The following is a 57671-nucleotide window of genomic DNA, read 5'->3' on the forward strand; positions in this document are numbered from 1 at the left end:
GACCGCGGGCGGCGGCACCGCCATCGGCACCTGGCTGCGCCTCGCCGATGCGCTGCTCGCCACGGCCGACGTCCCGATCCGGCACGGCATCCTGCTGACCGACGGACGCAACGAACACGAGGCGCCCGAGGCGCTGCGCGAGGCGCTCGACGCGTGCGCGGGGCGCTTCACCTGTGACGCCCGGGGGGTGGGCACCGACTGGGAAGTGAAAGAAGTCACAGGCATCGCCTCCGCACTGCTCGGCTCGGCGGACATCGTCGCCGACCCGGCGGGGCTCTCCGCCGACTTCACCCGGATGATGGGGGCGGCGATGGGCAAGGGCGTCGCGGACGTCGCCCTGCGGCTGTGGACGCCGGTGGGCGCCGAGGTGGCGTTCGTCAAGCAGGTCGCCCCGAACGTCGAGGAACTGACGGCCCGGCGCACCGAGGCCGGAACCCGGCTCGGGGACTATCAGACCGGTTCCTGGGGCGACGAGTCCCGCGACTTCCACGTGTGCGTCCGGGTGCCGTCGGCCGGGGTCGGTCAGGAGATGCTGGCGGCCCGGGTCTCCTTGGTGGTCCCGCTGCCGGACGGCGCCGTCGAGACCCTCGCGCAGGGCCTGGTCCGCGCGGTGTGGACGGACGACATGGCCGCCTCCACCTCCATCAATCCGCAGGTCGCGCACTACACCGGGCAGGCCGAACTGGCGGACGTCATCCAGCAGGGGCTGGACGCCCGCAAGGCCGGCGACCTGGGCGGGGCCACGGCCAAGTTGGGGCGCGCGGTGCAACTCGCCAGCGCATCCGGAAACGAGGACACCTCCAAGTTGCTGGCGAAGGTGGTGGACGTGGTCGATGCCGCTGCGGGTACTGTGCGACTGAAGGCGAAGGTTGCGGAGGCGGACGAGATGACTCTCGAAACCCGGTCCACCAAGACCGTCCGCGTCAAGAAGTAAGCCAGCAGACAGCGAAGACAGCAGGGAGCAACGGCCTGACCGCCGTGCCCCGCCCCGGCCCCGGCCGGGCGGACCGAGCTCCGGCCCGGGTGCCGGAAGAGGAGAGGGGGAGGCGCCGACATGCCGACCTGCCCGAACGGACACCACTCGGGTTCCGACGACTGGTGCGAGGTGTGCGGTCATCGCATCGACGGTGCCGTGCCGCCGCCCCCGCCCGGTTACGGCTTCCCGCCGCCCGCACCGGGCGGCGCACCCGGCGGTGGGCACGCTCCCGCTCAGCCCGAGTACTGCCCGCAGTGCCGGACCCCCCGCGAGGGCGGGGCGCCGTTCTGCGAGGAGTGCCGGTGGAACTTCATCACCAACAAGGCGACCTCCTACACCCCGGTGGCCCCGCGTCCGGCGGCCGGTCAGAGCGGCCCGCCGCCCGGCCGCTTCCCCGGCCCGGGCGGTCCGGGCCCCGGCGGCCCCGGTGGCCCGCCGAGCGCACCGCACCATCCCGGCGGCCCGCCCGGACCTCCCGGCATGGGCTCGGGGCAGGACGCGTTCGGGCACCAGGGCGCCCGGTCCGCCCCGGTGAACCGCCCCGCCGAGCCGTTCCCGCCCTTCGGCGAGAACCCGGCCGGTCCGCCGCCTTCGCCTCCAGGGCCCGGCGCTCCGGGTGCCCCCGCCGCCTTCCGGCAGGGCGGCCCCCCGGCCCCGCCGCCGTACCCGGGGTTCCCGGAGGCCGGACAGCCCGGCACGCCGCCCCCGCCGCCCGGTCAGGGCTTCGGCGGTGACGACGACTGGGTCATCTCCCCGCCCTCGGCAGCGACCGGCTCCGGGCCGGCCCCGAACGGGCCCGCGGGCCCCGGGGCGGGTCCGGGCGGCGGCCACCCGCCGCACGCCCAGGCCGGACCGGTCGGCTTCGCGCCCTCGGACACCTGGTCGGTCACCATCGGCCCGGACCGCGAGTACTTCATGTCCATGATGCAGCGCTCCGGACCGGAGGCCGCCGGGTTGAACCTGCCGGCGTTCGCACCGCAGAAGCAGCACCAGCTCATCGGCAACCAGATCACCATCGGCCGCCGCCGGCACGCCACCGGCGAGGTGCCGGACATCGACCTGGCGGTGCCCCCGGAGGACCCGGGCGTCTCGCACCAGCACGCGGTGCTGGTGCAGCAGACGGGCGGGAATTGGGCGATCGTCGACCAGGGGTCCACCAACGGCACCACGGTCAACGGTTCCGACGAGCCGATCCAGTCGTACATCCCGGTGCCGCTCCAGGACGGGGACCGGGTCCACGTGGGCGCCTGGACGACCATCACCATCCACCGGGGCTGAACGCCCGTCGTCGTGGTCCGGCCGTCCACCGACGGTCGGACCACCACGGCGGTCCGCCGCTGCCGGGCCCGTCACGCCTCCGGCAGCGGCCAGGCGTAGGGCCCCTCCGGGTCGTCCAACCAGCTCCAGACGTACGGCCCCCGCACGGTGACGCCGTACCGTTCGCGGGCCGGTCGCCCCTCGCGCAGCCACAGGCCGAGCGCGTCGCGCGGGTCCAGGACGCCGGCCGTCAGCGCCAGCAGGAACTGGAACAGTTCGCTGTGCAGCGCCCGGCGGGGCAGGCTCCCCGGCGGGACGGCCTCGGTCCGCCGGGCGGCGCCCCGCAGCGGAACGAAGTACGCCGAGGTGTGCAGGAAGCGGCCCTCGGCCTGCTCGGGGCCGTCGACCACGAGCCGGATCAGTCCCGTGGCCAGCGGGGCGAGGACCAGGGCGCCCGGGGTGCACTGGGCGAGCCAGGCCCGCGGCACCGACGGCAGGGTGCAGGTCGCCACGATCCGGTCGAAGGGCGCCCGCTCGGGACAGCCCAGCGCACCGTCCCCGGTGACCACCGTCGGCGCGTACCCGGCACTGCGCAGATGGGCCCGCGCGGACTCGGTGATCTCCGGGTCCAGGTCGACGGTCGTCACCCGCTCCTCGCCGACCCGGTGCGCGAGCAGGGCGGCGTTGTAGCCGGTGCCCGCCCCGATCTCCAGCACCCGGTCCTCCTCGCCGACCCGCAGTTCGGCGAGCATCCGGGCCATCAGCGAGGGCTGGCTGGAGGAGGAGAGCAGCTCCCCGTCCCGCAGCCGGGTGGCCAGCGGGGCGTCCACGTAGGCCCCGCGCATCCAGCGGACCCGGCGTGCCGGGTCCGGGTCACCGCCCCGCAGCAGGTCGTGGCCGTTGCCCCCGCCGATCCAGTACGAGGGGACGAAGAGGTGCCGGGGCACCTCGGCGAAGGCGGTGCGCCAGCTCGGATCGGCGTCCCAGCCCCCGCTGGCCTCGATCGTCCGCAGCATGCCCGCCCGGGCCTCGGCCGCGACGTCGGCCAGGTCCGCGTACGGGTCCGGGGGACGACCGGGGTGGTGCGCGCCCATGCCTCCACTGTGCTGCGTCGGCGCGCCGGGGGCGAACGAGGCGCCACCGCCGTCCGCGGACGGCGGCCCGCTTGCGCCGAGCCCGGGCCCGTGCCCGCACTCCGCCGGGACCTAGGACCCGGGTCCTGGGCCGAGCCGTCTGAGACCATGGAGGGCGTGAATGAGATTCGGCGCGGCACCCTTCAGGAGCAGACCTTCTACGAGCAGGTCGGCGGCGAGGAGACCTTCCGCCGGCTGGTCCACCGGTTCTACCAGGGCGTCGCCGAGGACCCCCTGCTCCGCCCCATGTACCCGGAGGAGGACCTGGGCCCCGCCGAGGAGCGGTTCGCCCTGTTCCTGATGCAGTACTGGGGCGGCCCCCGCACCTACAGCGAACAGCGGGGCCACCCCCGGCTCCGGATGCGGCACGCCCCGTTCGTCGTGGACCGGGCCGCACACGACGCCTGGCTGCGGCACATGCGGGACGCGGTGGACGAGCTGGGGCTCGCGCCCGAGCACGAGGAGGAGCTGTGGCGGTACATGACGTACGCCGCCGCCTCGATGATCAACACGCCGGGCTGAGCGGGGTCCCGGCCCACGCCCCCTGACGGCCGTCCCCCCGCGTTCCGTCCCGCCCGGTCCGCTGAGCGGGCCGGGCGTCCCGTATTGCGTTCCCCGCCCCCGCGGCCCCTTCCGCTCCCCCGCACACTCTGAAAACATCCAGGAGCCCCCCGTACGCCCGGCCCGCGCACGCGCCGGCGCACGGGGAGCGCCCGCGGGGGCGGGAGCACGTGGGAACGACGCAGGGCGAGCAGCGGAACGCGGGGGCGGAACAAGCAGTGACAGGGTTCGTACTGGCGCGCGTCCGGGCGCACCGGCTGTTGCTGGGCGCCGCACTGATCGCCGTGGTCCTGACGACCACGGTCCTGGCGACCCTCGCCGCCTTCTCCGGCGGCGTCGGGGACGCCGCACTGCGCCACTCGCTGCGGACCCGGGACACCGCCGCCACCGCGCTGATCGCCAGGGCGCCCCTGATGCCCGCCGAGCGGCAGGCCACCGAGACCGCGGGCCAAGCCGTCTGGGACGCGGCCCGCGCCGCCTTCGACGGGTTGCCGTTCACCACCCGGACCATGGCACGTTCCGGCCCCTACGCGCTCCCCCGCTCCCTCCAGCCGCCCGCCGCCCGCGAGGGCAACCCGTACCTCACGCACTTCGGCGCCCTCGACGCCAGTCAGGTCCGGATCATCGGGGGCCGCCATCCCGACGCCTCCCGCCGGGGCGAGGTCGAGGTGGCGCTGCCGGAGACGGCCGCGGCGGAGCTGGGGCTGCGCCCCGGGGGGCCGGACTCCGCCCTGACCCTGACCGACCGGCTGGACGGCCCCCCGGTCCGGGTCCGGGTCGTGGGCGTCTACCGCCCGGTCACCGCCGAATCCCCCTACTGGCAGCTGGACGCCCTGCGCGGCCGAGGCGCCCAGAAGGTGTCGTTCGCCACCTACGGCCCGCTGCTGACCGACCCGGCGGTGCTCGCCGACGCGGGGCGGGTCAGCTCCGGGGAGACCGCCTGGCTCGCGGTCGCCGACTTCTCCCGGATGACCACCGACCGGATCGACGCGCTGCGCGACGCGGCCCGGGAGGGCACCGACGGCCTGCGGGGCTCCCCCGCGCTCCGCGGCAGCAAGGAGGTCACCACCGGTCTGCCCGGGGTCCTGGACCGGGCCGAACGCGCCACCCTGGTGTCCCGTTCCACCTTGCTCCTGGTGGCCCTGCAACTCGGGCTGCTCGCCGGCTACACCCTGCTGCTGGTGGCCCGGCTGCTGAGCACCGAACGGGCCGGGGAGACCGGGCTGCTGCGGGCCCGCGGCGCCTCCCGCGGTCGGGTGGGCGCGCTCGCCGCGGTGGAGGCGCTGATGTTGGCGCTGCCCGCCGCCCTCCTCGCCCCGCTGCTGGCGGGACCGCTGACCGAACGGCTCGCCGGGCAGGGTGCGCTGGCCCGGATCGGGCTCCGGGTGGACGGCGTGGCCTCCGGCGGGGTGTGGCTGGTCTCCGGGGCCGTCGCGCTGGGCTGCGCGCTCGTCGTGACCCTGCCCGCGCTCACCCGCGAAGGAGCCGAGCGGGGCCGGGCCCGGACGCTGCCCGGGCCGCTGCGGGCCGGTGCGGACCTGGCGCTGGTGGCGGTCGCGGGCGTGGCCTACTGGCAGCTCGACCGGCGGACCGGGCAGCCCGGGGTGGGCATCGATCCGCTGCTGGTGGTGGCGCCGGCGCTCGCCCTGCTCGCCGGCACGGTCCTGGTCCTGCGGCTGCTGCCGCCCGCCGCCCGGCTCGCCGAGCGCCGGGCGGCCAGGGGCCGCGGGCTGATCGCCGCGCTCGCCGGCTGGCAGCTCAGCCGCCGGCCGCTGCGCGGGGCCGGGCCGGTGCTGCTGCTGGTCCTCGCGGTGGCCATGGGCATCCTGGCGATCGGCCAGGGCTCGTCCTGGGACCGCTCCCAGGAGGACCAGGCCGACTTCCGGGCGGGCGCCCAGGTGCGGGTGGAGACCGCCGGCGCGGCGGAGCTGGGGGAGGCCGGCCGGTACACACGGCTGCCCGGAGTCCGGGAGGCGGTGCCCGCGCTGCGGGCCACGACCCCGTTGTCGGGCGGTCGCGAGGCGACGATCCTCGCCCTGGACACCGCCCGCGGCGCCCGGCACCTGCTGACCCGCGAGGACCTCGGCGACCCCGCCGACGGACGCCCCGCGCCGCCGAGCGCCCCCGGGCCCACCGGCACCCCGCTCCCGCCCGGCACCACCCGCCTCGAACTCGACCTCCGGCTGGGTGCCGACCCGACCGACGGGGCGGACCGGGGGGACGACGCGGCTCCGGAGGGCACCGAGCGGCCGGAACCGCCGCAGGTCTCCGCCCTGCTGGAGGACGTCCACGGGCTCTCGTACCGGCTGTCCGCCGGGACCCTGCCGGCCGACGGACGCACCCGCACGCTCCCCGTCGACCTGCTGGGGACGGGCGGCGCCGGCGGGCCCGCCGGGCCGTTGACCCTCATCGGCCTGGAGTTGGACGCGCCCCAACCGGTGGGGCGCGCCCGGCACCACGTGCTCGGGTGGGAGGCCCTGCGCGCCTCGGCCTCGGTCGGGGAGCCGGCCCGCGCGGTGCGGCTCGGCACCCGCTGGCAGGGGCAGTCCTCGGCCACCGGGGCGGAGGACGCCGCGACCGGGGCGGCCCGCCCCACCCCGCCGAGGATCACCGTCCGGGAGGGCGCCGGAACCTCGCTGACCGCCAGCTACGGCACCGGGTACACCGACGAGGAGCTGTGGCTGCCCGGCGGGGGGAACACCGTGACCGTGCGGTTGATGGCCGAGCGGCCGGTGCCGGAGGAGGTCTCGGCCGTCGCCACCGACCAGTACCTGAAGGTCCTGGGGGCCCGCACCGGCGACCGGGTGGAGGTGGCGATCGGCGGCACCAACGTGCCGGTGCGGATCGACCGCAGCGTGCGTGCGCTGCCCACCACCGGACCGGAGGAGCGGGGCCCCGCGAGCGCCCCGGGCCCGGGGGGCGGGCCCGTCGCGTCCGCCTCCGCGAGCGACCGGGACGGCGGGGCGCTGCTGCTGGACCTCACGGCGGTCAACCGCATCCTGGCCCAACGGGACGGCACGGGGGTGTCGCCCACCGAGTGGTGGCTGCACACCGAGCCGGGCCGGGCGGCGGACGCCGCCGCGGCGCTGCGCGCCCGGTCCGACACCGACCCGGCCACCGTGCAGGTGCGGGACGAGATCGCCCAGGGCCTGCGGGACGACCCGCTGGGCGCCGGGCCCGGCGCGGCGCTGACCGCGGTGGCCATCGCGGCGGCGGCGCTCGCGGCCGTGGGCTTCGGGGTCAGCACCGCCGGCGCGCTGCGCGAACGCGCCGCCGAGTTCGCCGTGTTGCGCGCCCTCGGCGCTCCCCGGCGCCAGCTGGCCCGACTGGTCGCGGTGGAACAGAGCGTACTGGTGGGGCTGGCGCTCCTGGTGGGGGCGGCGCTGGGCACCGTGCTGACCCGGGCGGTGGTCCCGTTGATCCTGTTGACGCCGGACGCCACCCGCCCCGTGCCACCGGTCCTCGTCGAACTGCCCGCCGGCCGGGTGGCGCTGCTGCTCGCACTGGTCGCCGCGGGTCCGCTGCTCATCACCGCGGCCCTCACCCTCCGCCAGCCCGCCCACCTGGCGACCGCCCTCACGGCGGCGGTGGAGCGATGACCGCGCACGGCCGCCTCCCGGAGGGCATCGGACCCGGCGACCCCGACGACTCCGCACACCACCGGCCCCCGCTCCGCGACCCCCGGCCGGCGCCGGCCCCCCACCCCGTGGAACACCCCACTCACCGGGACCCCGGCAACGCCCCGGAGCCCACGACGAGCGACCTGCCGGCGGAGCGGCGGGCGGCGAACAGGCGGACTGTGAACGAGCGAACGGTGCACGACCCGGCAGCCGACCCCACCGGACCGGGCGCCCCCACGGCAGCGGACGGTCCGCCGGCCGGGGCGGCCGGCCGGCGCCCGCTCCCCGCCCCGTGGGTCCGCACCCGACTACGCACCGCCCGGGGCGCCGCCCTGGCACTGGCCCTCCTCGCCGCGGTCGCCGCGGCGCTCGCCGCCGGGTTCCCGCTCGCCCTGGACTCCCTCCGCGACGACGGGCTGCGGCACGCCCTGGCCGACGCCTCCCCCGCGCAGGCCGCGCTCCGGTTCACCGCACCGCAGCACAGCCTCAGCGCCTCCGCCGCCGAGCGGGAGGCGGCGCTGCGCGGGGCCGCCCTGCGCCGGGGGTACGACGCGGTGGTCGACGCGCTGCCCGCCCCGCTCACCGCGGACCGCGCCCGCTCCTCGTACGGGGTGCGCACCGCCGACCCGCCGGAGGTGTCCGAGCGGTGGCTGCCCCGTCCGCGAGGGCTGTCCCCGCGGTTCGTGCTGGCCGCCCAGCACGGCCTGGACGCGCACGCCCGGGTCCGCACCGGGCGTCTGCCCCGGGTCCAGGACGCCGTCACCCTGGGCACCCCCGCGGTGGAAGCGGCCGTCACCGCGGAGACCGCGGCCCGGCTGAACATCGCGACGGGCTCCGTGCTCCGCGTCCCGGGCGTGGCCCGCTCCCCGCTGACCGTGCGGATCACCGGCATCGTCACGCCCAGGGACCCGCGGGGTCCCTACTGGTCCACGCAGCAGGTGCTGCGCACCCCCTCCCTGGTCCGCGTCCCCTCCCGGGAACCCGATCCGCCGGTGTACTGGCTCGGCGCGCTGTTGCTGCACCCCGATGCCGCCCCGGCCCTCCTGGGCACCGCGGGCACCCCCGAGCGGTACTGGCAGATCGCGCCCGGCAGCGACGGAATGACCGGCGCGGACCTCGGGAGCGCCCAGTCCGCCCTGGCCTCCGCCGTCAACGGGACGGCCCTGTTGGAGGTGCGCCGCGCGGTCGACGCCAACACCGTGGCCGACACGGAGCTGGACGACGTCCTCACCCGGTACGGCGCACTCCGTGACGGTGTCATGCCCCTGGTGACCGTGGCGGTGGCGGGCACGGCCGCCGTGGCGCTGGTGGTGCTCCTGCTGGCCGGCGGCCTCGCCGCGGGGCGTCGTCGCGCCGAACTGACCGTGCTGCGGGCTCGCGGCGCCTCCCTCCCGGGACTGGCCGGCAGGCTGCTCGCGGAGACCGCGGTGGTCGCGGTGCCCGCCGGCGCGACCGGCCTGACGGTCGCGCTGCTCGCCCTGCCCGGGGGGCGGTGGTGGCCGGCGGCGCTGGCCGCCGCGGCCGTGACCCTGGTGGCCTGTCTGGCGCTGCCGCTGCGCGCCCTGGTCGACCACCGGTCGGTGCGCATCGGCACGGACCGCGACGACCTGACCGCCGCGCGCCCCTCGCGGCGGCGCACCGTCGCCGAACTCACCCTGCTCGCCCTCGCGGTGGGCGCCGTCGCCACGCTGCGCGGACGGGGCGCCGAGGACGGCGGCGCACTGGTGGCGCTGGCCCCGGTGCTGATCGGGGTGATCGCCGCGCTGTTGCTGGTCCGGCTGTATCCGCTGCCGCTGCGGCTGCTCACGGCCCCCGCCCGCCGGTTGCGCGGTCTGCTGGGGCACCTGGCGCTGGCGCGTGCGGCCCGCGGGGCGTCCTCGACGGCCCTGCCGTTGCTGGCGCTGCTGACCGCGCTGACCACGGCCGCCTTCGGCGGCAGCGTCCTGGCCGGGGTGGCCGACACCCGGGACCGGGCGGCCCTGCTGGCGACCGGTGCCGACGCCCGCGTCGACAGCCGGTACCCCTTCCCGCGCCACCTGCCGCAGCGGGTCCGTCAGGCCCCGGGGGTGGAGACGATGACGGCCGTCGCCGTCGACTACGACGCCCAGGTGACCGGCGCCGATCCCGCGGACGGGGCCGGGCAGGACGATCCGCTGCGGTCCCTGGAGGCGGCGGAGGCCGCGGGCGGCGGGGACACCGACACCCGGATGCCGCTGGCCGTGGTCAACGCGCGTCCATACGCCGATCTCTCCCGCCGGGTGGGCGTGGGAGCGTTCCCGGCCCGGGCCCTCGTCCGGAGCCCGGCCGCGCACGACGACGGCCGGGCCGTCCCCGTGCTCGCCTCGCCCGCCACCGCCGCCCGCCTCGGCCGCGGCCCGGTCACCGTGCGCGTCGACGACCGGCGTCTGACGGTGCGGATCGCCGTGGTCCGCCCGGTGACCCCGGCGATGTCCACCGAACACTTCCTGGTCGTGGACGCCGACGCGCTGGGGCGTCCGCTGCGGCCGAACGCCCTGTTCCTCACCGGCCGGAACCTCGACCCCGCCGCGCTCCGCACCGCGGGCGGACCGGACGCCGTGGTCCACCTGCGGGAGGCGGAGCGCGCCCGGTACACCGACTCGCCCCTCCAACTCGGTGCCGAACGCGTCTACACGGCCGCCGTGGCCGCGGGCGCCGGCTTCGCCGCGCTCGCCCTGCTGCTCTCCCTGGCCCGCACCGCCCCGGAGCGGACCGCGCTGCTGGCCCGGCTGCGCACCATGGGCCTGCCCCGGCGGGGCGGACGCCGCCTCCTGGTGTTGGAGTCGCTACCGCCCGCGCTGCTGGCCGCCGCCGGCGGGATCGCCGCCGGCTGGGCGGCCGTCCGGCTGCTGGCACCGGGCACCGATCTGACGGCCGTGGCGCTCGCCGCGCACGGCGGCCGACTGCCCGCCGGCATCCCCGGGCTGCGCCCGGACCCGTTGTCGCTGGTGGTGCCCGCGCTCGCCGTCGTCGCCCTGACCGTGGGCACCGCCGCCGTGCAGGCGTGGTGGACCGGGCGCCGCGAGGCGGTCCGGGAACTGCGGTTGGGAGACGACCGATGACCCCGCCCGGCTCCGGCCGGCCCCCAGCACCCCACCGTCAGACCACCTCCGGGAGCGCACCCATGACCACCACCCGACCGGACGGCCCCGGCGCCCCGCGACCGGGCACCTCGCTCGCGGAGTTGGAGCGACGGGCCGCCGATCGCCGCGAGCGCCCCGCCTACGGGCACGACGCGCTGATCAGCTGTGACCGACTGGTGCGCATCTTCTCCACCGACGGCGTCGAGGTGCAGGCCCTCCAGGGGCTGGACCTGCTGGTGCGCGAGGGCGAACTCATGGCCCTCGTCGGAGCCTCCGGCAGCGGCAAGTCGACCCTGATGAACATCCTCGCCGGACTCGACGAACCCACGGCGGGCGCCGCGAGCGTCGCCGGCCGGGACCTGCTGGCCATGGGCGCCAAGGAGCGGCTGGCCTACCGCCGCGACGTGGTGGGCTTCGTCTGGCAGCAGACCTCCCGCAACCTCCTGCCCTATCTGACGGCGGCTCAGAACGTGGCGCTGCCGATGCAGTTGCACGGCGGGCGCGGCGGGCCTCGGGGGCGACGCGCCCGGGCCGAGCGGGCCGTGGACCTGCTGCGGCTGCTGCGGGTCGCCGACTGCCGCGACCGACACCCGCACCAGATGTCCGGCGGTCAGCAGCAGCGGACGGCGATCGCGGTCGCCCTGGCCAACGGCCCCTCGGTGCTGCTTGCCGACGAACCGACCGGGGAACTCGACTCCCACACCGCCGAGCAGATCTTCGCGGCCTTCCGCACGGCCAACGAACAGCTCGGCACCACCGTCGTGATCGTCACGCATGACCAGGCCGTCGCCTCCGAGGTCCGCCGCACGGTCGCCATCCGGGACGGCCGCACCTCCACGGAGGTGCTGCGTCGCACCGAGGTCGACGCGGCCACCGGCGTGGAGTCCCTGGTGGCCCGGGAGTACGCGATGCTCGACCGGGCGGGTCGGCTCCAGCTCCCCGCCGAGTACACGGAGAGCCTGAGCATGCGCGACCGGGTCCTCCTCAAGCGCGAGGAGGACCACATCGGGGTCTGGCCCGACGCCTGATCACGCCCTCCACCGGCGGGGCCGGACGCTAGGCCGGGGTGACGGTCAGGCTGCCGGCACCGACGCGGCGGACGGCCACCGAACCGAACGGGGTGCGCAACCGCAGCCAGGTGCCGCTGGCCAACAGGGCCAGCGGCGCCTCGGCTGCGGCGGGGGTGCCGGGCAGGAACCCCAGGGCCTGGGCGGCGTGCGCGGCCCGTACCGGCAGGTCGCTGTCGCCCAGCGGCCGGGACCACACCTCCCGCCCGATGCGGTCCAGCACCGCCCGGCTGCGGTCGCCCGTGGCCAGCCCCTCGGTACGGGCCCGGAAGTCGGCCACCGCCTGCGCCACCATGGTGCGCACCGCCGCGGCGGACGGCAGTCCGGGCTCCGGCTGCCAGCCACCGCGCGGGGGCAGCACACCGGCCCACGGCGGGCCGGTCACCGCCTCCGGTATCCGGGCCGTGCCCGCCGCCTCGTCGATCGACTCCAGCAGTTCGCCCGCCGACACCGTGGTGTCGAGCGCGTCCTCGGTGCCGTGGGCGTACGGCGTGGCGAGCCGAGCCGTGCGGATGGCCAGCACCTCGAACGAGGGCGGGCGCCCGAAGACCGCGAGTGCGGTGCCCGCCGCCTGGAGGCGGACCGCCGCACCGCGGTCGTAGTGGAGCAGCCTGACCAGGAAGGCGGCCAGGTCGGCCGCCTCCCCGCCGTCGGCGAAGTCCACCGCCCGGCTCATGCCTGCACGGCCTCCTTCTGGTCGGCGCCGGGCGCCAGGTACTTCCGGAGGAACGACCGCTCCTCCTCGGTGATCCGCCGGGGCCGCTGGGTGTCCAGGTTGAACGGGACCACCACCGTCGACGCCCGGACGTAGACCTCCTCGGCGCCCTCGTGGTCCTTGACCTCGTAGGCGATGGTCAGCGACGCGTTGCGCACGCCGGTGACCCACGACTCGACGACGACCGGCTCGTGCCGGTGGACCAGCGGACGGACGTAGTCGATCTCGTGCCGGGCGACGACGGAGCCGCCGGAGAACGACGGGGACCCGTCACCGGGCGCCAGCCGGAACATGAAGTCGATCCGGGCCTCCTCCAGGTACCGCAGGAAGACCACGTTGTTGACGTGCCCGAAGGCGTCCATGTCCGACCAGCGCAGCGGACAGCGGTAGATGTGACGGGCCACGGCCGCTCAGCCCCGGGTGAGCTTCTTGTAGGTGGCCCGGTGCGGACGGGCCGCGTCCGCGCCCAGGCGCTCGATCTTGTTCTTCTCGTAGGACTCGAAGTTGCCCTCGAACCAGAACCACTTGGACTCGCCCTCGTACGCCAGGATGTGCGTGGCGACCCGGTCGAGGAACCAGCGGTCGTGGGAGACGACCACCGCGCAGCCCGGGAAGTCGAGCAGGGCGTTCTCCAGCGAGGACAGGGTCTCGACGTCGAGGTCGTTGGTCGGCTCGTCGAGGAGCAGCAGGTTGCCGCCCTGCTTGAGGGTGAGCGCGAGGTTGAGGCGGTTGCGCTCACCGCCGGAGAGGACCCCGGCCGGCTTCTGCTGGTCCGGCCCCTTGAAGCCGAAGGCGCTGACGTAGGCGCGCGAGGGCATCTCCACCTGGCCGACGTTGATGTAGTCGAGTTCGTCGGAGACGACCGCCCACAGCGTCTTCTTCGGGTCGATGTTCTCGCGGCTCTGGTCCACGTAGGAGATCTTGACGGTCTCGCCGACCTTGATCGAGCCGCTGTCCGGCTGCTCGAAGCCCTGGATCATCTTGAACAGGGTGGTCTTGCCGGCGCCGTTCGGGCCGATGACGCCGACGATGCCGTTGCGCGGCAGGGTGAACGACAGGTCGTCGATCAGCACCTTCTCGCCGAACGCCTTGGAGAGGTTGTTGACCTCCACCACGATGCTGCCCAGGCGGGGGCCCGGCGGGATCTGGATCTCCTCGAAGTCCAGCTTCCGCATCTTCTCGGCCTCGGCGGCCATCTCCTCGTAGCGGGCGAGGCGCGCCTTGGACTTGGCCTGGCGGCCCTTGGCGTTGGAGCGGACCCACTCCAACTCCTCCTTGAGCCGCTTGGCGCGCTTGGCGTCCTTCTGGCCCTCGACCTTGAGGCGGCTCTGCTTGGCCTCCAGGTAGGTGGAGTAGTTGCCCTCGTACGGGTAGGCACGACCCCGGTCGAGTTCGAGGATCCACTCGGCGACGTTGTCGAGGAAGTACCGGTCGTGGGTGATCGCGACGACGGTGCCCGCGTACTTGGCGAGGTGCTGCTCCAGCCAGTTCACCGACTCGGCGTCGAGGTGGTTGGTGGGCTCGTCGAGGAGCAGCAGGTCGGGGGCCTCCAGCAGCAGCTTGCAGAGCGCGACGCGGCGCTTCTCGCCACCGGAGAGGTTGGTGACCGGCAAGTCCCCGGGCGGGCAGCCCAGGGCGTCCATGGCCTGCTCCAGCTGGGCGTCCAGGTCCCAGGCGTTGGCGTGGTCCAGCTCCTCCTGGAGCTTGCCCATCTCCTCCAGCAGCGCGTCGGAGTAGTCGGTCGCCATCTGCTCGGCGATCTCGTTGAAGCGGTCGAGCTTGCCCTTGATCCCGGCGACGCCGTCCTGCACGTTCTCCAGGACCGTCTTGGACTCGTCCAGCGGGGGTTCCTGGAGCAGGATGCCCACCGTGTAGCCGGGGGACAGGAACGCGTCGCCGTTCGACGGCTGCTCCAGGCCGGCCATGATCTTCAGCACGGTCGACTTGCCGGCGCCGTTCGGGCCGACGACACCGATCTTGGCGCCGGGGAGGAAGTTCAAGGTGACGTCGTCGAGGATCACCTTGTCGCCGTGCGCCTTGCGCGCCTTGCGCATGGTGTAAATGTACTCAGCCAAGAGAAACCGTCCGACAGCTTGATACCTGAAGTGTCAACATGTGACTCGATGTGACTCGGCATGTGACTCCGCCGCATGAGGGGCAGACGTACCCATCTTGCCGCACCTGCCCGCACCAACCGAAATCCCCGCTCGCCGTCCGCCGGCACGGCGGGACGAGCCGGTGGGCCGCCCCGGCACCGACCGTGCCGGGTCAGCTCCGCGGCCGGGAGTCCCGGGTCCGCAGGAAGAGGATGACGGCGCCGCCTCCGACCACGAGCGTGATCGCCGTCCCGGCGATCACCGGGGTGGCGGCCGACCCGCCGGTGGCGGCGAGGTCCGTGGAGCGGGGGGTGCGCGTCTCGGGTGCGTCCACCGCGGTGGCGGGGCTCGGTGCCGTCATGACCCGGGTCCCGGTGACTTCGCCGCTGCGGGTGCGGCAGTCGAGGATGCCGCTGATCCGCTGCTGGTGGCCGTCCGGGCCCGCGATGGAGAAGGCGTAGCTCTGGTCCTCGGTGAGCGGTATGGGGACGGTGCGGGTTCGTCCGGGGGCGACCACCGTGCGCTTCCCCATCAGCTCCGTGGTGAACTCCTCGTCACCGGCGTTGCGCACCGTCACCGACAGGGAACCGTCCGCACAGTCCTTCTCGGTGGAGACGGCGGGTATCGGGCCGTTCCCCGCCCAGTTCACCTCGGCCGTCGCGGAGACCGTCGACTCGCTGGAGCCGGCGAGCACCTGGGTCTGGCTGCGGCTCCCCGAGGAGAACGCCCGGCCGACCGGCACGGTGGTCGAGGTCTGCACCACCAGGGTCGCCGCTCCCGCCGTCACCCCTTCGGGCAGGTCGAAGTAGAGCCGGTCGCCGTCGCCCGCGGCGGTGACCCGGTCCCCCCGGGCGTCGACGATCCGCACCCCGCTCGCGAGGGCGGCCGGATCGGCGGTCACCGTCACCCGCTCGCCGCCGGAGCGCACCGTGACCGGGCCGACCCGGCCGCCGTCCTTGCGCTCCGTTCCGCTCCCGGCCGCCCGGGCGGGCCCGTCCGGGCGCTCCTTGGCCCCGGCGGCGTGGTCCTCGGCGGCCGGTCCGGTGCCGGACTCCTCGGCCGGGCCCTGCGAGGCTTCCGTCCCGGGCCCGGTCAGCAGCGTGGCCCAGGTCGTCCGGTCGAGGGCCAGGGACGCGACGGGCTCGGGCAGGCTCCGCGCCGTGCGCTCCAGGTAGTCCGCGAGCCGCTCGGCCTGCGGATCGGTCGCGGTGATCCGCGGGACGGCTGCCGCGTCCCCCCGTGCCGCGCCGTCCCGGGGACGGACCCGCGCGCCGGGGCCGTCCGAGTAGCGCCAGATCGCCACCTGGGTGCCGGCTGCGGCGTCCTGTTCGGTGAGGCCCTCGGCCCCCGCCCGGCGGGCGAGGTCGGCGAGGTCGTTCACCTGCGGATAGGAGTTCTGGAGGATCCAACGGATCTTGCCGGTCGCGCTGTTGGCACCCAGCGAGGTGCTCGACCAGGAGGCTTCCCGGTACTCGGCGTCCCACTGGGTGGCCATGTCGAGGTCCACGCCGTACGTCCGCAGGGTGCCGCCGCCGTCCACCGCCATCTCGAACAGGCCGGCCTGGACCCGGCGTTCCTCGTCCCCCCGCCGGACGACCGCCTCGCCCGACAGCTTGAGCCCGCTGAGCGTCGCCGCGGCACCGCCCCGGCCCTGCGGTTCGCCCTCCGCGCGGGCCACCGTGGCGCCGGCCACCATGCCCGCGGTGAGCATGCCGGAGGCGGTGGCCGAGAGGGCGAGGCGAACGGCACCCCTCTTGAGAGGGGAGCTGGCTGCAAACACGGAATTCCCTTTCGGGTGAGGTCCGTTGGCGTGGGGAGAGGTCCTCACCAGCAGAATCAGACGCTCCTTGAGCTGTTCCGGCATCCTAAGAAACGCCATGCACTGACCGCCCCACACATACGGTCGGATAACCGTTCCGACTCGGAATCGTTATCGCCTCCTCACCTCCGACCTGGGCGTATCGACAAATCAACCCTGCCGTACGGTCCCTGACCGTGCGCCGACAACCGGCCCACGACGCCCGCGGGCGGGTGCGGTGCGGAGCCCCTCCGGCCTCCGCGCCGCACGCACGCACCGAGGGCAGCTCAGACCGCGAGCGGGTCCAGCCCTCCGCCCACCGGCACCCCGTCCACCGCCGCCGGAACGCCTCCGGCCACGGTCCCGCCGTCCCACGGGTCCGCCGTCCGGGACCGGACCGCGGCCGGCTCCCCCGCCCCGTCCGCGGGTCCCCCGCGCTGCACCGCCGTCCTCGTGCGGTGGAAGGTGCTCGTTCCCCGGGAGAGGTCGTGGCCGATGGCGCTGGCGTCGATCTCCGCCGCGAACCACTGCTTGCCGTCGCCCCGGTCGTCCTGGCGCACCTTCAGCCGGCCCTGCACCACCACCGGTTCGCCCACCGAGAGCGAGGCCATGGCGTTCTCCGCGAGAGCGCGCCACGCGCACACCGTGAAGAAGTTGGTGTGCCCGTCCGCCCAGGCCCCGCCCGTCCGGTCCCAGTACCGGGAGGTCACCGCGAGTCGGAACCTGATGACCCGGCCTGTCCCGAACTCCCTGAAGACCGGCGCGGTCGCCACGTTCCCGACCACCGTGACCAGCGTCTCGTTCATCCCGTACCCCCTCGGGTCACGTCCGTGCCCGTACGGTCCGGCCGTACGGGTCACGGTGCGGCCGGGACGGGACCGACCCACCGTCTTCCGACCGCACGCCCCAGAGTCCCCGGTTTCCGTACCTCCCGCTGAGCCCTGTGCACTCCCCCGGCCCTGTGGATAACTCGCTCACCCGAACGGGTGAGACCTCAGCGCCGTGCCGTCCCCGTCCACGGCTCCCACCAGCCCGCCCCGCGCCGGAACGGCTCCCGTGACCCGTGCGTACTGTTCGCGCACCTCGCGGTAGCGCAGGAGTTCCGCCGCCACGGGATCGAGCACCCGGGCCCGCCCGCACGCCGCCGCGGCCTCGCGCAACCGCCGCTCGGCCTCCGCCCCGTACCGCCGGGCCGGCCCCCGGGCCGCGAGTCTGCACAGCCACTCCACGCAGGGCCCGCCCACGATGCCGATGACCATCAGCAGGACCGGAACCCCCAGGTTCGGCGCCATGACCCCGGCGATCTGCGCCACCAGCCAGAGCGCTCCGACGAGTTGCAGCAGCGTCATGCACGCCTGGGCGAACACGGCGACCGGCCACCAGCCGGGCCGCGGCGGGCGGGGCGGCGCCCCCGCCTCCTCGGTGAGCCCGTCGAGCGCCTCCGGCAGGCCGACCGCACCGCGCACCGCCGTCTCCCGCACCGCCGACGCCCAGGGCACGGGCAGTCCCGACGCGGCCTGCTCGGCCACCGTCCGCACCGCCTGCTCCACCCGTTGCCGTGCGGTGGCCTCCTCGTCGACGGGCAGCGGCGTCCCGGCGAACATCGCCACGGGGTCGCGGCGGGACTCGTACCAGCGCCACAACCGCAGCCACGGCGTCCCGCAGGCGGTGTGGGCGTGCCGGCGCCAGGCCCGCTCGGCGGTCTGGCCCGCCGCGCTCGCCCCCACGGCCTCGGAGAGCCGGTCGGCGAACTCGTCCCGGGCGCGTTCGGTGAGCCCGGGACGACCGGCGGCGGCGTAGACCGGGCGCAGCCGGGACGCCGCCGCGTCCACGTCGGCCGCGATCCGTCGTCCCGCGGCGCTGCGGGTGCGCAGGAACTGGTCCAGGGTCTCCCGCAGTTGGTCCATGCCCTCGCCGGTGAGCGCGGAGAGGGCGAGCACCGTGGCCCCCGGCTCGTCGTGCTCGCCGAGGGCGATGCCGTCCTCGTCCAGGAGCCGCCGCAGGTCGTCCAGCACCTGGTCGGCGGCGTCCACGGGCAGCCGGTCCACCTGGTTGAGGACCACGAACATCACCTCGGCGTGCCCGGCCATCGGCCGCAGGTAGCGCTCGTGGAGGACGGCGTCCGCGTACTTCTCCGGGTCCACCACCCAGATGACGGCGTCCACCAGGGCGAGCACCCGGTCCACTTGTTCGCGGTGGGCGACGGAGGCCGAGTCGTGGTCGGGGAGGTCGATCAGGACGAGCCCGTCCAGCGGCGTCTCGGTGTGCGCGTGGGCCAGGGGGCGGCGGCGCAGCCGGCCCTGGATGCCGAGCCGGTCCAGGAGCCCGGCCGCACCGTCCGTCCAGGTGCAGGCGATGGGGGACGAGGTGGTGGGCCGCCGCACCCCGGTGTCGGAGATGGTCACCCCGGCGAGCGTGTTGAACAGCGTCGACTTGCCGCTGCCGGTGGCGCCCGCGAGGGCCACCACGGTGTGCCGGTCGGAGAGCCTGCGGCGGGCCGCGGCCTCGTCCAGCACCCGCCCCGCTTCGGCCAGGGCGGAGCGTTCGAGTCGGGCGCGGGACAGGCCGACCAGCTCCCGGAGCGCGTCGAGGCGGCCCCGGAGCTGCGGCTCGAAGACGACGGGGGCGGAGCCCGGGGGCGCGGGGCGGTTTGGGCCGTCCTCGTGGCGGGTGCCGACGGCTGCGGCGAGTTCGTCGGCCCCGGTGGTCCGACGGGCGATCAGACCGTCGTCCCACACCGGTTCGGCGACGCAGCCGGTGCCCTCCGCCGAGGCACCGCCGCCGTGCCGCGGCCCGCCCCGGTCCCGGTCCGGTCCGTCCGCCGCACCGGTACGGCCCGGGTCGGGCGCCTCCGCCCCGGGGCCGCCCGCACCGCTCGGGCGGTGGCCGCCGTGCGTGCCGTACACACCGCCGTCACCGTCGTGGGCTCCGGAGGCATCGCCCGAACGGGTGGCGCCCGGCGGAGTGGGGCCGCGGTCGGACGCCCCTCCGGTGGCGCCGCCGGGCTGGCCGGCGTGGCCGGAAGGGAGCCGGCGCCCGCTCCCGTCCGCACCGCCCCCCGCGTGCGCGGGGGGCTCGTCGGACACGGAGTCGGCGCGCACCTCGTGCTCCGCACGGCCCCCGTGGCCCGGCTGATCGGTGCGACTGTCGTGGTTGGTGTGGTCAGTCACCGCGGTCACCTCGGTCACCTCTCCCTCCGCCCCTGTTGCTCTGTCCGTCCGGCCCGCCCGTCGCGGGCCGGACGGCCCTGCTCCCGTTGGAGCACCGACAGCGCGGCGATCAGCTCCGCCTGCGGCTCCGCGTGGACCTCCAGGGCGTCCAGGGGGGCCAACCGGCGCTCCCGCTCCCCGTGGAACACCTTCTCCACGTAGTCGCTGACGAGCCGACCGCCCCGGTCCCGCAGGCGCAGCGCGCTCTGCGCCCCGATGCGCTCGGCCAGGCTCTCCCCCGCGGCCCGTCCCCGCCGGCCGCCCAGCAGGTGGACCGCGAGCATCGCGGCGACGGCCTCGGGGTCGGGCGCCAGCGCCTTGTCCAGGTCCCGCACCTCGTCCTCGCAGTACTCCTCCAACTCCCGGCGCCACCGGCGCACCGCCATGCCCACCCGGTGCTCGGCGCTCTCCTGCGCGGGATCACGCGCCGTCAGCACCGGTGCGCCCGCCGCCGGTTCCCTGCGCCAGCGTTCGGCGATGCGCTCGTCCGCGGCGGTGACGCAGCACAGCAGCAGGGCGCTCGTGCTTTCGACCAGGGCGTCGAGGAGTTCACCCGGGCCGCAGTCCAGGGGGTAGCTGCGCCAGCGCTTGAGGGCGTCCCCGGCCAGCACGGCCCCGTTCCGCAGCCGCCCCCGCACCCGCGCGTGCTCGCTCTCGTACACCTCCTCGACGACGGAGGTGAGCCGGACCGCGGCGGCGTGCTGGGCGGCGACCGCGCCCGCGAGCTCCGGCATCCGGGAGCGCAGCGCCGCGAGGGCGCCGCCCGCCGTACGGATGACGGTGTGCGCGCGGGCCCCCGGCTCCTGGGCCCGCTGGGTCAGCCAGGCGCGCAGGGGGGCCACCGCGGTGTGGGGCAGGAGCCCTCCGCCGCCCGTCGATTCCGGCAACTCGGGGACGGTGAAGCGGGGTACGTCACCGAGCCCGGCCTTGGTCAGCAGGGCGGCGTACTGCCGGGACACCTCGGTCACCAGCTGGTGGGGCACCCGGTCGAGCACGCTCACCAGCGTCGCGTCGTACTGCTTGGCGGTGCGCAGCAGGTGCCAGGGGACCGCGTCGGCGTACCTGGCCGGGGTCGTCACCATGATCCAGATGTCGGCCGCGCAGATCAGTCGGGCGGCCAACCTCCGGTTCTCCGCCACCAGGGAGTCGATGTCGGGTGCGTCCAACAGCGCCAGCCCCCGGGGCAGGGCGCTGGCGGTCTCCACCCTCAGCTGCCCTTCGCCGGCCCGGCGCCCGCCGGACGCCTGGAGGTCCCCGTAGCCGGGGGCGCCCAGGTGGTCCTGCGGGGGCAGCCAGACCCGGGTCAGCCCGGGCAGGACGCGCAGCCCGCTGAACCAGTGGTGGTCGTCCGGGTGGCAGGCCAGGACGGGCACCCGGGTGGTGGGCCGCAGTACGCCGGCCTCACTGATCTGGCGGCCCACGAGGGAGTTGACCAGGGTGGACTTCCCGGCCCCGGTGGACCCCCCGATCACCGCGAGGAGCGGGGCGTCCGGGTCCCTGAGGCGGGGTACCAGGTAGTCGTCGAGTTGGGCCAGCAGCTCGTCCCGGTTGGCGCGCGCACGGGGCGCACCCGGGAGGGGCAGCGGAAAGCGTGCGGCGGCGACGCGCTCGCGCAGGGCGGAGAGGGCGTCGAGCAGTTGGGGCCGTACCTCCAGGGTCACCACACGGGAAGAATGCCCAACTTTGACAACATTCTGAAGCATATGAGCACCCTGCGCGCCGATCACCACCCGGGAAACGGCCGATCGGACACACGGACGGGGCGCACGGGCGGGGCGGGGGCATAACGAGTGCACAACACCCGGGACGCAGAGCGTCAAAAGCGATGCACGATTCGCACCTGCCTGCGATTATCAGGACCGCTTCACCGAACCTCCACATCGAGGCACGGAGGCGAAGCGCCGGGTACGAGGAACCGGGAGCCCTATCCTTGTCCCAGCACGGCCCGGGCCACCCGTCCGGACGCCAGGCCACCCGGCCACCACCCGGCCCCCGTAGCTCAGTGGATAGAGCAGGCGCCTTCTAAGCGCTTGGCCGCAGGTTCGAGTCCTGCCGGGGGCGCTCTTCCTTTCCGCCTGCGCCACCCTCCCATCGGGAGGGTGTTTTTGCTGGTCAGGGGCTTCTCAGCGGGGACGGCGAGGGCTTGGCGGCGGCCCCGGGGAACTCCCCGGCAGGGTGAGCGGGAGTCCGGTTGTGGACGGCTGGAGACGGCTTCCGGTGGCTGTTCTTCCCGAAAACTTCCCCAAGTTTCGGGACGGGGCTGTCCACTGCGAGGAGGTCTCGGGGAGCCGCTGCGGTCCTTCGATGCGCTGCTGGAGTTCGGCGAGCTGGCCGGTGACGCAGCGGGCGTACGTGGTCAGCAGGACGGGCACGCTATTGCCCGCCCACTCGGCGACCTGCGCGGGCGGCGCCCCGTTGTTCAGCCAGGTGGTCAGACACGTGTGGCGGAGGTCGTACACGCGCTTGCCGGTCGGTGACGCGTACTCATGGGGCGGGAGCAAGGCCTGGGGGGCCTTGCTCCAAGCGCGCCGGAAGACGGATCCGGCGAGGAGTCCGCCCTTCTCCCTGGGGAAGAGGAGGTCGCCGGGCTTCAGCCCGTCTTCCCCGATCAGGTGACGGAGGATCGCGACGAGCGCCGGATGGGCGGGAACGATCCGGGTGTCGCCTTCGGCCCGTCCCTTGAGGTGGCGGGTCTCGTGGACCCGGCCGTCATCGGTCCAGCGGCTGCCGACCTCGGGCTCGGCGGTGTGGACGATCAGCTCGCCCCATCCGTCGACCGGCAGGGTGGCCGCGTCGACGCGGAGGGCGACGGCTTCCTCGGGGCGCAGACCCGCGTAGTAGAGGGTGGCGAAGAAGGCGTGGAGGCGGTGGCCGGTCCGGGGGCGGGTGGCGATCCAGGCGAGGAGAGCGGCCACCTGGGCAGGGTTGAGCAACGACCGCTTGTCCACGGCCCCCGCGACGACGGGGGCCGTGTCGTCGTCATTCCCCTTGGGCAGTGGGTTCGCGGTGAGGATCCGCTGACGGACGGCGTGCTTCAGGGCCACGTTCAGGACGCGTCGCTCGCGCTTGACCGAACTGGGGGCGGCACGGCTGCCGTCGAGGAGGGTGTCCAGTGCGCGCAGGGCCCGGTCGACCCGTTTGGTGTCCTCCCAGGCCCTCATCGGCAGGGAGTTGCGGGCGATCCAGGCCAGGACGGCGCGGGCCTCGGGCGGGGCCTCGTCGCGGCGGAGCTTGTTGAAGGCGTACTCGCGCAGGGCGCGGCGTACGTCGACGGGGTCGAACCGTTCGGGCGGGTCGGTGCGGAGCAGGGCGAGGGTGACCTTGGTGAGGGCCTTGGCGGTGTTCTTGCGGTTGTTGGCGGAGATGCGGGGCCACTTCGTGTCGACGTACTGGAGGGCGAACTCGTACCAGGTGGCCTCGGCGGCGGGTGGGGTGTGCGATGCGGGCAGACCGGTGTCCGCAGCGAAGGGCTCGCCGTTGTTCGCGGCGACGAGCAGGGTGGCGCGGAAGGATTCGGCGAGCGCGTTCGTCGCGAAGCTCTGCCCGTGGCGTTTTCCGTTGACGGACCAGCGGACGGTGTGACTGGTCTTCCGCTTTCCCCTGTAGACCTCGGTGGGATAGAAGCGGACTTTGAAGGACCGGTTGCTCACGCGCGGTCCTCACGGTCGGCGAGCCAGTTCTCGTAGTCGGTACGCCGGATGCGCAGCGCGCCGTTGGGAATGCGTATGCAGCGCGGCGCTGTTCCCTTCTTGCGCCAGTCGTAGAAGGTCGATCGTGAGATCGCGAGGTCGGAACAGAGTTGGTCGACGGTCAGCTTTCCGGGGAGACCGCGGGCAGGGATCGGTAAGTGGTTCCTAGGGGCGGGTGGGGGGCGATCACCGACCTGGGGCTGGGCGAACGCCTCATCGGCCAGGTCGCTGTTCTGGGGGTACTCAACAATCATCCGGACGATCACCGGTTTGGTGAACCGGTGATCTACTGCTATAAACCCCCGCCCGGCGCTCCCTCCGCAGCCCGGCCCGCCCACTGGCGATTTCGGCAACCGGGGATCTCCGCTTAGCTTTTCAATAGCCCCCGGCAGACAGTCCCGCCCCGCTTTTCTGCCGGTAGAGATGGGGCTGGACTTCCATGGGTGAGTGTGGCTGTGTTGTCGTCCGCCCTTTCGCTTCCTCACCCCTTTCACGAACAACGGCGGTCAGCAGACCGTCGGGTAAGGACCGTCTCCACCTTGTCCCGCATACGCACCATCAAGCCCGAAGCATTCGAATCCGAAGACCTCGCCGCGGTGAGCGTGACCGCCGCACTGACGTTCTTCGGCCTGCTCACCCAGGCCGACGACTCCGGCCGTTTCCGGGACAACGCCGCGATCGTCACCGGACGGTTGTGGGCACTGCGCCCGGGGCATACGGCGGCCGACGTGGAAGAGGACCTGCGGCAGCTCGCCGAGACCGGGCTGATCTGCCGGTACACCTGCTGCGACGGACGCACCTGGCTCCACATCGTCACGTGGGAGCGGCACCAGAAGATCAACAGACCGTCCGAGTCGCGTCTCCCCCGGTGCCCGGCTCACCAGGCCGCGCGGCACTGTGGACGGTGCCGGTCATCGCGGTGCCCCGCCGACAGCGCGGCCTCCCCGCCTCCTGCGGACGACGAGGCGGGCAGGCATTCAGTGAACCCTCATGGAGGGCTCACGCGTACCGATTCGTCCGATTCCGCGTCCAACGGGTTCGCGGCCGGAGCCCTGACGCGACTTGCTCCGCCCCCAGGCGGGGCATCCACCGCACCGGAAGACGGACCGGCTTCGACGGCTAGAGAATCCGCAGGTCAAACGGGTTTCCATGAGGCTTCATCGCTGGCTCACGGAGACCTCGGTGAGGGATCACCGCCTGGATCTAGGATCTTGGATCCTGGATCTGTACCTATGGGGCGCCCCGCGCCCACACCTTCCCCGGTCTCCCCGGTCTCCTCCACGGACCTCGTCTCCGAGTATGTGGCCAACTGCGTCCAGCGACCGCCCCGGGAAGTGATCAGGCAGGTGGAGCGGCAGACGGAGGGCTTGCTCGGCGAAGGCTTCGAACCCGGGGTGCTCCGTGTGGCCCTAGACCGACTGCGCACCAAGAGCCTTCATCCACGCACCCTGCCCAGCCTGGTGAACGAGGTGGTCAACACCCCGGCCAAGGGCGGGAACGGCCCGCGCTCGGCCCCCAGCGCTCACGTCCCGTTCTTCAACCCGGACCCGCCCACGGGTTCCTTCGGGATCCCGAAGGAGTCGGCATCGGGAGACTGACGACCTCCCTCCCGTCGGGAGTGACCGGATGCGGTCCGGGACCGTCCCGGGGGTACCGGGAGCGGACTCGCGGACCAAGACGGCTTGGTCCGGAGCTGATCGGACGGGTCTGGTCCGGGCCAGGCACGGATGGTCCCGGACCACAGCGGTCCCGGAGCACAGCGGTCCCGGTGGTCCGCACGGACCGGACCGGTCCGCGGACCAGACTTCGCGCAGGTCAACGGCTTTCTCATGGGCAGTCGAAACCTGGTCCCCGGTCCCGGACCACCCGTGCGTTGGACCACGGACCACGTCTCCGGACCGGACCAGGTCTCCGGACCGGGGACCGGACGGGACCAAGCGGTGCACCCTCGCCGGTCCGGGACCGCCAACAGGCCCTGCCGACTCCCTGCGGACCAACCAACGCCCCCCACCACCCCCAGCGCCGCGTACCCGGCGAAACCTGACGGAGACAGACCACATGCGTGATGAGCACGACCCGCACTCCCCCGGCCTGGCACACACGGCCCGACGGCCTGCCCCGGGCGGAGCAAGGTATGGCGTTGGACCGTCCAAGGGCCGGTCCCACACGGAAGCCTCCGCCCCGGGGGTGGCGGAGGAAGATCCCCGGCACGAGGGCGCACCGGAGACGAGGGGGGTCCGCGCGGCGGACGAGGCCGCGCTACGCCGTGTCGCCCGCCGTCGTGCCCGTCAGGGCGTCCAGCGCAAGGAGCGCGTCGACGTCCGCTACAGCCTCGACGAGAAGCGGGCGATCCTCACCGAGGCCCGCCGCCTCGGTCTGGCCGGTGCCCACCTCGTCGGTGCCCTGGTCACGGCGCACCTGAACGGCGACCTCGCCCTGCCCGGGCAGCGGAGCGTCACCGACGACCTGATCGACGAACTCGCCGCCCTGCGCACTCAGGTGGCGCGGATCGGCACGAACGCGAACCAGATCGCCCACCGCCTCAACTCCGGTGGCGAGACGCACTCCGTGGACGCGTCGGTGCTCACCGAGGCCCGTCGACTCGTGACGGCCGTCAGGCAGGTGGTCACGGCGATCGACACCGCCGCCGATGAGACCGTCACGAACCGTCGGGCGGCCTGATTGATCGCGAACATCGTCAAGCCCGGTCACAAGACACGGGGCGTCCTGAACTACCTCTACGGCTCCGGTCGCGCCAACGAACACACCGACCCCCACCTCGTCGCGTCCTGGGACGGCTTCGCGCCCGACCCCGGTCGCGACCCCGAAGCCACCCTCGCCCAGCTCACCGACGTCCTCGACCTCCGCGTCAAGCAAGCTGGCGACAAGGCGCCCAGGAGCCACGTCTGGAACTGCTCGATCCGCGCCGCCCCCGAAGACCGGCACCTGTCCGACGATGAGTGGGCCACTATCGCCCGCCGCGTCCTCCACACCACCGGCATCGCGCCTGCGGGCGATCCCGACGCCTGCCGCTGGGTCGCCGTCCGTCACGCCGACGACCACATCCACATCGTCGCCACCAAGGTCAGAGGCGACCTCCGTCCACCCCGCAACTGGAACGACTATCTGCGCGCCGACAACGAACTCGTCGCCGTCGAGAAGGAATACGGCCTGCGCCAGGTTCCGCGCAGCGACCGCACCGCCGCCAAGCGGCCGACCCGCGCCGAATAGGAGAAGGCCCGCCGCACCAGCAGCACCCGGACGGCTCGGGAACGCCTGCGTACCATCGTCCGCACCGCCGTCTCGGCCGCCACGAGCACCGAGGAGTTCCTCCGGCTCCTCGAAGGAGCCGACACCCTCGTCGAGGTCCAGCACTTCCCCTCCGGAGACGTGCGCGGCTACAAGGTCGCCTTGACCGGGGACACCAACGTCCGGGGGGAGCCAGTGTGGTTCTCCGGCTCCACCCTCGCCCCCGACCTCTCCTACCCCAATATCGCCGAACGCCTGGCGGCCGTGGAGTCGCCACCGGCGGACCAGTCCGCCGAACCCGCCTGGCGACGACTCGCCCTCACCCTCGACCGGACACCCGACCATCTCGCCCACGACGAGGACGAGGCCGGACAAGCCCACATCACCGTCCTCGCCGAAGCCCTCGACGCACTCCTCCTCATCGCCCGACCCGGCCTCCGAAGGCCCCTCCTCCAAGCGGCGACCGCCTTCGAGCGCGCCAGCCGGTCCCGTCTCCGAGCCCACCACCGGCGGGCCCAGGCCACGCGGCGGGCGGTGAAGGCGGTCCTGCGCGTGCCCCCGCCCCGAGACGGAGAGCTCTTCGCGAGCGTCCTTGACGCCCTTCTGTTGGCGGTCATCGCCGCCCAGCACTGGTACCGCGCCCGTGACCACCTCCAGCAGGCCGAGGCCGCCCGGCAGACGGCCGAGCACCTCCGCGCGGCCTACCGGATCGCAGCCCCCGCACCCCTGGCCATGACTCGCGCGCGGGGACGTCGGCTCCCCCGACCGTTGATGGAGCGGCAGACCTCCGTGGTGCGGCTGGCGCTACCTGATCTGGCCGAGCGGATCCTCACCGGAACCGGCTGGCCCGCCCTCGCCACCACACTCCACGACGTCACGGCGGCGGGCCAGGACCCTGTCGCACTACTCATCCAAGCCGCCCGCCACCGGGAACTCGACACCGCCACCGACCTCAGCGAAGTCCTCACCTGGCGGATGAATCGCCTCGCGGCTCCAACAATGGGCAAGCCCTCGCACGACAGGGCCCCGGAGCCCGGTTCCTCCCTGATTATGCCGAGGACCACACGGCGGGAGCCCCGGCCTAGGAGCCGGTGACACGGAGAACAACCCGACTCTCCAGTGCGTGGCACGCTGTCGGCACGGCAGAGGGCCTCCCGCGCAGAACACTGTTCACCCCACCGGGGACACCCCAGGCGTGAGCAACTCCAAGGCCTCTTCCCAGCGGAAGCGGTCCGCGCCGCCGCCTGCCTTCGGCCGGTGGGGCGCGTACGAACCGACCAGGACGCCCATCTCGCGCAACTGCTCCACGCTCCGGGCGTACGCGGGGTGGGCAGCCTGGGCGGCGTTCAGGTACGGCAGGACGGCGATGGGGATGCCAGAGCCGTACGCCTCGCACAGGATGCCGAGCGCCAGGGTGTCGGAGATCCCGGCGGCCCACTTGTTGATCGTGTTGAAAGTGGCCGGAGCGACCGCGATGGCCTCCGGGGGCGGCAGCGGGCGCGGGTCGCCCGGGAGGCGCCAGGCGGAGCGGATGGGGTAACCCGTCTGCTCCTCGACCGCCTTCGCCTCCAGGAAGCCGAGCCCCTGGGGGGTGGCGACGACACCGACCTCCCAACCCGCGACCTGAGCAGCGGTGATCAGCCTGCCGACGTCTCCGGCGATCCCGGCCGCGCACACCACGACGTACAGGAACGGCTTCTTGGTCTCCTGATCGGGCTGATCGCTCACGCGGGGACTCCCAGTCGACGGCTGAAGTGGTGCAGCTCTGGCAGGGTACGACGGCGGTCACGGGCCGCCATGTCGGCCACCAGCTCCCGGACGGCGGGGCGACGGATGTCCTGTGCCGCGCAACTCTCGGCGATGCGCAGCGCCTGGTAGCCGTCGGCGAGGCGGCCCTGCTGGTTGTAGGCGCGGGCGGTTTCGACCCACAGGGCGGCCCGGCGTTCGGGTACGGGGATGTGGCGACGCATGAGCGGGCGGGCGGCGTCGAGGGCCACGCCCGCGTCCCCGAAGACGACCATCGCGCTGATGCCGTGCAGGGTCACGTTGGTGGGGCTGAAGTTGGCCCAGGCGTCGGGACGGTCGAGTGAGACGTAGTGGGCCACGTCCCGTGCCTCTGCGAGGAAGTCCTCCGTGGCGGAGCGGTCGCCTCCGGTGCTCGCGGCCGTCACGCCGCGCAGGAGGAGCAGTCCAAGGGCCGCGAGGTACTCCGGGGAGCGTCGGTCGTAGGAGCCCGTGAGTTGATCGGCGGAATGACGGACCAGGGTCACGGCCTGGGCGGAGTGGCCGTCCCTGGTGAGCAGGTGCGCCTGGACACGGACGCTGGAAGCGAGCACCACCGGGTCGCCGGACCGCTCGGCCTCGGCCATGGCGCGTCCGACGGCGAGCCAGGCGTTGCCGAGGTCGCTCTGCTTCAGCAGCAGGCTGGCCGAGGTCTGGTAGACCGTGGCGAGGAGGCCGGACAGGTCGGACGATCCGGGATCGTCGGCAACTGCCCGTCGAAGCTGGCCGATCAGTCCGGGCAGAGTGCGTTCCAGTGCCGCGTAGTCACAGGTGCAGAAGAGTCGGCGGGCGTTCGCTGTCTGTTTCCGCAAGTGCGGCAGATCGCCCACCGCCTCGGTGAACGCGGAGCCCGGGCCGGGGAGCAACGACTGGATCAGTTCCGGGTGGGCGGGGGCGAGGGGCGTGGCGGGGACCGCGAGCACGGCCGCGCCTGCGGCGAGGAGTCGACGGCGGCGCATGTCTTCTGTCTCTGGGGTGAAAGGACCGGCGAGGGGATCAGGGGCGAGGCCCAGGTGGTCGGGTGGGATGTCCAGCACCCGTGCGACCTCGCGCAGCATGGTGATGTCCTGAGTGCCTCTGCCGTTCTCCAGTCGGCTCATCTTCGACTGGTGGTACCCGAGGTCCGCAGCGACGTCCTTCTGTGAGCGTCGCCGTAACACCCTCGCCTGGCGGATCACTTCACCGATCCGACGCGCCTCGCTCCGCACTTCGGCCATCCTGCCACGGCTCCCTCCGCCGTCGCCGATCCTGCCTGCCCGATCGAGCCTAGCCGAGCCGGATTCACCTGCGATGCAGCTTCCGCATGAGCGATGCAGGCCCGGCACACAGCCTGGAAACGGCCCTCGCCAAGGCGGTTACGTGAGGACCGCCGCCCCGATCCAGGAGGCCATGTGAAGGTGCACCAGATCCGGTTTCCCGTACCCGGCACACACGCTGCCGCCACATTCGCGAGGCGCGACCTCGTAGCCGCCATACGGGCTTGGGACACCCTTCTCTCTCCGGAGCTCCTGGACACGGCGGAGCTGGTGGCCTCGGAGCTGATCACGAACGCGGTGCGTCACGCTGGCGACGACGGGCCGATCTCAGCCAGCGCCCGTCTGGGCACCGACGGTCTGCGCATCGAGGTCGTCGACACGAACACCGAGATCCCGGAGAGCGGCCTGCCCGGCACGATGGCGGAAGCCGGACACGGGCTGCTCCTCGTCGCCGCGCTCGCGGACCGCCACGGGTTCGATCCATTGCCGTCCGGAAAACGGTGCTGGGCCGAGTTCGAGGTCATCGGCACCACCCTCCCGTCCGCGCGAATCCCTCCCATTCAGAGGAGTTGAGCGTTGTCTTCTGTACGGATTCCTCCCGTCGCCGCCGAAGTGGTCGCCATCCGACCGGGTGCTCCCCTCACCGGGTCCGTGACCGTCGACGGTTCCAAGAACGCGGCGCTGCCCATGCTCGCTGCCGCCGCAGCCCTGCGCCGACCGGTGCGCATCAGTAATGTGCCGACGAGCACGGACGTCGAGACGATGCTCACCCTGTTGCAGCAGGGTGGCTGGCACGCGGCTCGCCCCGTCAGCGGTCCGCACACGGTGGTGATCCTGCCGAGCGACCAGTCCCAGCCGGATCTCGCTCCCGAGGTCGCCGCCCGCATCCGTGCCTCGTACTACCTCGTCCCCGCGCTGCTGAGTGCCTGCGGCCGGGCCCGTCTGCCCTGGCCGGGCGGCTGTGCCATCGGAGCACGGGGGATGGAGCAGCACTTCAAGGTCTACGAACGGTTCGGTGACCGCACCACCATCGACGACCGTGGCTACCTCGTGGAGGCGACCGCGCGCGACAGGGGGACGGTGTCGGTCATGCTGCCGTTCCGGTCCCGCGGTGCGACGGTCGCCGCTGTCCTCCGTGCTGTCGTCGCGGGACGGCCGCTGCGTCTGGGGCAGCCGAACCTCTCTCCCGAAGTGCTCAGCGTCATGCGAGCGTTGGGGACGGCCGGTTGGGAGAGCCGATTCGACGAGAGCGTCCTCTCCCTCCACCCACCGGTGACCGTCCCGGAGGAGCCGGTCTCATGGCGGGTGCCGGGAGACAAGATCGAAGCGGGCACTCTGGCCTGCGCGGTCGCCGTCACCGGTGGAGAAGCACGGATTCTCGGTGTACACGGTCGAGACCTGGCGCCTCTGGTGGATGCCCTGCGTCTGCTCGGGTTCCCCACCGATACCGATGACGGCACCCTGACCGTCCAGGCGCGGGGCGTCCGGCCCACGGGGAGATCGCTACATGCTGTCGCTTCCCTGGACCCCGGCGCCTTGGACGCCGATTTCGAGCCCCCGCTGATGGCCCTGACGCTCTCGTTGCCGGGCACGCACCTGTTCGCCGACTCCATCAATCCCGGCCGCCACGGCAACCTACTGCCCCAGTTCGCCCGACTCGGCGTCGAGGTCCACGAGCTGTCCCCCACCGAATGCCGCGTCACGGGCCCGCAGCGGCTGACCGGCGCCGGTGTGGAAGCCACCGACATCCGCACCGGCTCGGCCCTGGCCGTCGCCGGACTCGCCGCCCACGGGGTGACCACCCTCGGCGGGCTCGAACAGCTCCGCCGAGGCCACGCCGACCTGCCCGTGAAACTGCACACCCTGGGCGCCGACATCTGCGAGGTGATCCCGTGAACCGGCGGCTCCAGCAGATCGTCGCCACGACCGACGTCCACTCCGCCATCGGTTCCGCCGCCCTGATGCTCGCCTTCCTGCCCACGGCCAGGACCGACAGCCTGATCGTGGACAGCGGCGACTTCTTCGAAGGCACCGGTATCTACCGTCTCGGCAAGGGAGCCATCGAACGCGACATCCTCACAGCCCTCTACGACGTGGTGGCCCCTGGGAACCACGGCTGGCCGCACTACTTCGAGCCGGAGCTGCGGCGGATCACCGTGTGCGCGAACACGACCGACCAGGAGGGGGCTCCGATCTTCGATCGGGTGCGCATCGAACGTGTCGGGGGCCGCCGAGTCGCCGTCACCGCCGTCATCGGTCAGCAGGCGTTCGAGGCGATCCCCATCGGCCAGCGCACCGGTCACCGCGTCACCGACCCTGTCCGCGCGCTGCGCGAAGTGATGGCCGAGCACCATCACCACGCCGATGCCTGGGTGGTCCTGTCCCACTCGGGCTTCGAAGAAGACGTGAAGCTCGCCGGTTCCTGCCCTTCCATCGACGTCGTCTTCTCCGGGCACTGCCACAGCGATGTCCACGGTCCCGTGCGCGTCGGTGGCACTCTCGTGGTCAAGGGACGAGAACTCGGTCTCGGGTACGCCACGGCCTCGCCGACCGGAGGCGGCTGGACAGCCCGCACCGGCCTCTTCCCCAGCCTCTCCGCGCTCCCCGATGCCCTCACCGGGTTACGCGGGAGGATCTCCACCGTCGAACAGGCACTTGCCCGCCCACTCGGCGTGGTGAGAGAGCCGTACCGCAACGCTCCGTTGGATCGCCGTCGGCTCCTCGAAGAACTCGTCGAACATCTGCACACCGGTTCCACGACGGACGCTGTCGTTCTCAACGAGACCGCCCTGCGTTCCGTGCCGCTCGGCAGCGTCCTCGCCCTCGGCGACCTCCTGGCCGTCGAGCCCTTCGACAACAGGCTCGTCCACGCCGTCCTCCCCGACGAGCACGAGCAGGCACTCGACGCGCTTACCAAGCGCGTCGGTCCGCTGGCCGTCCTCCCGAATCCGCTGCCACCGAACTCACGGAGCGTCCTGACGACCGGCTACCTCGCTGACAGCCACTTCGGCGGACGCGCCAACGAGACCGGTCTACGGCTCGGGCACACGGTCCGCCGCCTCCTGACCGACCGAACCTCCCAGCGCGCTGACCGCCCCGAGGGAGGCCGACGATGATCCTCACCGGTCCCGAGATCGACTCGGCCGTGGCCGACGGCCGCGTGCGCATCGTGCCCTTCGCACCGGACCAGACGAACCCCAACAGCTACAACATCCGCCTCGGCCCGACCCTGCTGACCTACACGTCCGAGGTCATCGACGCCCATCGCGCCAACCCGACGCGCTCCGTTCCGATCGGCGGGGACGGATACGTCCTCCAGCCGGGCGAGCTGTACCTCGGCCACACCGTCGAGGAGGTCGGCTCGGACCTCTTCGTCCCCCTCCTCTTCGGCCGCTCCTCGGTCGGGCGCCTCGGCTTGTTCGTCGAGATCACGGCACCGATCGGGGACATCGGCTTCCACGGCCAGTGGACGCTCATGCTCTCGTCCGTCCGTCCCCTGCGGGTGTACGCGGGCATGAAGATCGGGCAGGTCATGTTCTTCGCCGCCACCGGCGCCGTCACCCCGTACCGCGGCAAGTACCAGGGCGCCACCGGTCCCCAGCCCTCCCAGTACTGGCGCGACACGCCCCGTGGGGAGGCGGTGCCCTCGTGATCCTCACCGGCCCCGCGATAGCCGCCGCGGTCCGCGCGGGCGAGATCACCATCGCCCCGTACGACCCTGCCCGCCTCTCCCCCAACGCGTACGACTGGAGGTTGGGCGACACGATCCGCGTCTGTGACGGAGACCTGGACGCCGCCGTGGCCACCGCGTTCACCGAACGGACCATCCCCAGTACCGGCCTGGTCCTGGAGCCCGAAGCGCTCTACCTGGGCGTCACCCTGGAGAAGACGGGCTCGGAGAAGTACGCACAACTCCTCAACGGAGACCGTGCCACCGGAGCCCTCGGCCTCTGGGTCCATGTGTCCGCCCCGCTCGGTCACCAAGGGCACGCCATCCGCTGGACGCTGGAGATCCGAGCAGCGAAGCCCGTCAGGGTCTATCCGGGCATGACCTTCGGCAAGCTCGTCTTCCTGACCGCCTTCGGGACCCCGGCCAGCTACCAAGGTCAGCACGCCAAGTACGCGGCCACGAGCGGCATCGACATCTCCCGCCTGTACCGGGAGTTCCCCCAGGGAGGGTCATGAGTCCCCTCGTGCGCCCGAACGCGGGACCGATGGTCGCCACGTTCCTGGACCTTCCCGCCGGAAGCCCCGGCGGCAGCGTCGAACTCTTCCTCGACCTCTACACCGGGAACGAACCCCTGGTTCCCGCAAGGGCCTTCATGCTGGCACCACCTGGTTCGCACCACCCTCGCCTCCCCACCGGGCTCGACCTGCTGAACGTGTCCGGGAAGTGCTTGGCGGGCCCAGGCTTCGGCCGCTACGTCGCGGCCCTGCGCCGGGCACTCGCCGAAATGATCGACCCAAGCCGGATCGATGTGCTGCACCTGCAACACCTGGCCTTCGGAGGGACCCCCGCCCTGCTCCGAGCGCTCCCCGCGCACCCCAGGATCGCCTTGGTCCACGGCACCGACCTGCTCTTCGCCGAGAACCACCGCGACCAGCTCCACGTCCTGCGCGAGACGGTGAGAGCCGCCGACTCCCTGGTGGTCCCCACCTCCGCGATGATCGACCGCCTGCTCAAGCTCGCCCCACGGACGGACCGCCGCAGGATCGCCCACATCCCCTGGGGCCTGCCCGACCGTCTTCTCACCAATCCGCCGCCTCGTCCCGACCGTGGCTCCACCAGCCATCTGCGGCTCCTGTACGCAGGACGCCTGTCAGTCGAGAAGGGCTTCGGCTCCCTGACCAGGAGCCTGGCGCGCGTCCCGGGCGTCGAACTGAGCATCGCCGCCCCCAGAGCCCAGTTCCACGCCCTGGCCCCATTGCTCCAGCGGACCGGCACACGGGCCCGGTACCTCGGTTGGCTCCGTCGCTCGCAGCTATGGAGAGCCTTTGCCCAGCACGATCTGCTGGTCATGCCCTCGACCACGCTGGAAGCCATGGGGCTGGTGGCCCTGGAGGCCCAAGCCTGCGGCCTGCCCGTCCTCTACCAACCCGTACCCGGCCTCAACGAGGTCCTCGCGGCCTCCGGCATAGCAACGGACTTCACCGACTCCGTCGTGCTCGCCCGTGACCTCAACCGCCTGCGGAGCTCCCCTGGTCTTCTGCTGGCCCTGCGCCAGTCGGGGTATGCCAACGCCGCCCGCTACCCCCTTTCGAGGACCGCCCGGGCCCTGAAGGATCTCGGCGGTCAGCTCGCCTAGATGAGTGAGTCCGATGTTTGTGCTGGCCGCGACCATGGCGAAGGGCGCCCGTTGGTCAGTGTGTGAAGACAAACCTGGACGCCCTTCTGGCGGCACTGTACGTGTTCATCGACGACCATGTGGCGCCTTGCGCGGGAGGTCGCCGGATCGGGCGACCTCCAAAACTGACGGACGCCGAACTGTTGTGTCTGGCCGTCGCGCAGGTCCTTCTCGGCTTTCCGTCAGCCCGGCACTGGATCCGCTTCGCCCACGCCCGGCTGTCCCACCTGTTCCGTTACCTGCCCCAGCAGTCCGGCTACAACAAGCGCCTGAACGCCGCCGGACCGCTGATCTCCCGGGTGATCGAGGCTCTGGCCCGGCAGGTTCCCACCTGGCACGACGACCTGCGCCTGATCGACTCCACACCCCTGCCCTGCGCCGCGTCGAGGGAGACCGTCAAACGCTCCGACCTCGCCGGGCACGCAGGATACGGCTACTGCCGCAGCCACTCCCGCTTCTTCTGGGGATTGAGGCTCTACCTGGTCACCACGGCAGAGGGCATGCCCGTCACCTGGTGTCTGGCGAACCCGAAGCTCGGCGAACGGGAGGTGATGACCGCGCTACTGGAACGCGATCACCGCCTGGTCCGAGCCGGGCAGGTGATCCTCGCGGACAAGGGCTTCGCCGGAAAGGACTTCGAGGCATTCCTCACCGACCGTCTCGGTGTTCACCTCGTGCGGCCGGACCGGAAGGACGAACCCGTCCGGCACGGCCGCCTCGCCCACTCACGCCAGTGGATCGAGGCCGTCTTCGACACCCTCAAAGGCCAGCTCAGCCTCGAACAGCACGGTGGCAGAACCCCGGCCGGAGTGTTCGCCCGCACCGCCCAACGACTCCTCGCCCTCGCCACAGCCATCTGGCACAACTGGACCACCGGCGCCAAGACCAAACGCTCCCTCATCGCCTACGACCACTGAACAACCCTTCGGACTCATTCATCTAGGTCACGCGGGCAGGGGCGACGAGGACTCTCCCGTGGACACTGCGCGGATCTGCGGGGACCCCGTGAGCCACGTCGCTAGGCTGAACCGGCGGAACGCCATCCGAGGCGAACAGGGAGACCATGACGTATCGCACCGACCGCATCGAGCACCTGCTGGACGAGGGCGTGCGGGACAAGGTCTACCCAGGTGCCGTGTGGGCCGTCGGCGACGCCACTGGCCTTCGCGCCCACGGCGCCACTGGAGTCCTCGACCCGGACGAGCCGGACGTACCGATGCGGCGGGACACCGTCTTCGACGCAGCCAGCCTCACGAAGATCATCTCGGTGTGGGCCTCCATCGGTGCCCTCTGGGAAGAAGGCAAACTCGATCTCGACGCCCGGCTCGACAGCTTCTGGTCCGAAGTCGGCGGCCATCCGCTCGGGGCCACGACCGCCCGCCACCTCCTGACCCACACCGCGGGTCTCCCGCTCCGCGCCCAGCTCAAGAGCCTCTACGGCACCGACCCACAGGACGTCCGAGACGGCGTCCTTCACGAAGCGCTGCACCGCCCGCCCGGCGAAGCGGTCGAGTACACCGATCGAGCCGCCCTCATCCTCGGCTACCTTGCCGAGCACCTCTCCGGAGAGCGTCTCGACCAGCTCACCGGGGAGCGCGCCTGGCAGCCACTGGGCATGGGCTCCACCCGCTTCGGGCCGCTACCAGCCGAGATCGCCGCACTGTGCGCGCCGACCGAGTTGGATCAGGCCGACGGTACCCACCTCAAAGGCACCGCGCACGACTTCTCCGCTCGGCTCCTGGGCGGAGTGTGCGGCATCGCCGGCGCCTTCACTACCCTCGACGACCTCGCCGCCTTCCTGCAGCACATGCTGGTCGCCTCCTCTTCGGCAGGGCAACCAGGATTCGGTCCCGCCTGGACCTCGAAGTCGCTGAGTGTGCAGACCGGCCGTCTCGAACCCGCACGCGGCCTGTTCTGGCACCCCGCCCCTGGCACCGCCCTCGCCGACGACGTCTGGGTCCACTACGGCTTCACCGGCACCGGCATGTGGATTTCACCCCAGCAGGGCCGCTGGGCGGTGCTTCTGACCAACAAGCTCTACTACACCCGCGATCGCCAGCCGCTGGCCGACGTCCGCGACAAGTTCCGCAGAATCGCCTTCACCTACCACGCCGATGGGAGGACATAAGTCCGCTGGAACCCACTGTCGAGCCGCCGAGCTGCTCACCGCTCGGCGGGCTCCAGAGGAGCAACATTCTGCTGACTGCGGAGAAAGCGACCACAGGCGAGTCGGTGGGTGCAACCTCGTTCAGCGCCGCACCGGATCCAGAGGGACGCAGCGGCCAACCTCTTCGGACCTTCGTTCGTCAGATACCTGTAGACCTGGTGCGAGTGAAAGGGTGCACTCGCCACAATCGCGGGCCAACTGACCCCCATCGTCTACACGACTGGCCGACCAGACCTAACGCGGACCGGGGATACGCGCACGAAGATCGCCAAGGTCTTCATCATGCCGCCCCGAGCCGGAGCTCCTAGATGAGTGAGTCCGATGTTTGTGCTGGCCGCGACCATGGCGAAGGGCGCCCGTTGGTCAGTGTGTGAAGACAAACCTGGACGCCCTTCTGGCGGCACTGTACGTGTTCATCGACGACCATGTGGCGCCTTGCGCGGGAGGTCGCCGGATCGGGCGACCTCCGAAACTGACGGACGCCGAACTGTTGTGTCTGGCGGTCGCGCACTGCGCCTGATCGACTCCACACCCCTGCCCTGCGCCGCGTCGAGGGAGACCGTCAAACGCTCCGACCTCGCCGGGCACGCAGGATACGGCTACTGCCGCAGCCACTCCCGCTTCTTCTGGGGATTGAGGCTCTACCTGGTCACCACGGCAGAGGGCATGCCCGTCACCTGGTGTCTGGCGAACCCGAAGCTCGGCGAACGGGAGGTGATGACCGCGCTACTGGAACGCGATCACCGCCTGGTCCGAGCCGGGCAGGTGATCCTCGCGGACAAGGGCTTCGCCGGAAAGGACTTCGAGGCATTCCTCACCGACCGTCTCGGTGTTCACCTCGTGCGGCCGGACCGGAAGGACGAACCCGTCCGGCACGGCCGCCTCGCCCACTCACGCCAGTGGATCGAGGCCGTCTTCGACACCCTCAAAGGCCAGCTCAGCCTCGAACAGCACGGTGGCAGAACCCCGGCCGGAGTGTTCGCCCGCACCGCCCAACGACTCCTCGCCCTCGCCACAGCCATCTGGCACAACTGGACCACCGGCGCCAAGACCAAACGCTCCCTCATCGCCTACGACCACTGAACAACCCTTCGGACTCATTCATCTAGAGGGTTCACAACGTGAACGTCACCGGGGTGACCACACCGGACTGGAGCGGTCGCCACCCCCGATCACGTGGCCAATCCGCTCCCGAGGTTTCCCAAGATCCAGGAAAGTCAGCGCCCCAGGCGGGACCCGTCACACGTTTACGCAGGTCAAACCCTTAAAGCAGTCCCTGCGGCCAGGCGCCTTCTAACTGATCGTTTCAAAATGAGGTTCGTAGGCGTCGCAAGCAGATGATGCTGCAGGCGAGTTGGAGCAGGCCGAGGTGGAGGTCGGCGCGTATCTCGTAGCGGATGCGGAGGCGTTTGAACTGGTGGAGCCAGGCGAAGGTCCGCTCGACGACCCAGCGCGTCTTGCCCAGCCCGGAGCCGTGCGGGACGCCACGTCGGGCGATCTTGGGTGTGATACCGCGGGCCCGGAGGATGCGGCGGTACCTGTCGTAGTCGTAGCCGCGGTCGGCGAACAGCCGGCCCGGCCGGTGCCGAGGCCGTCCGACCAGGCCGCGGACGCGCGTGGGATCGTGTCCAGTAGCAGCGTCAGCTGGGTGACATCGTGCCTGTTTCCGCCGGTCAGCGACACGGCGAGGGGTGTTCCGTGGCGGTCGACGATCAGGTGGTGCTTGCTGCCGGGCCTCGAGCGGTCGACCGGCGAAGGTCCGGTGTGAGCCCCCCTTTCAGGGCCCGGATGTGCGAGCCGTCGATCGCGCAGTCGTCCATGTCGAGCAGGCCTGCCTTGCGCAGTTCGGCCAGGAGGACTTCGTGCAGGCGGGGCCAGACGCCGGCTTCGGTCCAGTCCCGCAACCGCCGCCAAGCGGTCACCCCGCTGCAGCCGGTCCGCTCGGCCGGCACGTCCCTCCAGCTCACGTTCTTGCGCAGCACATACACAATGCCCCGCAAGGCCGCACGGTCGTCCGCCGGCAACCGCCCGGGGTACCGATGACGCCGCGGCGGCCGGGGCGGCAGCAGCGGGGTGATGCGTTCCCACAGGTCATCAGGCACAAGATCATCCGACACCTGCACCACTCTGCCGCCACCAGACCCAACCGCCAAGCCCTCACACCGAAATCATTCTGAAACGATCAGTAAGCGCTTGGCCGCAGGTTCGAGTCCTACCGGGGGCGCTCTTCCCTTCCGTCCGCGTCGTCCTCCCCGTCGGGAGGCCCGTGGTACCCGAACTCCCCGACGCCGTCGCGGCGTTCCCCGTGCACGTGCGGCCCCGCGGACGGGTCGTCCGCGGGGCCGCACGTCTCGCGGGGGCGGGTCCACCTCGGCGGCGCTCCGGCGGTTCCGCGAGCGGTTACCGGGTCCGGAAACGGCGGTGGAGGTTCCGGGCCACGTACACGCCCGGGCCGCCGAGGCCGACGATGTCGACGCGGCCGTCGCCGGTGACGTCAGCGAGGAAGCGGGGGTGGCGGTCGACGCGCCAGCCGCCCGCGGCCTCGTGGTACCCGAACCCGCGGCACACCAGCTGGGCCCGTTCGAACCGGCCGTCGCCGCGGTTGTGGGACACCCAGACGCCGTCGTCGCCGAAGCCGACGACGTCGGGGTTGCCGTCGCCGGTGACGTCGGCGAGGAACCGCGGGTGCTTGTCGCCGGTCCACCCCTGAGCCCGCCCGAAGTCGTTCAGGACCAGCTCCGCGGGTTCGAAGGTGCCGTCGCCGCGCCCGCGTGCGACGACGACGCCCTGCGGACCGAACCCGACGACGTCCACCGTGCCACCCGCGGTGGTCCTGGTCAGGAACCGGGGGTGCTCCCCCACCGTGCTCCAGCCCTGGTCGACCCCGAAGTCGTCGAGGACGTACAGGGGGTCGGTGAAGGTCCCGTCCTCGTCCTGGAGGGACACCCAGACTCCGTCGTCATGACAACCGACCACGTCGAGCCGGCCGTCACCGGTCGTGTCCACCAGGAAACGCGGATGCTCGCCGACGCGCCAACCACCCGCCTTCCCCCCGTGACCGAAGGCTCGGAGGGTCGGTTCCTCGGGAAGCGGGGCGAAGGTTCCGTCCTCGTCCTGGAGGGACACCCAGAGCCCGTCGTCATGACAACCGACCACGTCGAGCCGGCCGTCACCGGTCGTGTCCACCAGGAAACGCGGATGCTCGCCGACGCGCCAGCCGCCGGCCGCCGCTCCGTGGCCGAACGCCTTGAGGGCCGGCTCGCCCCCCGCGGGCGCGAACGTCCCGTCCTCGCCCCGGAGGGAGACCCGTACCCCGTCGACGGCGAGCACGACCACGTCGGGCCGGCCGTTGCCGGTGGTGTCCGCGAGGGTCCACAGGTCCTCGGGGCTCGGGGAGGGCACGGGTCGGTGCAGGACCCGCTCGTCGTCGAAGGTGCCGTCGCCCCTTCCGGGTGATGTCACGGCACCCTTCGCGGAGTCGAGTCCGACGACGTCCGCCTGCCCCGTCCCCGTGGTGTCGGCGAGGAAACGCGCACCGACCCCGGCCCACCCGCCCGGCTGCCCACCGGGCAGGTGGGCGGCCCCGGCCGTGGTCCACCCGCCGGCGTCCCGGTCGCTCCCGAACCGGTCGAGGACCAACAGCACGTCACTGAAGGAGGGGCTCGCCCCGGGGGCCGGCCGCAGCGCGGTCGAGCGGGTCAACCGCCAGGACCGGCGGCCGTTCCAGTGGCTCAGCGGCGCCCAGCTCAACACGGGATCGCTGGTGCGTTCGGGCTCGACGGGAACGAGGCGCCACCGCTGGCTCTCCGCGTTCTCGTCGTGCTCGCGCAGCACGACCCGGATCGCGTCCTCGCCCTTGCCGGGTCCGGGGTCGGCGAGGTCGAGGACGTCGCCGGCGGTGACCTCCTCGATGAAGTGGAGGCCGGCCGAGCCCTCGACCGGCACGACGCGCCACTGTTGGCTCTTCCTGCCCGCGACGGGGTCCGCCTGACGGACCCCGCGGTCCGCGGTGGCGGAGCCCTCCAGGACCTTGCCACTGGAGGCGTTGCGGATCACGTACGTACGGTCGTCCGACGGCGGCCCGCCGTGCGGGGTCGGCACGGGGGCGAGCTGCCACCGTTCCGGGCTCGGGCCGTCGTCGGGGGCCGCGCGGACGACGAGCGTCCCGTCCGGGCCGGGCGCTGCCCCGGCGCCGAGGGGCTTCCCGGTGGCGGCGTTGACCAGCTCCAGCTTCAGTTCTTCCGTGGGCACGGGCATCGTGGTGCCTCTTCCAGGCGGTTCGGGCGTGGGGTCGGGGCGGGGTGGCGGCTCAGGTGAAGACGTGGTGGTAGGGGACGTTCCACTCACTGGGCAGCCGCGGGTAGAACGTGTTGATGACCGTGCCGGTGAAGTCCCCGCCCCAGTTGTAGGTGAGGCGCGCCTCGCCGTCGGCCGTGACGGCGTGGTCCTTGAGGCCGAGGATGGCGTCGGGGTGGGTGATCGGCACGAAGGTGATCCCGCCCCAGGGCGTCACCGTGACGACCCAGAGCTGGGTGTCCTCGGACGCCCCGTTCTTCCCGCGCCACTTCTCGCCGACCTTGCCGGGAAGGCCCACCTGGAGGGTGTCGGCCGTGCTCTTGGGCGCCTCCTGGTGGACGGTGACGCGCCGGCGCTGCGGCTTCGGGGCGCCGTCGTCGCCGCGGCCGGCGTCGGCTTCGGCCGCGCCCGCGGGCGGGGGCGTCACCTGGCCCGCTGCGCTCTCGATGAAGTACAGCGGGCGCTGTCCGAAGAAGCCGCCGGGCGTGAGGTACCAGAGGTGGCCCTGCGCCTCCTTGGTGGCCGGGTCGAGCGCGGTGGCCAGCTTGACCCCCTTGTCGTGGCTCTCCTCCTTCAACTCCGCGGGCCGCAGATAGCCGCCGTTGAAGGCGTGGACGAGCATGACCGGCCGATTCTCGACCAAGGCCGCCACGATGGCGTTGTCATAACTGTTCACCGCCACCGGACCGCCGACCACCAGATTCGCCATCGCCGTGCGCTCTTGGGTGTACATCGCGGAAACCTCACCTGTTTCTGAATGGGGAGAACAATGCTCCGGGATCAGTTTCAGTGGTCTATCACACGGCATTGCCGAAACCCCAGCCGCCTTCGACCGAAACGCCCCCGAAAGCGAATGCGCGACCGAAATAAATCCCCTCAAAAACGGCAACGGTCGAGGCCACACCACCCATGGGAAGGAATATCGAGGAATATCTTCGATCATGCAGCGAGTAGTTACGCCCCGGACCCCGCATCCGAATCGAAGATCAGCGTTCACCCGATCGGGCGTACCACCCAAAGACGCCTTCCTCGGAAATTTCCGTCCGTGCTAGCTTCGATTTGCGGAACGCGCACACATATCCCTCCACATCCACTTCGCCGAGCGCGGTTCCACCAGATCAGTCGAGGACGGAAATGCCTTCCCACGCGTACAACCTGGAACGGTCCACGCGTCAGCCGCTGACGAAGAAGAACTTGCGGGAACTCAACATCGAGCAGACCTGGAAGTCCATCCTGGACCACCCCAACCTGGTCTACGTCGACGACTACGGCGCACGGCACAGGCCCATCGGGTTCTCCTTGAACAAGTCGAGTTTCGGCACCTTCCCCGGGTCCGCGTACCAATTGGGCTGGCTCGCCTACATGAACCTCGGGGAGCCGCTGATCGAGGAACGGGGCAACATCACCCAGCCCCCGCCCGACACGTTCTCCGCACGGACCTACGTCAACCGCAGTTCGACGTCGCCGATGACCTTCACCGACTCGGTCGACTTCACGGTGTCGAACGGGGTCACCTGGTCGCTCCACGGGGACGCCAAACTCACCTTCGGCGGCAGCGTCAGCACCTCGCTCCAGCTCCAGTTGCAGAACCAGCTCCGGATGGACCTCCAGGCTCAACTCCAGGCACAGTGCCAGAACGAGATGTCGAACAGGAACTCGGAGACCATCACCAAGAAGAACAGCAAGGACAACATCGGGACGGACGCCGCCACCGCCACCGAGGTGGCCACCCGGAACTCCGCGACGAACTCGGCCACCAACACGGTGACGAACTCGGTGGGATTCACGACCACCGGCAGCGCCACCGGCACCGCCTCGCTCAACGCCCAGTTGGCCCTGGGCATCGCGGCCACCGTCGGGGGCTCCCTGACCACCAGTTGGAGTTCCAGGTCGCAGGTCTCGGGAGAGGTCCCGCCGGGTTCCCGCACCCGGGCCCTCGTCTCGCAGCGACGCACCCGCAAGGAGTACGCCTACGAGATCCCGGTGACCTTCTCGGGTCTGATCGCGGTGCGGTACGCCGTCCCGGTCACGGTCCTGGCACCCCCTCAGTCGGGGGACTACCCGGGGCTCGACCACCTAGTGGCCCGCGACATCGACGACATCGACCTGACGCCCGGCGGCTTCCGCATGAAGGGGCTGGCCGAGGTGGTCTCCGCGCTGGAGGTCCACCACACGGTGTTCGACGCCGAGGGCCTGACCAGCAACCAACAGACACTGCACAAGCAGCCGTGACCGGGCGGACCGCACCGCTCCACCACGACGACCAGGGGTGACGACCATGGTGTTCGACAACGTCTTCGGCTCCGCGCGCAAGGGCTCGGGCCTCTTCTCGGTGACCACCGACGCGACCAGACCGCAACCGGGCGCGGGAGTGGACTTCGAGGATTCCGAGGACGACACGTACGACGACACGAGCACGAGCCTGTTCAACAACGCGATCCACGGGGCCTCCTCCCGTGCGAAGGTCGTGCGGGAGGAGTCGCCCGAGGCGCGCGCCGTCCTGGGCTTCCTCGGCGCCTTCATCCAGACCACCCAGGAGTCCGCCGGTGCGCAGGCGCAGTACGCCCGGGACCCCGGCTCGGCGGCCACGGCGGCAGCCGCCGGCATGCAGGAGTCGAGTACGACGGTGACGGAGCACAGCGGCCTCCAGAAGGATCCGGACCTGGAGAGCAAGCCGAAGAAGAGCGACTTCAGCCAGCCCCCCAAGACGCCCCCGGCCCCCACCGCGGAGAAGCCGACCGCCGAGAAGCCGGCCAACTCCCAGAAACAGTAGGCCGGGAGGTTCGAGGGGCCGGGGCGGCGAAGCCGCCCCGGCCCCTCGCGCGTCACACGGGGAGCAACTGCCACTGCCGCTCGCGGTGGTCGCCCTCCGACCCGTGCTGCCGGACCACCGTGCGGGCGTTGGTGTCGACCCTGAGCAGCAGGCCGCTGTTGCGGTTCGCGATCTCGTACACCCGCGGGCCGCCGCCCGCAGAGCCCACCGGGATCAACCGCCACTGCTGGTGGTGCGCTGCGCCGCCCTCGTAGGTGCGCTGCGCGGTCGGCGCACCGGCCGCGCCCTGCGCCCCGAGGACCTCCAGGACCTTGCCGCTGCGCACGTTCTCGATCCGGTACAGCACGTCGCCGTCGTCCCGCCCCACCGCGACCAACCGCCACCGCTGGTGGTCCCGGGGGGCCGCGAGGGACTGGTGGACCTCCGCCCCGTCCCTGGTGGACTCCCGCAGGACGCCCATCCGCAGCTTGCTGCGGACGTTGGCCCAGGAGACCACCGTGCCCGAATCGGGCAGTCCGGCCAGCCTCGTAGACGCGACCTTCCGCACCCGGTGGTTGAGGTGGTCGGCGACGTGGAGGGTGTCGACGCAGTCCACGGCGAGGCCCAGCGGGAGGTTCAGCTGGGCGGACGCGGCCGGCCCGCCGTCGCCGCCGAACCCCGCCGCACCCGTCCCCGCGACCGTCCCGATCGTCCCGTCCACCCCCACCCGCCGCACCCGGTGGTTCCTGTGGTCGGCGATGTAGAGGGCGCCCGCACCGTCCACCACCACCCCCAGCGGGAGGTTCAGCTGGGCGGACGCGGCCGGCCCGCCGTCGCCGCCGAACCCCGCCGCACCCGTCCCCGCGACCGTCCCGATCGTCCCGTCCACCTCCACCCGCCGCACCCGGTGGTTGCCGGCGTCGGCGATGTGGAGGACGCCCTCGGCGTCCACCACCACCGCGTACGGGTTCCTCAACTGGGCCGCGCCCGCCGGACCGCCGTCTCCCCTGAACCCGGCGACCCCGGTACCCGCGACCGTGCTGATCGTCCCGTCCGCCCCGACCCGCCGCACCCGGTGGTTGTGGTACTCGGCGATGTAGAGGACCCCGGCCCCGTCCACCGCCACCCCCAGCGGGAGGTTCAGCCGCGCCGCGGTGGCGGGGCCCCCGTCACCGCCGAACCCGGCCGTGCCCGTGCCGGCGACCGTGCTGATCGTCCCGTCCGGGGCCACCCTCCGCACCCGGTGGTTGCTGGAGTCTGCGATGTAGACGGCGCCCGAGGCGTCCACGGCCAGCTCGCGGGGACCGTTCAGTTGCGCCGCGACGGCCGGGCCGTGGTCCCCCCGGTAACCCGCGGCCCCGGTTCCCGCGACCGTGCTGATCCTGCCGTCCGTGGTGATCCTCCGGACCCGGTGGTTGCTGTGGTCCGAGAGGTAGAGGGTGCCGCTGCCGTCCACCACGACGCCGTAGGGGCGGTTCAACTGGGCCGCAGCGGCCGGCTCGCCGTCCCCCGCGAACCCCGCCGTCCCCGTCCCCGCGACCGTGCTGATCGGAGGGGCTGCGTCCGCGCTGCCCGTGGCCGCCGCGTCGACACTGCTCATCGTCGTCCCTTCACCGTTCCAGAACCCGTCACTACGGACGGTTGTCGGATGATTCCAGATAGTCATACGCATCTCGGGGTTGGCAAGATCACTGCCGGGTGATCCTGCTGGAGTGCGTTGACGGGAGACGAACCCGTGGGGGCGTGGTGACGGATGAGGCGTCAGGGGTCACCCCGGGCCGCGGCGAGGCGGCTACCGAGCGGGCCGCCCGCACCTCGACGGATGCCGCCCCGGTGGAATCGGTGCGGACGCGCACCCGCACCGGGTGACCGGACGGCCACGATCGCGGTGCGCGCGGGAAGGCGTGGCTCCGGTGGTGACGGTAGAAATGCCGTATGGCAGGAATCAGGCGTTCCGCCGGAGGGTCCGCGAACGGCCGGCCCGCCGGTCGGCGGGCGCGGGTGCGCTCGCTGTGGGGGCCGCGGAGCGTGGTCGGACAGATGTTCGTCCTCCAGATCGTGGTGGTGCTGCTGCTCACCGCGGGTGCGATCGTCCTGCTGCTGCTGATGTCCCGTCAGCAGAACGCCCGGGAGGCGCAGAGCCGCTCCCTCGCCCTGGCCGAGGGCTTCGCCGACGCCCCGGGCACCGCCGCCGCCATCACCTCCCGGGACCCGACCGCCGTGCTCCAGCCACGGGCGGAGAAGGCGCGCAAGGGGGCGAAGGTGGACTTCGTCGTGGTGCTCAACCGGCAGGGCATCCGGCTCACCCACCCGCTGCCGGACCGCATCGGCAAGCCCAGTTCCGCCCGGCTGGCGCTGCTCCTGGCGGGGGACACCGTGCTGGAGGAGCGGGTGGGGTCCCTGGGGCCGCAGGTGCGGGCGTACGTCCCGGTGCGTGACGCCGGGGGGACGGTGGTGGGGGCGGTGGGCGCGGGGGTCACCATCGCCCGGATCAACTCGGCCGCCGCCGAGCGGCTCCCCCTGGTCCTGACCGCGGCCGGCGCCGCGGTGCTGCTGACCAGCGGCGGGGCCGCGCTGATCAGTCGGCGGCTGATGCGCCAGACGCACGGCCTGGGCCCCAGCGAGATCACCCGGATGTACGAGCACCACGACGCGGTGCTCCACTCGGTGCGCGAGGGCGTGGTGATCACCGACTCGGAGGGTCGGTTGCTGCTCGCCAACGACGAGGCCCGCCGGTTGCTGCACCTGCCCGACGACGCCGAGGGGCGCCCCCTGGACGCCTTGGACCTGCCTCGCGGGATCGCCGATCTGCTCACCTCCGACCGGGAGGCCACCGACGAGTTGCACCAGGTCAGGGACCGCACCTTCGCGGTCAGCCAGCGCCCGACCGGCCCGGCGGGTCGGGTGGCCACCGTGCGGGACACCACGGACCTGCTCGTCGCCTCCGACCAGGCGCGGGAGGCCCGGCGCCGACTGGAGGTGCTGCACGACGCGGGGGTGCGGATCGGCACCACCCTGGAAGTGCCGCGCACCGCGCGGGAGCTGGCCGAGACGACGGTGGGCCGGTTCGCCGACTTCGTCACCGTCGACCTGGTGGAGGCCGTGCTGCGCGGGGAGGAGGTGCACGGGACGGAGCACGAGGTGCGCCGGGTGTGCGTGGCCGGGGTGCGCGAGCTCCCCCCGTTGTACCCGGAGGGCGAGCTGATCCGGATCGCGCCCTCCACTCCGCAGGCGCTCGGGCTGGCCACCGGCGAGGCGGTGCTGGAGCCCCGGCTGGCCGAGGCGCCGGGGTGGCACGCGCAGGACCCCGAACGGGCCCGACAGATCGTGGCGGCGGGGGTGCACTCGCTGATCACCGCCCCGCTCACCGCCCGTGGGGTGCTGTTGGGCATCGCGGGGTTCTGGCGGTCGGAGCGGTCCGAGCCCTTCGACGCGGACGACCGGGCGCTGGCGGAGGAGGTCGCGGCGCGGGCCGCCGTCTCCTTGGACAACGCGCGCCGCTACACCCGCGAGCACACCATGGCGGTCACCCTCCAGCGGAGTCTGATGCCGCGCTATCTGCCCGTGCAGGAGGCGGTCGAGGTCGCCTACCGCTATCTGCCGGCCGAGGCGGGGGTGGGCGGCGACTGGTTCGACGTCATCCCGCTGCCGGGCGGTCGGGTGGCGCTGGTCGTCGGCGACGTGGTGGGCCACGGGCTGCACGCCGCGGCGACCATGGGGCGGCTGCGGACGGCGGTGCACAACTTCTCCGCCCTGGACCTGCCGCCCGACGACATCCTGGGCCATCTGGACGAGTTGGTCAGCCGGATGGACCAGGAGCGCGGGGCGGGGGACGACGGCCTGGACGTGACCGGCGCCACCTGCCTGTACGCCATCTACGACCCGGTCACCGGGAACTGCTCGGTGGCCCGGGCCGGCCACCCCCCGCCGGGGGTCGTCCTCCCCGACGGCCGGGTGGAGTTCCCGCGCATCCCGGTGTCGCCGCCGCTCGGCGCCGGCGGGGGGCTGCCGTTCGAGACGGCCGTGCTGCACCTGCCGGCCGGCTCCCGGCTGATCCTGTACACCGATGGTCTGGTGGAGAGCCGGGACCGTGACATCGATGCCGGTCTCGCCCGATTGAGGGGGGCCGTTTCCGGCCAACCCGACCTCGATCCCGAGGAGACCTGTCGGGCGGTGCTCGCCGCGCTGCCGGGCGGACAACAGCGGGACGACATCGCCCTGTTGGTGGCGCGCACCAGTCGGCTGGACGCGGAGCGGATCGCCGAGTGGCGGGTGCCCTCCGACACCGCCGCGGTGGCCCCGGTGCGCGCCGAGTGCGCGCGTCGGCTGCGGGAGTGGGGGTTGGAGGAGATCGTCTTCACCACGGAGCTGATCCTCAGCGAGCTGATCACCAACGCGGTCCGCTACGCCAGCCAGCCCATCACGGTGCGGTTGATCTACAGCACTTCGCTGATCTGCGAGGTCTTCGACGGTTCCAGCACCTCGCCGCACCTGCGCCGGGCCTCCCTCACCGACGAGGGCGGCCGGGGGCTGTTCCTGGTGGCGCAGCTCGCCGACCGTTGGGGCACGCGGTACACCGCGGAGGGCAAGGTGATCTGGACCGAGCAGTCCCCGCACGGACCGGCCGCGCCGGGCGGCGGCCCCGACCCCACGGACGCGCTGCTGGACCACTGGAACCTGTGAGGGGCCGCGCCCGTGGGGCGCGGCGCCGCGGGAGGGGAGCGTCAGCCACGGCACCGCGCGTTCGGGGCGGCTACTTGACCGCGGCCTGCACGGCGGCCAGCGCCTGCGCCCAGCGGACGTACTTGAGGTCGGCGAGTTCGGCGACGGTGGTGATGCCGAACGCCTCCTTCAGGAGTTCTCCGTCCCGGTCCGAGACTCCCTTGAGCGCGGAGACGGGCGCGTCGAGGACCTCCGGCAGCGCCTTGTCGGCCCACGCCTTGTCCAGCACCTTGTCCAGATCGATCGAAGCCACGTGCGTGCCCTCCCAGGCGGTCGGTGTGCGGGGCGCGCGGCGGCGGGCCGGGTGTCGGCGTCGTCCGCTGCGCGCCCCGCGGGGACGCCCCGGATGTCCCGCGCGTCGGCGCGGGAGGGCGACCCACTAACTTCTACATGACTGTAGAAGTTTAGCTCCGGCCGACACCGGCGGAACCGACATCCGGGCGCCCGGGACAGGTTGGCCGAAAGCCGACGCCCCCTCACCCCTCCGCGCACCGAGGCGCCGCGTCGGACCGCCGAACGACGGGGAGTTGCCCCGCACACCGGTCCGTCCCCTCTATGCTTCTACAAGCGTGTAGAAGCATAGAGGGGACGGACCCGGCACGGACCTACCCGTCCGGAGCCCTCCCCGCACCATCCGCGCAGAAGTTCACGCAGACACGAAGGAGTGAACGCCACCATGGTGTTCAAGAAGTTGCTCGGCTCGCTCGGCCTCGGCGGCCCCACCGTGGACACCGTGCTGAGCCACGGGGCGGTCCTGCCCGGCGGCCCGCTCGCCGGCGAGGTCCGCCTCAAGGGCGGGGAGCGCGAGGTCGAGATCGAGCACGTCGTCCTGGAACTGCTCGCCCACGTGGAGGCCGAGACGGAGGAGGGCGAACAGCACGGCACCGTCGCCTTCGAACGCTTCACCGTGGGCGGCGGGTTCCGACTCGCCAAGGGCGAGGACACCACCGTCCCCTTCTCGGTGGTCGTGCCCTGGGAGACCCCCGTCACCGAGTTGTACGGCCAGTCGCTGGGCATCGTCCTCGGCGTGCGGACCGAACTGGGGGTGGCCGGCGCCCGGGACAAGGGCGACCTCGACCCGCTGACCGTTCGTCCGCTGGCGGTGCAGGAGGCCGTGCTGGAGGCGTTCGGACAGCTCGGCTTCGGCTTCCTCTCGGCGGACCTGGAGTACGGGCGCATCGCCGGCACCCGGCAGCAGTTGCCGTTCTACCAGGAGATCGAGATCAGCCCTTCGCCCCGCTACTCCTCCGTGCTCAACGAGGTGGAGGTGACCTTCCTCGCCGGGCCGCACGGGGTGGACGTGGTCCTGGAGGCCGACCGCAACGGCGGGCACGGGGTGCACGGCGACTCGCTGGCCCGCTTCTCGGTGACCCACGAGGACGTGGGCCGCACCGACTGGAACACGATGGTGGACGGTTGGGTGCGGCGGCTCGTGGAGGCCCACGCCCCGGACGGCGGGGCCGCCCTCTTCGGCGCCCACGTTCACCACGAGGGCCACTACGGCCACCATCAGGACCACGGTCACCACGGACACCACGAGGAGCACGGTCACGGCCGTCGCTCCGGGCCGGGGGTCGGCACCGCGGTGGCGGCGGGCGCGGCAGGACTCGCGGTCGGCGTCGCCGGCGGACTGGTGGCGGCGGAGGTCGTCGACGAGGTGGGCGACTTCTTCGAGGGCGAGGACGAGGAGGGCTGACCCTCCGGGGCTCAGAGCGGGGTGGCCGCCTTGAGGATCAGGAACAGCGTCACGGCGGAGTTCGCCGAGGAGAGCGCCGAAGCCGTGGTCCCGGCGGCCGCGCACCACGTCGCGAGTCCCACCGTGGTGGACAGCGGGGGCCAACTCCGCACCGCCGGGGTGGGCCCGAGCAGCGCCGCCACCCGGCGCGGCACCGGGCCCACCGCCGCCGCCGGGCCGGGCACGGGCACCGGGACCCCGCGGGAGGTCAGGGCCGCCTTGCCGATGGCCCGCGCCACCACCCGGCGGCTGCCGACCGTAGCGGCGGCCTCCTCGTCCGCCCACCGCTCGGAGGTGTAGCCCACGGCCGAACGCAGCGGGCGCAGCGCCGGGTTGGCCAGTTCGGCGAGCCGCACCACCAACAGGTAGCGGTGGTGACGACCCGTCAGATGTGCTCGCTCGTGGGCGAAGAGCGCCCGGCGTTCCGCCGGGGCGAGACCGCTGAGCATCCCGGTGGTGACCACGATCCGGCCGCCGCAACGGGTTCCGAGCCGCCGGCACCCCCGGCCGCCGGCCGGGCCCACGGGCAGGGCGTACGCATAGGGGACGGGGTCGGGCAGCACGGCGACGGAGGTGGGGCGCAGTCCGGCGAGCGCGCGGACGGCCCGCCGGCGCGTGCGCCGGTCCCGCCACAGGGCGCGCAGACAGGCGACCAGCACCCCGAGGAGCGCGGGGATCGCGGTCTTCCCGGCGACCTCGTCGTACGGCACCGCCTCGCGCACCTCGGGGTCCGACCAACCGTCCGGCAGCGGGTTGCCGGGGAGTTGGGCGGTGCCGACCACCACCAGCAGTGCCAGGCACAGGGTGCTGCACAGCGCGCACACCCCGGCGACGGCGGTCAGCAACCGGGTCGCCGTCCGGGGGTGCAGATGCTGCTCGGCGAGCCGTGCGATCGGCCACGCGCTGAGCGGGAGGACCAGCGGGAGGAAGACGAAGACGCCCACGGGCTCAGTCTTCCTCCAGCGCCAGCAGCGCGCGCAGCGTCTTCTCGTCGTCCTCCTGCAAGGACGTCACGAAACTCGCGAGCACGGCTTCCCGGTCCTGCTCGGCGTCGAGCACCCGACGCATCCGCAGGGCCGCGAGGTCGGCCTCGTTGGCCGCGGAGGTCCAGACGAAGGAGCGCCCGGTCCGTTCCCGGGACACCGCTCCCTTGACGTACAGCCGGCTGAGGATGGTGATCACCGTGGTGTACGCCAGGTCCTCGCCCAACCGGGCCTGCACCCAGGCCGTGTTCACCGGTCCCGGCGCGGCCCGGAGCGCGGCCAGCACCAGTGCCTCCAGCTCTCCCTGACCACGGCGACGGGACCGACGCCCGGCGTCGTCCCCTGGCTCGTCCTGCACCTGCGCGCTCCTTCCCCTACGGCGGTCCGCGCGGGCCCGCCGTGGCGGCGGCGGGGTGCGGAACGTTTCATCCTACGGGGCGGGAGTGGTGCGGAGCCGGTACGCACCGCCCCCGACCTCGCGGGGCGCTACCGGCGGCGGTGGTACGGGGCGCCGGTGAGGGTGCAGTCCGCACGGGACAGGGCCAGGGTGGAGCCCTTGCCGAGGCAGGCTCCGATCAGATGGACCTGTTGGCCGTAGGCCCGGCCCGCGACGGCGGTCGTGGTGCCGTCCGGAGCGACCTCGCAGGGGTTGTCGTCGGTGCACTCCTCGCCGTCGCGGTTGTGGGTGTTGTGCACCCCCACGATCGTGGTGCCGTCGGGGGCCAGCAGCGCCGAGCCGGAGGTGCCGGGCCAGGGGTCGCACCCCTCGTCGGTCGCGTAGCGGATCGCGTCGACCATCCGGTGGGCGCCCTCCCGCAGCTGCGGGACCACGGCCTCGGCGGTGCAGGTGAAGCGGCGGCTGGTGTAGGCCATGGTCAGGGGGTCGCCGGCGCGGGTGGGGGTGGAGGCGAGCCGGAAGACCTTGGCGCGCGCGGACTCCAGTTGGGCGTAGGTCCGGTCGAGTCGGTAGAGCGCGACGTCGGTGCCCGTCATCGTCGCGTACAGCAGCCGCTCGGCGCGGGCGGTGGTCCGGGGGTAGCCCTGCCGGTCGGCGATCGGCACCGGGAAGTCGGCCGGACGGTTCACCAGGGCCGTGCCGGGGGCGGGGCGTTCCCCGTCCACACAATGGCCGTTGGTCAGCAACAGCGCCCGGTCCCGCGGCCGTGCGGCGGGGGCGCGGACCACCGAGCCCACGCAGCCGTTCAGTTCCACCGCGCCCTCCACGTTCGGGACCCGGTCGAGCGGGGGCACGTCGGTGCCGTCGACGATCCCCCGGATCCAGGCCGCGTGCTCGGTGGCGTCCGTGTAGAGGGTCGGCCCGTCGCCCTCCACGCCGCCGGGACCGCTGACGACCCCGGCCAGGGCCCATCGGCCCCGCTCGCGGACGAGTGCCGGCCCGCCGGAGTCCATGTTGCTGGCCGCGACGGAGCCGTCCCGGCTGCCGATGCACAGTTCCCCCGTCTCGGGCGAGGCGGCCGGGCAGGCGTCGACGGGCTGCACCACGGTGTCCGCCTCGCGCAGCCCGGTGGGGAAGCAGGCCGGGTCGTCGGCGTCCTGGCAGGTCATGCCCCACCCCAGGAACCGGACGGGCGTTCCCACCGGGGGCGTGGCGGAGGCGAGCCGCACGGGCTTCGCCCGCACGGGAGTCCGCAGGTGCATCAGCGCGAGGTCCCGGCCGAAGTAGCCCCCCTCGTCCCGTTCGGTGGCCAGTCGGTAGTAGCGGTCGACCTCGGCGACCTTCCCGCCGGAGGTGGTGTGCGGGGAGCCGACGCGCACCTTCCACCCCCGGGGCGCGCCGGCCTGCGCCGAGGTGGGGTTCTTGCCGGCGCAGTGGCTGGCCGTGAGCACCCACTGCGGGGCGAGGACCGCCACCCCGCAGCCGTGCCCGTCCGGCCGCGGCGGCTCGGGGAAGGAGGGCTGGAACGAGCCCATGAAGGCGTAGGGACGGGTGGCCTCGGTGCCGCCCACGACGGCCCGGGCCGGGTCGGCGGCCACGGTGGAGGCGCTCAGCGCGAGCACCGCGCCGAGCATCAGAGAGCGTTTGCGCATGCGGCGCACGCTACGGAGCGCACGTCTCCGGAGGTCTTCGAGGCGTGCGCGGTTGCGTTTCAAGGGCGTCTCGACCGCTCGCGCCCCCGCATCGGGGCGGTACGCACGCGGGAGGCGCCCCCGCCCCGCCGGGGGAACGACGGAGCGGGGGCGGGGGTGGGGACAGCGGCTGGTGTGCTTCGTCCCCGGCGCGCGCTCCCTCCTCGTGCGCCGGCGCCGGAGACGAAGCGCCCGGCTCTGTCGGGGCCTTGAATACGGGGGAAGACAGGGCCGTCGACAGGGCCGGGGGTTCACAGGAGCCCGGCCGCGCAGGCGCAGGCGACCCAACCGAAGCCGAAGCCGATCGCGAGCAGCAGCGCGGGGCCGGCGAGGTCGCAGCGGGCCAGGATGCGCCGGTGCAGCGGGGTCACGACCGCGTGGCGTCTGCCCCGCGACGACTCGGCGCGGCGCGGCCCGCCGCGGAGTGCGCCCCTGGCGTGGCGGGGCGGGCGACGCCGGGAGGGGAGTCCCGCTCGGCGCCGCCCCCGGGAGGGCGGGGCGGCACGCAAGGTCCCCGGGTGTGCACTCCCGTGCCGGCGGCACCGGTTCTGCCGTCGACAACGTACTGCCCTGCTCGGTGGCTCATGAGGATTCCCTTGTATCTGTCACTCGTAAGCGGCCCGGGTGCGCACTCCGTCTGCGTCGGGAAGGAATCGGCGCCTAGGGTCGACACTCCCTGAGCCCCGGATGGCTCAGCGGCCCAGTACCAGAAACTACGGCCGTTCCCGACCCGAGAACACTGACACCCAGTACGAGTTGGGCGCCGTCGGCAGGAGCAGGAGCCGAGCACATGACTCCGGACACATGGCAGTCGTCGGGAACTCTGATCGGCGGTCAGCGTTCCCCGGGCAGAGCCCGGGAGGGGAGCGTCACGGGCCACCTCTTCAAGATCACGAGGGAGCGGGCGGGGCTGACGCAGCAGGGCTTGGCCGAAGCCCTCGGGGTCGACCACACGACCGTCCAGGGGTGGGAGTCCGGGCGCCGTCCGCTGGCCTCGGTGTCGACCGCGAACTTCCGTTCCGTGCAGCGGGCCCTGCTGCGCTACGGGGCCGACCCGGCCCTGTTGGCGCTCTTCGACGTGGCGATGGACGCGGACGCGGTGCTCGGCCGCACCCTGCACGGCGGGGCCTCCACCGACTGTGCGACGCATCCGCTGGCGACCCTGGTGTTCAGCCGCACCTCCACGCACATGATCGCGTGGGCGCTGACCGGAACTCCCCCGGCGGCGCTGCCCGCCCCCACCGCGGACACCCCGCAGCGGCGGGGACCCACCCCGGACGGCCCGCTGCTCGGTGCGGCGGAGCGGAGCGCGTTCTTCGACCGGCTGCGCCGCTACGCGGAGGTCGCCCACCGGGCCGGTGAGAACGGGGCGTTGCTCCGACGCCAGGCGCTGTACCTGTGCGGCTACGACACCGCGCCGGACACCCGGGCGTGGATCGCCGACGTGCGGTCCCGGCAGGCGAGGGTGGCGCACCGCACCTCCTGGAGCCGTGCGGACGCCCGCTCGCTGGCGACCTCGCTGACCCGTTACGGCGACCGCGAGCCCTTGCAGCGTTTCGTGGAACGGGAGTTGGCCGACGACGAGGGTGAGCAGGCGAACCTGAACTACTGGGCCTACTGGTTCGGGTTGGACCGGCTGCCCCGGGGGGACGACTCGTTCATGGGGTCCTGTATGGCGTGGGACGGGGGTGCTCTGCTGCGGCGGTTGGTGGACCGGTTGGCTCCGGACCTGGGGTGCATCGACCTCAACGTGCATTCGGTGTGGGCCCTGTTGGCGGCCCGGCCCGGCCTGCTGTCCGTCGACCCCGCCCTGCGGCGCGACCTCGCCGGGCGGGTCGCCCGGCTGTTGGACGGGGGGACGGTCTCCGCCCGGTCCCGCCGCGAGCTCGACGCCCTGCACTACGGACTGAAGATGAACAGCTGACTCGGGAGGGACGTTCACCATGTCTGTCGACCACGCCCAGGGCACCGTCGGCTATCTGATGGAGATGGGCGCGCTGAAGCGGGGCAAGCGGACGGGTTGGTGGATCGCGGGGGTCAAGGACCCGGAGACGATCGCCGAGCACTCGTTCCGGGCGGCGGTCATCGGCGCGGTGCTGGCGATGATGGAGGGCGCGGACCCGGCCAGAGTGGCGTTGCTGTGCACGTTCCACGACACCCAGGAGACCCGGGTGGGCGACATCCCGTGGATCGGGCGGCGCTATCTGACGGCGACGCGGAACGAGGACGTCACCCGGGACCAGGTGGCCGACGCGTTCCCGGCGGTGGCGGCCGGCATCCAGGCGGTGGTGGACGAGTACGAGAACGGCGACTCCCTGGAGGTCCTCGTCGCGCACGACGCCGACCGCCTGGAGTGCATGATCCAGGGCCTCGAGTACCTGGAGCAGGGGTACGGCAACGCCCGGGAATGGGTCGACAGCACCCGCGCCAAGCTGAAGACGGATTCCGCGATCGCCCTGGCCGATGCGGCGCAGACGATGTCCTCGGCGGACTGGCGGCGCACGTACCTGCGGTAGGGGCGCCGGTTCCGTCGAAGTGGGTGGCACGGGCGCGCGAGGCTCGCCCCTGGACCGTAAAACGACTTACGGACCAAGGCCGCCTGTACCGTTGCCCTCGTGCTCTCAAGGGCTGGCCCCTTCGCACGATGGCTTGCATCTTCGGTCGATAGCGCTCCCCGCGCACGCGGGGGTGGTCCTTAGGTTCCAGCCAGGCTCGCCTGTTCCCCGCGCACGCGGGGGTGATTCCCACTGACGCGTGAGTCGTTAGCGTGAGTCGTCATGGCAACTAGGTGCCAGCTAGGCTCTCAAATTCCAGCACGGGTCACCAAAAGACCTTTTTTACAACGGTGTTGATGACCCGATACGCTCTCCGTCAGATCGCTCAATCGAGTGAACCGGGCACGCGCGCGACGCAAAGACCCCGGCTCCCGCGTGCCCTCTTGCAGGAACAGGAGGGAACCGCACGCATGAGACCGGGGCCTGCGTCCACTGACCGGCACAGCAACCATGCAGAGGAGCACGTCCATTGTAGTAATCGCCGTCACGACGGCTGAACAGGTCTAGTTCACCGAGGCGGCCGACTCCGTGCTGCCCGTCGATGTCCGGCAGGCAGCACGGTTGGCCATCGAGTCCTGCGGTCGGGGACCGCGGTCCCCGACCACCCGGGTGAAGGTCCGGTGCCGTGCTCTGCCGGCGCCGGCCCCCGGACTCCGTCCGCCCCGTACGGCCTCGCGCCACAAGCCGCCCTTACCACATCACACCACCCGTTCCCCGTCTTTCGGCATATCGCCCCCAGAACAGGTGCAAGCCATGTCGGATGTTCACATGCCCCCAGCGCACCACCCGGCCGCCGAGCCCCCTTACGCCGCCGCCCCCTTCGCCGGGTTGTCGTCCGTCGCGCGTACCGCCTGGGCGAAGCACCACCGGCCCACCGACGACTGGCTTCCGTTGTGGCGGCACATGGCCGACAGCGCAGCGGCGGCCGGGCGGTTGTGGGACCGATGGCTTCCCCGCAGCGTGAAGGAGCTGATGTCACAGGCGTTGCCCGAAGGAGAGGCGGACACACGCCGGTTGGCGGTGTTCGTCGCCGCCAGCCATGACGTCGGCAAGGCCAGCCCCGCCTTCGCGTGCCAGGTCGACGGGCTCGCCGACCGCATGCGCAGCGCAGGGTTGGAGATGCGGACGGCGAAGCAGTACGGGCCGGACCGGCGCATGGCACCGCACGGGCTGGTGGGTCAGCAACTGATCCAGGAGTGGCTGGCGGAGCGGTACGGGTTCCGAGGACGGACGGCCGGCCAGTTCGCGGTGATCGCGGGAGGGCACCACGGGGTGCCGCCCGAGCATCAGCAGATCCACGATCTGAACCTTCGTCCGCAGTTCGTCAGGCACCCCGGCGACAGCGAACCGGTTTGGCGTCGGGTGCAGTTCGAGCTGTTGGACCACTGCGCCGAACTCTCTGACGCCAACACCCGGTTCGAGGACTGGAAGGGTGTACGGCTGCCCCAGACGGCTCAGGTGACCCTCACCGCACTCGTCATCCTCGCCGATTGGATCGCCAGCGCCTCGGAACTCTTCC

42 protein-coding genes, 1 tRNA gene and 3 pseudogenes (2 of these 46 cut by a window edge) are annotated in these 57671 nt (G+C 72.7%); 26 read left to right on the forward strand and 20 right to left on the reverse strand.

Annotation, left to right across the window (positions count from 1 at the left end):
• Window positions 1-934, forward strand: the 3' portion of a protein-coding gene (locus ACSMX9_RS07815) for a VWA domain-containing protein (protein WP_445401070.1). Its footprint begins 401 nt before the window's first position; 934 of the gene's 1335 nt are visible here — the last part of the coding sequence; its start codon lies beyond the left edge, outside the window; the stop codon is at window positions 932-934.
• 120 nt (window positions 935-1054) lie between these two features.
• The gene (locus ACSMX9_RS07820) at window positions 1055-2254 is read left to right on the forward strand and encodes an FHA domain-containing protein (protein ID WP_445401072.1); all 1200 of its coding nucleotides are present in this window, start codon (window positions 1055-1057) and stop codon (window positions 2252-2254) included.
• A gap of 71 nt (window positions 2255-2325) precedes the next feature.
• Here ACSMX9_RS07820 and ACSMX9_RS07825 read toward each other — a convergent pair whose 3' ends face one another.
• Window positions 2326-3327 carry a methyltransferase domain-containing protein gene (locus ACSMX9_RS07825; protein WP_445401074.1) on the reverse strand — a complete coding sequence of 334 codons (1002 nt, stop codon included), beginning with the start codon at window positions 3325-3327 and terminating at the stop codon, window positions 2326-2328.
• A 147-nt stretch (window positions 3328-3474) separates the two neighbouring features.
• Here ACSMX9_RS07825 and ACSMX9_RS07830 point away from each other — a divergent pair, with 147 nt between their 5' ends.
• The 4 genes from ACSMX9_RS07830 to ACSMX9_RS07845 all read left to right on the forward strand — a co-directional run bounded on the left by ACSMX9_RS07830 (window position 3475) and on the right by ACSMX9_RS07845 (window position 11676).
• Window positions 3475-3888, forward strand: a complete 414-nt coding sequence (locus ACSMX9_RS07830) for a globin (protein WP_351243171.1) — start codon at window positions 3475-3477, stop codon at window positions 3886-3888.
• 257 nt (window positions 3889-4145) lie between these two features.
• Entirely contained in the window at window positions 4146-7526 is a 3381-nt protein-coding gene (locus tag ACSMX9_RS07835; protein WP_445401076.1) for an FtsX-like permease family protein, read from the forward strand.
• Between the two features lie 200 nt (window positions 7527-7726).
• Entirely contained in the window at window positions 7727-10627 is a 2901-nt protein-coding gene (locus ACSMX9_RS07840; RefSeq protein ID WP_445401078.1) for an FtsX-like permease family protein, read from the forward strand.
• 62 nt (window positions 10628-10689) lie between these two features.
• On the forward strand, window positions 10690-11676 hold the full coding sequence (locus ACSMX9_RS07845) for an ABC transporter ATP-binding protein (protein WP_445401080.1): 987 nt from the start codon (window positions 10690-10692) through the stop codon (window positions 11674-11676).
• Between the two features lie 28 nt (window positions 11677-11704).
• On the opposite strand, the gene ACSMX9_RS07850 is transcribed toward ACSMX9_RS07845, so the two are convergent.
• The 7 genes from ACSMX9_RS07850 to ACSMX9_RS07880 form a co-directional block, all read right to left on the reverse strand.
• Window positions 11705-12391 carry a hypothetical protein gene (locus ACSMX9_RS07850; protein ID WP_445401082.1) on the reverse strand — a complete coding sequence of 229 codons (687 nt, stop codon included), beginning with the start codon at window positions 12389-12391 and terminating at the stop codon, window positions 11705-11707.
• On the reverse strand, window positions 12388-12834 hold the full coding sequence (locus ACSMX9_RS07855; RefSeq protein ID WP_351243181.1) for an acyl-CoA thioesterase: 447 nt from the start codon (window positions 12832-12834) through the stop codon (window positions 12388-12390). The genes ACSMX9_RS07850 and ACSMX9_RS07855 overlap by 4 nt, the downstream gene beginning before the upstream one ends.
• A gap of 6 nt (window positions 12835-12840) precedes the next feature.
• Window positions 12841-14505 (reverse strand): energy-dependent translational throttle protein EttA, encoded by a 1665-nt coding sequence (gene ettA / locus ACSMX9_RS07860; RefSeq protein ID WP_351243183.1) that lies wholly within the window; start codon window positions 14503-14505, stop codon window positions 12841-12843.
• 193 nt (window positions 14506-14698) lie between these two features.
• Window positions 14699-16237 carry a TQXA domain-containing protein gene (locus ACSMX9_RS07865; protein ID WP_445401084.1) on the reverse strand — a complete coding sequence of 513 codons (1539 nt, stop codon included), beginning with the start codon at window positions 16235-16237 and terminating at the stop codon, window positions 14699-14701.
• Window positions 16238-16611: 374 nt separating this feature from the next.
• A complete protein-coding gene (locus tag ACSMX9_RS07870; protein WP_445401086.1) occupies window positions 16612-17130 on the reverse strand; it encodes a single-stranded DNA-binding protein in 519 nt (172 codons plus the stop codon).
• Window positions 17131-17298: 168 nt separating this feature from the next.
• The gene (locus ACSMX9_RS07875; protein WP_445401088.1) at window positions 17299-19503 is read right to left on the reverse strand and encodes a GTP-binding protein; all 2205 of its coding nucleotides are present in this window, start codon (window positions 19501-19503) and stop codon (window positions 17299-17301) included.
• A gap of 5 nt (window positions 19504-19508) precedes the next feature.
• Window positions 19509-21197 (reverse strand): ATP-binding protein, encoded by a 1689-nt coding sequence (locus tag ACSMX9_RS07880; RefSeq protein ID WP_445401090.1) that lies wholly within the window; start codon window positions 21195-21197, stop codon window positions 19509-19511.
• A 324-nt stretch (window positions 21198-21521) separates the two neighbouring features.
• Between ACSMX9_RS07880 and ACSMX9_RS07885 the strand changes: the two genes are divergently transcribed.
• Window positions 21522-21594, forward strand: a tRNA-Arg gene (locus ACSMX9_RS07885).
• Window positions 21595-21656: 62 nt separating this feature from the next.
• On the opposite strand, the gene ACSMX9_RS07890 is transcribed toward ACSMX9_RS07885, so the two are convergent.
• Window positions 21657-23183, reverse strand: coding sequence for a tyrosine-type recombinase/integrase (locus ACSMX9_RS07890; RefSeq protein WP_445401092.1), 1527 nt, complete (start codon window positions 23181-23183; stop codon window positions 21657-21659).
• Window positions 23180-23476: a helix-turn-helix transcriptional regulator gene (locus tag ACSMX9_RS07895; RefSeq protein ID WP_445401094.1), complete on the reverse strand. Its 297-nt coding sequence runs from the start codon at window positions 23474-23476 to the stop codon at window positions 23180-23182. Before ACSMX9_RS07895 ends, ACSMX9_RS07890 begins: the two co-directional genes overlap by 4 nt.
• Window positions 23477-23761: 285 nt before the next feature.
• Between ACSMX9_RS07895 and ACSMX9_RS07900 the strand changes: the two genes are divergently transcribed.
• The 3 genes and pseudogenes from ACSMX9_RS07900 to ACSMX9_RS07910 all read left to right on the forward strand — a co-directional run bounded on the left by ACSMX9_RS07900 (window position 23762) and on the right by ACSMX9_RS07910 (window position 27566).
• Window positions 23762-24820, forward strand: a complete 1059-nt coding sequence (locus tag ACSMX9_RS07900; RefSeq protein WP_445401096.1) for a hypothetical protein — start codon at window positions 23762-23764, stop codon at window positions 24818-24820.
• Between the two features lie 589 nt (window positions 24821-25409).
• Window positions 25410-25904, forward strand: a complete 495-nt coding sequence (locus ACSMX9_RS07905; RefSeq protein ID WP_445401098.1) for a MobC family plasmid mobilization relaxosome protein — start codon at window positions 25410-25412, stop codon at window positions 25902-25904.
• A pseudogene (locus ACSMX9_RS07910) lies at window positions 25905-27566 on the forward strand (relaxase/mobilization nuclease domain-containing protein).
• Between the two features lie 75 nt (window positions 27567-27641).
• Here ACSMX9_RS07910 and ACSMX9_RS07915 read toward each other — a convergent pair.
• Entirely contained in the window at window positions 27642-28199 is a 558-nt protein-coding gene (locus tag ACSMX9_RS07915) for a flavoprotein (protein WP_445401100.1), read from the reverse strand.
• Window positions 28196-29470, reverse strand: coding sequence for a helix-turn-helix domain-containing protein (locus ACSMX9_RS07920; RefSeq protein WP_445401101.1), 1275 nt, complete (start codon window positions 29468-29470; stop codon window positions 28196-28198). The genes ACSMX9_RS07915 and ACSMX9_RS07920 overlap by 4 nt, the downstream gene beginning before the upstream one ends.
• 174 nt (window positions 29471-29644) lie before the next feature.
• On the opposite strand from ACSMX9_RS07920, the gene ACSMX9_RS07925 reads away from it, so the two are divergent.
• The 9 genes and pseudogenes from ACSMX9_RS07925 to ACSMX9_RS07965 all read left to right on the forward strand — a co-directional run bounded on the left by ACSMX9_RS07925 (window position 29645) and on the right by ACSMX9_RS07965 (window position 38104).
• Window positions 29645-30082, forward strand: coding sequence for an ATP-binding protein (locus tag ACSMX9_RS07925; RefSeq protein ID WP_445401103.1), 438 nt, complete (start codon window positions 29645-29647; stop codon window positions 30080-30082).
• A gap of 39 nt (window positions 30083-30121) precedes the next feature.
• On the forward strand, window positions 30122-31405 hold the full coding sequence (locus ACSMX9_RS07930) for a UDP-N-acetylglucosamine 1-carboxyvinyltransferase (RefSeq protein ID WP_445402928.1): 1284 nt from the start codon (window positions 30122-30124) through the stop codon (window positions 31403-31405).
• On the forward strand, window positions 31402-32625 hold the full coding sequence (locus ACSMX9_RS07935; RefSeq protein ID WP_445401105.1) for a bifunctional metallophosphatase/5'-nucleotidase: 1224 nt from the start codon (window positions 31402-31404) through the stop codon (window positions 32623-32625). Before ACSMX9_RS07930 ends, ACSMX9_RS07935 begins: the two co-directional genes overlap by 4 nt.
• Entirely contained in the window at window positions 32622-33161 is a 540-nt protein-coding gene (gene dcd, locus ACSMX9_RS07940) for a dCTP deaminase (protein WP_445401107.1), read from the forward strand. The genes ACSMX9_RS07935 and dcd overlap by 4 nt, the downstream gene beginning before the upstream one ends.
• Window positions 33158-33694, forward strand: a complete 537-nt coding sequence (locus tag ACSMX9_RS07945) for a dCTP deaminase (protein WP_445401109.1) — start codon at window positions 33158-33160, stop codon at window positions 33692-33694. The genes dcd and ACSMX9_RS07945 overlap by 4 nt, the downstream gene beginning before the upstream one ends.
• Window positions 33691-34815 (forward strand): glycosyltransferase family 4 protein, encoded by a 1125-nt coding sequence (locus ACSMX9_RS07950; protein ID WP_445401111.1) that lies wholly within the window; start codon window positions 33691-33693, stop codon window positions 34813-34815. The genes ACSMX9_RS07945 and ACSMX9_RS07950 overlap by 4 nt, the downstream gene beginning before the upstream one ends.
• Window positions 34816-34877: 62 nt before the next feature.
• Window positions 34878-35771, forward strand: a complete 894-nt coding sequence (locus ACSMX9_RS07955) for an IS982 family transposase (RefSeq protein WP_445401113.1) — start codon at window positions 34878-34880, stop codon at window positions 35769-35771.
• 146 nt (window positions 35772-35917) lie between these two features.
• Complete coding sequence (locus tag ACSMX9_RS07960; protein WP_445401115.1) at window positions 35918-36982, forward strand: serine hydrolase domain-containing protein; 1065 nt, start codon at window positions 35918-35920, stop codon at window positions 36980-36982.
• A gap of 409 nt (window positions 36983-37391) precedes the next feature.
• Window positions 37392-38104, forward strand: a pseudogene (locus ACSMX9_RS07965) (IS982 family transposase).
• Window positions 38105-38327: 223 nt separating this feature from the next.
• On the opposite strand, the pseudogene ACSMX9_RS07970 reads toward ACSMX9_RS07965, so the two are convergent.
• The 3 genes and pseudogenes from ACSMX9_RS07970 to ACSMX9_RS07980 form a co-directional block, all read right to left on the reverse strand.
• Window positions 38328-39138 (reverse strand): annotated as a pseudogene (locus ACSMX9_RS07970) (IS5 family transposase).
• Between the two features lie 283 nt (window positions 39139-39421).
• Window positions 39422-41278, reverse strand: coding sequence for an FG-GAP-like repeat-containing protein (locus ACSMX9_RS07975; RefSeq protein ID WP_445401117.1), 1857 nt, complete (start codon window positions 41276-41278; stop codon window positions 39422-39424).
• 52 nt (window positions 41279-41330) lie between these two features.
• Window positions 41331-42050 (reverse strand): hypothetical protein, encoded by a 720-nt coding sequence (locus ACSMX9_RS07980; protein ID WP_351243215.1) that lies wholly within the window; start codon window positions 42048-42050, stop codon window positions 41331-41333.
• 401 nt (window positions 42051-42451) lie between these two features.
• Between ACSMX9_RS07980 and ACSMX9_RS07985 the strand changes: the two genes are divergently transcribed.
• Together ACSMX9_RS07985 and ACSMX9_RS07990 are read left to right on the forward strand one after the other, a co-directional pair.
• Window positions 42452-43549, forward strand: a complete 1098-nt coding sequence (locus ACSMX9_RS07985; protein WP_445401119.1) for a hypothetical protein — start codon at window positions 42452-42454, stop codon at window positions 43547-43549.
• 46 nt (window positions 43550-43595) lie between these two features.
• Window positions 43596-44090: a hypothetical protein gene (locus tag ACSMX9_RS07990; protein WP_445401121.1), complete on the forward strand. Its 495-nt coding sequence runs from the start codon at window positions 43596-43598 to the stop codon at window positions 44088-44090.
• A 52-nt stretch (window positions 44091-44142) separates the two neighbouring features.
• Here the strand turns inward: ACSMX9_RS07990 and ACSMX9_RS07995 are convergent, their stop codons facing one another.
• Window positions 44143-45669, reverse strand: coding sequence for an RICIN domain-containing protein (locus ACSMX9_RS07995; RefSeq protein WP_445401123.1), 1527 nt, complete (start codon window positions 45667-45669; stop codon window positions 44143-44145).
• A gap of 335 nt (window positions 45670-46004) precedes the next feature.
• Between ACSMX9_RS07995 and ACSMX9_RS08000 the strand changes: the two genes are divergently transcribed.
• On the forward strand, window positions 46005-48752 hold the full coding sequence (locus ACSMX9_RS08000) for a SpoIIE family protein phosphatase (protein ID WP_445401125.1): 2748 nt from the start codon (window positions 46005-46007) through the stop codon (window positions 48750-48752).
• 70 nt (window positions 48753-48822) lie between these two features.
• Here ACSMX9_RS08000 and ACSMX9_RS08005 read toward each other — a convergent pair whose 3' ends face one another.
• A complete protein-coding gene (locus ACSMX9_RS08005) occupies window positions 48823-49044 on the reverse strand; it encodes a hypothetical protein (RefSeq protein ID WP_351243240.1) in 222 nt (73 codons plus the stop codon).
• A gap of 423 nt (window positions 49045-49467) precedes the next feature.
• Here ACSMX9_RS08005 and ACSMX9_RS08010 point away from each other — a divergent pair, with 423 nt between their 5' ends.
• Window positions 49468-50487, forward strand: a complete 1020-nt coding sequence (locus tag ACSMX9_RS08010) for a sporulation protein (RefSeq protein WP_445401126.1) — start codon at window positions 49468-49470, stop codon at window positions 50485-50487.
• An 11-nt stretch (window positions 50488-50498) separates the two neighbouring features.
• Here the strand turns inward: ACSMX9_RS08010 and ACSMX9_RS08015 are convergent, their stop codons facing one another.
• The 3 genes from ACSMX9_RS08015 to ACSMX9_RS08025 all read right to left on the reverse strand — a co-directional run bounded on the left by ACSMX9_RS08015 (window position 50499) and on the right by ACSMX9_RS08025 (window position 53558).
• Complete coding sequence (locus ACSMX9_RS08015) at window positions 50499-51470, reverse strand: M56 family metallopeptidase (RefSeq protein ID WP_445401128.1); 972 nt, start codon at window positions 51468-51470, stop codon at window positions 50499-50501.
• Between the two features lie 4 nt (window positions 51471-51474).
• Window positions 51475-51867, reverse strand: a complete 393-nt coding sequence (locus ACSMX9_RS08020) for a BlaI/MecI/CopY family transcriptional regulator (RefSeq protein WP_351243246.1) — start codon at window positions 51865-51867, stop codon at window positions 51475-51477.
• 128 nt (window positions 51868-51995) lie between these two features.
• Window positions 51996-53558 (reverse strand): trypsin-like serine protease, encoded by a 1563-nt coding sequence (locus ACSMX9_RS08025; protein WP_445401130.1) that lies wholly within the window; start codon window positions 53556-53558, stop codon window positions 51996-51998.
• 829 nt (window positions 53559-54387) lie between these two features.
• Here ACSMX9_RS08025 and ACSMX9_RS08030 point away from each other — a divergent pair.
• The 3 genes from ACSMX9_RS08030 to casA form a co-directional block, all read left to right on the forward strand.
• Window positions 54388-55521 carry a helix-turn-helix domain-containing protein gene (locus tag ACSMX9_RS08030; protein WP_445401132.1) on the forward strand — a complete coding sequence of 378 codons (1134 nt, stop codon included), beginning with the start codon at window positions 54388-54390 and terminating at the stop codon, window positions 55519-55521.
• A 19-nt stretch (window positions 55522-55540) separates the two neighbouring features.
• Window positions 55541-56113 (forward strand): HD domain-containing protein, encoded by a 573-nt coding sequence (locus ACSMX9_RS08035; protein WP_351243254.1) that lies wholly within the window; start codon window positions 55541-55543, stop codon window positions 56111-56113.
• A gap of 807 nt (window positions 56114-56920) precedes the next feature.
• Window positions 56921-57671, forward strand: partial view of a type I-E CRISPR-associated protein Cse1/CasA gene (gene casA / locus ACSMX9_RS08040; RefSeq protein ID WP_445401134.1) — the start only. The gene runs 4013 nt beyond the window's last position; 751 of the gene's 4764 nt are visible here — the first part of the coding sequence; it begins with the start codon at window positions 56921-56923; its stop codon lies beyond the right edge, outside the window.

This window comes from Streptomyces sp. LE64 (assembly GCF_052606915.1).

Bases quoted from the DNA above. Each gene is read 5' to 3' on its own strand.
- ACSMX9_RS07820 (WP_445401072.1), top strand. From the start codon at position 1,055: ATGCCGACCTGCCCGAACGGACACCACTCGGGTTCCGACGACTGGTGC.
- ACSMX9_RS07825 (WP_445401074.1), bottom strand. From the start codon at position 3,327: ATGGGCGCGCACCACCCCGGTCGTCCCCCGGACCCGTACGCGGACCTG.
- ACSMX9_RS07830 (WP_351243171.1), top strand. From the start codon at position 3,475: ATGGAGGGCGTGAATGAGATTCGGCGCGGCACCCTTCAGGAGCAGACC.
- ACSMX9_RS07845 (WP_445401080.1), top strand. From the start codon at position 10,690: ATGACCACCACCCGACCGGACGGCCCCGGCGCCCCGCGACCGGGCACC.
- ACSMX9_RS07850 (WP_445401082.1), bottom strand. From the start codon at position 12,391: ATGAGCCGGGCGGTGGACTTCGCCGACGGCGGGGAGGCGGCCGACCTG.
- ACSMX9_RS07865 (WP_445401084.1), bottom strand. From the start codon at position 16,237: ATGCTCACCGCGGGCATGGTGGCCGGCGCCACGGTGGCCCGCGCGGAG.
- ACSMX9_RS07870 (WP_445401086.1), bottom strand. From the start codon at position 17,130: ATGAACGAGACGCTGGTCACGGTGGTCGGGAACGTGGCGACCGCGCCG.
- ACSMX9_RS07895 (WP_445401094.1), bottom strand. From the start codon at position 23,476: ATGATTGTTGAGTACCCCCAGAACAGCGACCTGGCCGATGAGGCGTTC.
- ACSMX9_RS07920 (WP_445401101.1), bottom strand. From the start codon at position 29,470: ATGGCCGAAGTGCGGAGCGAGGCGCGTCGGATCGGTGAAGTGATCCGC.
- dcd (WP_445401107.1), top strand. From the start codon at position 32,622: ATGATCCTCACCGGTCCCGAGATCGACTCGGCCGTGGCCGACGGCCGC.
- ACSMX9_RS07950 (WP_445401111.1), top strand. From the start codon at position 33,691: ATGAGTCCCCTCGTGCGCCCGAACGCGGGACCGATGGTCGCCACGTTC.
- ACSMX9_RS07960 (WP_445401115.1), top strand. From the start codon at position 35,918: ATGACGTATCGCACCGACCGCATCGAGCACCTGCTGGACGAGGGCGTG.
- ACSMX9_RS07975 (WP_445401117.1), bottom strand. From the start codon at position 41,278: ATGCCCGTGCCCACGGAAGAACTGAAGCTGGAGCTGGTCAACGCCGCC.
- ACSMX9_RS07980 (WP_351243215.1), bottom strand. From the start codon at position 42,050: ATGTACACCCAAGAGCGCACGGCGATGGCGAATCTGGTGGTCGGCGGT.
- ACSMX9_RS07985 (WP_445401119.1), top strand. From the start codon at position 42,452: ATGCCTTCCCACGCGTACAACCTGGAACGGTCCACGCGTCAGCCGCTG.
- ACSMX9_RS07990 (WP_445401121.1), top strand. From the start codon at position 43,596: ATGGTGTTCGACAACGTCTTCGGCTCCGCGCGCAAGGGCTCGGGCCTC.
- ACSMX9_RS07995 (WP_445401123.1), bottom strand. From the start codon at position 45,669: ATGAGCAGTGTCGACGCGGCGGCCACGGGCAGCGCGGACGCAGCCCCT.
- ACSMX9_RS08000 (WP_445401125.1), top strand. From the start codon at position 46,005: ATGGCAGGAATCAGGCGTTCCGCCGGAGGGTCCGCGAACGGCCGGCCC.
- ACSMX9_RS08010 (WP_445401126.1), top strand. From the start codon at position 49,468: ATGGTGTTCAAGAAGTTGCTCGGCTCGCTCGGCCTCGGCGGCCCCACC.
- ACSMX9_RS08025 (WP_445401130.1), bottom strand. From the start codon at position 53,558: ATGCGCAAACGCTCTCTGATGCTCGGCGCGGTGCTCGCGCTGAGCGCC.
- ACSMX9_RS08030 (WP_445401132.1), top strand. From the start codon at position 54,388: ATGACTCCGGACACATGGCAGTCGTCGGGAACTCTGATCGGCGGTCAG.
- ACSMX9_RS08035 (WP_351243254.1), top strand. From the start codon at position 55,541: ATGTCTGTCGACCACGCCCAGGGCACCGTCGGCTATCTGATGGAGATG.